Genomic DNA, 57,671 nt, shown 5'->3' with positions numbered 1-57,671 from the left:
GCGTCCGTCAGATGGACATGAGCGAGCAGCGTTTCGAGCAGTTCCAGGCCATCACCGAAGCCAAGGAAGCGTTCATCCTGGCGCGCTATGAAGTGCGCGGCTACACCGCCGCCGCCAACGCCGAAACCGAGCAGAAAGCCGTCGGCCAACTGGACGTGGCGATTGCCAGCCTCAAGCAACTGAACGTGCATTTCGCCGCGACCCAACAAGACGCGCTGCGTCAGTTGGAAACCGCCCTGACCAACTACCGCAGCGCGCTGCAGGCGTACAAGAACGCCAACAGCGAATCGGTGCAGGCACGTAAAGAGATGACCGATCAGGGCGCCGCCATCGTCACCACGAGCGAGCAGCTGTACCAGATCCAGCTCGACCGTCGCGACATCGAAAGCGCCCAGGCCCGTACTTTCCAGTTGATCAGCACCCTGTTGGCGCTGTTGGTCGGTGTGATTGCCGCCGTGATCATCACCCGTCAGATCACCCGTCCTCTGCAAGAAACCCTGGCCGTGGTCGAGCGCATCGCCAGCGGCGACCTGACCCAGAACGTCGCGGTCACCCGCCGCGACGAACTCGGCGTGCTGCAACAAGGCATCGCACGCATGGGCGTGACCCTGCGCGACCTGATCAGCGGCATCCGCGACGGCGTCACCCAGATCGCCAGCGCCGCCGAAGAACTCTCGGCCGTGACCGAGCAAACCAGCGCCGGCGTGAACAGCCAGAAGGTCGAGACCGATCAGGTCGCCACCGCGATGCACGAAATGACTGCCACCGTGCAGGAAGTCGCGCGCAATGCCGAGGAAGCCTCGCAAGCCGCTGCCGCCGCTGATGGCGAAGCCCGTGAAGGCGACAAGGTGGTGAACGAAGCCATCGCGCAGATCGAACGTCTGGCCAGCGAAGTGGTGCGTTCCACCGAAGCCATGAGCGTGCTGCAACAGGAGAGCGACAAGATCGGCAGCGTCATGGACGTGATCAAGGCCGTGGCCGAACAGACCAACCTGCTCGCGCTCAACGCCGCCATCGAAGCGGCGCGTGCCGGTGAAGCCGGGCGTGGTTTTGCCGTGGTGGCCGACGAAGTCCGTGGCCTGGCCCAGCGTACGCAGAAATCCACCGAGGAAATCGAAGGCCTGGTCGCCGGTCTGCAGAACGGTACTCAGCAGGTTTCGGCCGTGATGAACAACAGCCGCGTCTTGACCGACAGCAGCGTGGCCCTGACCCGCAAGGCTGGCCTGTCACTGGAAAGCATCACCCGTACGGTGTCGAACATCCAGTCGATGAACCAGCAGATTGCTGCCGCTGCCGAACAGCAAAGCGCCGTGGCCGAAGAGATCAGCCGCAGCATCATCAACGTGCGCGACGTGTCGGAACAGACCGCCGCCGCCAGCGACGAGACCGCCGCCTCCAGCGTTGAACTGGCGCGCCTGGGCGGTCAGTTGCAACAGATGGTCAGCCACTTCCGCGTCTGACCTTCGCTTTGCGGTGAATAAAAGATCGATTCGCGAGCAGGCTCGCTCCCACAGGTACGGCGTTGATCACAGATTATGTGAACAACGCCAATCCCCTGCAGGCCTTCGCCGGCTCGCGATGGCGTCAGTCCAATCCCCCCCCAGACTCACAGCCCCGACGCTCCCGCCTCACACGGACTAATCACTTCCATCCCTGAAAGCTGAAAGTCCTTCACATGTCGAGTGGCAGTGGCAGCAATAGCATCAGTAACTTCAGGTCATTTCACCCATGCCATCGATTGCATAAGTGACATCGACCTTGAAGTACCTGCCGTCAAACTGATCTGTGGTGAACGTCAGTTTACCGTTGATCCTGACTTCAGCCGGCGCATGGTTCTGCAGCACCACGACACCTTGGCGAGCAGGATAAACATGGCCACCCAAAGTATTGGAATACCAGATTCTTTTGACTTGTCCTCCATCCTTCGGGAATTCAAAGGTGCCACTTGGCTGGTCTTTATCAACCAGGTTGAAGCCCATGCCTATCTGCCTGGGCGAGGTCATATCACCATAGACTTGCATGTCTTCGTAATCGAGTCGCCCCACTCGACTCGACACAAAATCGAATGTGGCAATCAGCTCATTATCAGTAAGTCGATATTCTTCGATCCGGCCCTTCATGGTGCCATTGACGGCCATGATGCGTACCTCCCGTTGACTCTCAACCGAATGGTTGGAATCGGCTAAGCATGCAACAGGCCCCTTCATAAAAGACCTGTCATAAATGACAGGTCTTTAGACTCGATAGCAATTAAAGCGCTCGTAATAGGCTCATTCTGGATTACCGCGTGCCGCGCTGGCGCAACGCCGACGGCATGAAATACGCGTCTTCCGGCACCGGTTGCGAGAAGTCCACGGTGGAGGCTTCTTCGTTGTCGAGGTTCTGCACGTAGTATCGGCGCGCCTGCAAGTCGTGGAACACGTCCAGTGCGCTCCAGGTGGTTGGCAGGTCGTAGAAGTTTTTCAGATAGGCCATCGACACCCGCCACAACTCCCCTCGCCCATCGTATTGATCGACCAGTGCCGCGCCCCAGCTGTCCTCGTCGAGAAACAGCACGCGCTTGGAATAGATATGCCGCGCACCCGGCTTGAGGTTGCCCTCGACCACCCACACCCGGTGCAGCTCATAGCGGGTGAATTGCGGGTTGAGGTGGCCGGGGGTCAGCAATTGCGCGTACTTCACGTCGGGGCTGCCGACCTTGTAGTTGTTGTAGGGGATGTAGATTTCCTGCTTGCCCTTGAGCTTCCAGTCGTAGCGATCCGGCGAGCCGTTGAACAGGTCGGTGTCGTCGGCGGTGCGCAGGCCATCGGACGAGGCGATCGGCGTGTCATACGCAAGGTTCGGCGCGCGGCGCACCCGACGTTGGCCGGCATCGTAGACCCAGGCCTGACGCGGGTCCTTGAGCTGATCGAGCATCTCGTGCACTAGCGCTGCGCCACCGGCCAGTCGCGCCGGGCTTTTCACGAAGGCGAGGTAATAGAACAGGATGTTTTTCAGGTCGGCATACTGGCCGCCCGGACGATAGAAATTGAACAGGGCTTCCTGCTGCGAGGTGACCAGCGCAAAGCTGCCGTTGCGCTGCACCGGGGCTTCGGACGCGCGGCGCACCACGTAGATGCCGCGATAACGGGTGATGTGGTTCCACAGCACTTCGACGCCATCCTTGGGCACCGGGAACGGCACGCCGCCGTAGGCATCTGCGAACCCACTGCCGCCCTCCAGCAGCTTGGCCGACGTCGCGTTCTTCAAGGTGTTGTCGTACAGCCACTGCGGTGCCGAACCCGAACGACGCGACGGATAGATCGGCATCTGGAACGTGTCGGGGTAGCTGTTGAACAGTGCGATCTGCCCGGGGCTGAGGTGCGCCTTGTACTGATCCAGATTGGCCTTGGTGATGGTGAACAGCGGTTTGTCCGCCGCGTATGGATCCGGGTGGTGTTGACCCGGTTTGTAGCCGGCCGGCGCCTGGGTAATGCCACCGGTCCAGGCCGGAATGGTGCCGGCAGCGTTGCCGGCACGCTCGGCGCCCATGGGCGTGAGGGTGGTTTTCAGTTGTTCGGCTTGTTGCGGGGTGATCGCGGCGAGGGCGCTGCCGGCGGTCAGGCCCAGAACAAGCGCCAACATGGTTTTGCTGAGTCGTGATGGGTAAAACATGATCGATCTCCGAGATGGGAGTGAGGTCTGAAAATCACCGCAAGTCCCTTGTAGGAGTGAGCCTGCTCGCGATAGCGGTGTGTCAGACAACATCTACTGCGACTGAAAATCCGCTATCGCGAGCAGGCTCACTCCTACAAGGGGTGCGCCTGTGTTCTGGATATCAAAGGAAGTACTTGAGGTTGAACCCGACGTTGTCGCGGTCGCGAATGCCGTTGTTCTGCCCGCCGCCCCAGAAGTTGGTGTATTGCACCTCGGCTTCGAGCTTGTTCTGGTAGTTGGCCTTGATCCCCAGGGTGTAGGCCTTGCGCCCGTCGATGGTGTTGCCGGCCTGATAGCTGTTGCCCTTGAAGTCGTCCTTGTAGACGACGTAAGGCGAGACGTTGACCCCGGCGTACACGTCGTTCCAGGTGCCGTTGAACATCACCGTGTAGCTGTAGGAGTTGCGGTTGACCTGATCGTCACGATCACCGCCGGACACATAGGAGGTGTTGCCGGTGCCCGCGTAGTAACGCGTGCTGCCGTCGTAGGCGGTGTATTGCAGGCTGCTGCCGCGCAGGTGCTCGGAGGCCAGTTCGAAGATGCCGAACATCGAGTCGAACGACAGCGTCGGGCCGAAGTTGTAGATGCTGCCCAGCGAGGTGTTGAACGCTTCGACGCGTTCGGCGTTGTTGATCTGGCTGTCGAGGGTGACCATCTGCCCGCCGACATTGATCGCTTTGCCGGTCACCGCTGTAGCCGCGCCGTTGGCCAGGTCGCCGATCAGATCGTTGGTCGCGGCAATGCCGATCGGCAGGTTCGGTCGATAGGCGATCTCACCGAACACCGAGGCCTGGCCCAAAGTCGTGTTGAAGCTGAAGCCGTACATGCGGATGTCCTCGGCATAACGCCGATGCGCCTGGATGTTGCCCATCACATCGGCAGTCGCCAGACCGTTGGCCAGCGCCCCGGCCTGGCTGCCGGCAACGCTGGACAACATGTTGGTCAGGGCATTCATGTCAATGCCCTTGTAGCCACCGAGGTCAGCGGCGATGGTCGGTTCCTTGGCGTGGTAGTTGACCAGGTAGAGGCCGAACTCGGTGCTGTTGAGTTGCTCGGCGATGTAGCGAAAGGCGAAGCCGAACTGACCGTCATTGCGCGCGTTGTAGTCCTTGCCGATCGACGCCACCTTGAGCGTGTTGCCGTAGGCCGGGGTCACGCCGTTGGCGTACAGGCCGGTGCTTTTCAACGCCGGGCCGAGCAATGGGTTGTTGCCCAGTGCGCTGTACAGACCGATGACGTTGCCGAAGCCCGGCACCGGGGTATCGAGCGCCGTGCCGCTGAAGTTGTTGTAACCGGTGTTGCCGCCATCGGCGAACAGGTCGGTCTGCGAGTAGAAAGTGCCGACCGGGTCGATACGGGTTTCCTTCCAGTTGGTCTGGTAGAAGCTTTCCAGGGTCAGCGAATCGCTGAGGCCGATGTTGAAGCTCAAGGCCTCCACCGGCATCAGCACTTCCTTGACCTCGGCGCCCGGCAAACGGTACTTGGCGGCGTCCACCGGGTTGGTGGTGTTGATCCCGCCGCGATAGAAAATCCCCTCGCCCCAGTTGAACACCTGACGCCCGACCCGTGCGGTGACCGGCATCTGCGCCACGTCCCAGTTGCCGTAGACATAAGCGTCGAGCATCTCGATCCGGCTGCCGGCGATGTCGCGGGTCTGGCTGGTGAAGCGATCGTCCTGCGGGTAGCTCTGACTCGGCTGCGACGGGTTGTTGTTGCGGTAGTAATCGTTGCGCTTGTCCATCAACTGCGTGTCGTAGAACGCGGTGCCGCGCAGGAACATTCCGTAGTTCTGGTAGTTGGCCTCAAGCTCCGAAGTGATCTTGTACACCTCGGAAACCAGCCCGGTGTCGAAGTTGCGATTGCCGTCGTTGGTGTTGACGTCATCGTTGTTCTTGTCGCGGCCCTGCACCCGCCACAAACGGCCATAGGACAGGGTCGTGTCGATCGAGCCGGTGACCTGATTGTCCAGCACGCTGAACTCCTTGGCCTGCACGCCATCGACTGCGCACAGTTGCAGCAGCCCTGCCAGACCGACGCCGGGGAGCACTACGCCAGACAGGCGAAATCGAGCTTTCATGATCTGTTCCTCTTTCCCTGGTTTTATTGTTGTGGGGTGCATGACCGCTATGGCGGGGGCGCCAATCCGGCGCTGACATAAATCCGGCTGTGCGCGCCGAAGTGCCCGAGCAATTTGAACAACTGCTGATTGAGCGCCGGATGCTCGAACGTCTCGCGCTGCAGCTGGTTGCCGCTGCTGAAATCGCTGGTCACTGGCGTCGCCTCCAGCCATTGACCGATGGCTTCATCGAACGCGGCGGAGTCCTCGACCGACTCGGCGCTGACCACGTCTCGCAGGTAGTCCACCGAGTACGGCGGATACTGTTTGTCCTCGGCCACATCGGCGTAGGCATCGAGCATCGGATGCGGCTGACCGGCACGCAGCAGGCGTCGCAGCCAGGTCGCCTGATACTTCTCGATTTCCATATGACGGGTGGCGACGCGTTCGATGGAGGCTTGTTTGTCATCCGCAAAACCGGCCAGCGCCTTGCCTTCCAGCAGCAACAGACTGGGCAGTTCGACCCCGGGCAGCGGCTTGGCGTGATACGGCTGGGTCAGGTCCTGCACGTGGTGCACGCCCCACCCGAGAAAGCGGCAGCCCCAGTAAGGATGGCCAGTGGCAAACGCCAGTCGCGCCAGGCCCAGGTACTGATAGGCGCGCCAGTCCGGCCAACTGCGCTGGAGGAATCCGGCGGCGGCATACACCACCGGGCTTTCATGGAAGAAGCCCATGTGGAACGGCGCCTGCGAGCTGTATTGAAAACGCGCATCGCCGAACGGCTGCGGACCGAAGCCATACAGCGCACCAACCTCGCCGGGGTTATCGCTGAACAGGTTGATGTCATGACCGTAATCCGGCTCATCGGCAGCGCTCGCCAGCACCGCCAGCGGCGCGACTCTCTCGCCATTGGCCACGCGGATGAAACGCTGGCGATTCCACGGCGATAACGTCTGCTCGACCATCACCTGATCGGCCGCCAGGTGCTCACGCTCGGGCAGGTCCTGACCCGGCAGCGGCTGAATGACCATCGCCAGATGAATGCGCGGATTGAGCCGCAACGCGGTGAGAAAGGCGTGGCGCAGATTGTCACCGGGCACAGCGGGCAGCTTCAGGTTGTCGGGGCGCGGCGGGTACTGGGCGAAGTGCTCACGGGCGAAGCTTTCCTGTTGCTCCAGCAGAGCCACCACGGCCGGATACTGATCGGCAAGAAAGCGCTCCAGCGGCTCAACCTCTACCGGCGGCGCATCACGCAAGGCCGGCAGCGCCTGCAACGCCAGATAGCTGCCCACCGTGTGGTTCGACCAGCCCCACGCTGTCGGGGCCATTGCACAAAGCAGCAACAGGAGAAATGTCAGCTTCATTGCTTTTAGTTCTTATTGGATGTGCTGTGGGGGTTGAGCCTAACAACCGCCCCCGGCACTGACACTGTCCAATCTCACCAGAAAAAGTCTCCGATAGCGCCACATGAGAATCGTCACGCCCCCCCTGTAGGAGTGAGCCTGCTCGCGATAGCGTCGTGTCAGTCAAAAACGTGGTGGCTGATACACCGCCATCGCGAGCAGGCTCACTCCTACAAGGGGATTGGAGGTGTTTCTTCAGGCGGGGTAACCGGTGATTTGGCGGATGCTCTGGTACAACGGCTTGAGCTGGCGATACATGCGCAGATACACGTCTTTGTATAAACGTTCGTAGACTTGCTGCGCCTCGGGTTGCGGGGTGAATACCGTCCCGACTCGGGTCATTGCAGCTATCGCTGCCGGGAAATCCGCATACAGGCCCAACCCCACCGCGCAGCAGATCGCCGCGCCCAGCCCGGACGCTTCATACACATGCGGACGCTCCGCCGGCAGACCGAAAATGTTCGCCGTGAGCTGCATCGCCGCATCGCTCTGCGAGCCGCCACCCGCCACCCGCAGGCGCTTGACCGACACCTTCGAGCGCTTCTCGATTTTCTCCATGCCCTGACGCAAGGCATACGCCAGTCCTTCCAGAATCGCCCGGTAAATATGCGCGCGGGTGTGCACATCGCCGAAGCCGATCATCGCGCCTTTGGCCTCGACACCCGGCTCACGAATCCCCGGCGACCAATAGGGTTGCAGCATCAGACCCATCGATCCCGGCGGCACCGCGTTGACCAGCGCATCAAACAGTTGCTCCGGCTCGATGCCCTGCTCTTTCGCCTGCTGCATCTCGCGCAGGCCGAACTCGTTCTTGAACCAGCTGACCATCCAGTAACCGCGATAAATCATCACCTCGCAGTTGTACTGATCCGGCACCGCCGACGGATACGGCGGAATCAGCGGGACGATTTCCAGATAGCGCGAGCGCGTGCTGGTGATCGTCGCCGTAGTGCCGTAGGACAGGCACACGGTGCTCGCATCGACCACGCCGGAACCGACCACCTCGCACGCCTTGTCGGCGCCCGCCGCAATCAACGGCAAGCCTTCGGGAATCCCGGTGTGGCGGCTGGCCTCAGCGCTGATGTAGCCAAGGGTTTCGCCAGGTTTGTGCAACGTCGGTAATTGCTCCGAACGCACTGCCAGCGCTTGCCATTTCCAGTCACTCGGCGCGGCCCATTTCAGACGTTTGAAATCGAACGGCAGGTAGCCGACGCAACAACCGACCGAGTCGACAAAGCGTCCACACAGACGATGGGTGAGAAACCCCGAGAGCAGCAAAAACTTGTCGGTCGCCGCCCACACCTCAGGCTGATGCCGCGCGATCCAGTTGGCCTCGGCCTGGGCGCGAAAATAATCCACGGTGGCCTGCGCACCGACCAGTTTGAACAACCAGCCCCACGGTCCCTTGATCGCGCCCTCGACTTCGCTCTGGCGCTGATCGAGCCACAAAATCGCCGGACGCAGCGGTTTGCCCGCGGCATCGACATTGATCACCGTGCCGCGTTGAGTGGTCAGCGAGACGCCGGCAATCTGCGAACGATCAATCCCGGTTTGCGCCCACACCTGCTGGCAGGCCTCGCCGAGTTTCGCCCAGTAGTATTCCGGATCCTGCTCGGCCCAACCCGGCTGCGTCGAGTAATAGGCCTGCAACTCGACCTTGCCTTTGCCGAGCAGATTGCCCTGCAAATCGAAGAGCAATGCGCGCACGCTCTGGGTGCCGTTGTCGATTGCCAGCAGGTAACGCTTGTTCGGGTGGTTATCCATGGAGCTCTCTTCAAGGGGCATCAAGGCGTGGCATCCGGCAAACCGTGATGGCGTTGCCACAACGCCCGGTAACGCTGCAGCTCTTGCTGCCAGTGTGCATCGTCCCAGCCCAGGCGTGGCTGGCAGAGCTGGCGGATGGCGGCGAAGTGATCTTCGCCACCGCGCGCCAGCAACAGGCCCAGACGGGTGCGGCGCAGCAGCAGGTCATCGAGGTGCAGGACCATTTCCGCTTCACAGGCAAAGGCCAGTTCCGCCCACAGCGTATCGGTGTTGCCGACAGTGTCGTGCCCCAACTCGGCGACCAACTGAGCCAGCCTCGGCAGGTCACGGCCGTGTCGTCCAGCAAGACGTCGCCACTGTTGGGGGCTGAGTCCGGGGATTGTCAGCGGTCGTACGGCAGCAAAAACTGGCGCAGCATCATCCTCGAAAGGGCGACCGAGCATGACGGCACACGCCTTGAGCACTTCGATGGCTTGCGGGCGAAATGTCGTCAGTTTGCCGCCGGCCAGGGTCACGCAACCCGGCTCCTGCCACAGCACGTGCTCACGGGTTTCATTCGACGGTTTGCCTTGATGTTCACCCCCCGCGCTGCCTACCACCGGGCGCACGCCCGACCAGGTCGACAGCACATCGGTTGCCGTCACTTCGGCCCCGGGAAATTGTTGCCTGCAAGCCGCCAGCAGATAGTCGAGTTCTTCGGCGCTGATGCTCGCGCTCTGGTCCAGATCCTCGCGATGATCGAGGTCGGTGGTGCCCACAACCGTCGCCCCTTCCCAGGGAAAAACGAACACCGGCCGACGGTCGCGCTCATGCAAAAAAGTGAACGCCTGCGCCACTGGCAGACGCCAACCCGGCAGCAGCAAATGACTGCCGCGCAATGGCCGAAGTTGTCGCGGTGACTCAGGCAAACGCAAGCGCTCAGCCCACGCACCAGTCGCTACCGCCAGCACGCCGCAACGCAATTGCAGCGACCCACCGGCTTCGCAGTCCTCTATCTGAACTCCACACACTCGCACGTCTTCGCGCAGCAGATGCTCGACGCGCACTCCGTTGAACACCACCGCGCCATCGGCCCGCGCTTCGCTCAACACGCGCATCACCAGCCGTGCGTCATCGGTCAATGCATCGACAAAACAGGTGCCGCCAAGCAGCTCGTTTTCCTTCACCCCCGGCGCCAGAAAGCGCAGTTGCTGCGCGTCATGAAAACGATGGCTGCGCCGTCCGGCCAAGGCGTCGTAAACCGACAACAATCCACCGAGCACACGCGGCCCGGGAAAGCCTGCGCGATAGTGCGGCATCATGAAACTCATCGGTTCGACCAACCCCGGCGCTTCGTCGAGCAGCCGCTGGCGCTCGCGCACCGAATCGCGGGTCAGGCGCCACTGGCCCTTGGCGATGTAACGCAAACCGCCGTGGACCATTTTCGACGATCGGCTGGACGTGCCCCAGGCGAAATCCCGTTGTTCCAGCAGCAGGCAGCGCCAGCCACGCCGCGCTGCTTCGCGCAGGATGCCGGCACCGCTGATGCCGCCGCCAATCACGATCAGGTCCCAGGTTTCGGCACCCAACGTTGGCAGAATTTGCTCGCGCCACGCGGCGTTCCAGTCCGGGTTCATGGTGGTCACTCCGGCAACAGCGTGCCGGGGTTGAGGCGCCCGGCCGGATCGAAGTGTTTGCTCAGCGCCTGCAAGGTGTCCATCGCCAGCGCGCCTTTTTCGCGCAGCAGGTACGGCGCATGGTCCTTGCCGACGCCGTGCTGGTGGCTGATGGTGCCGTGGTTGTCGACAATGGTCTGGCTGGCCGCATGCTTGAGGGCCTTCCAGCGCGCCAGCGTCGCGGGATAGTCCGCCGCCGGGCGAAACACGTAGGTGGTGTAGATGCTCGAACCTTCACCGTAGACGTGGGACAGATGGGTGAACACGTGCACGCGTTCGCCTTCGGCGGCCAAGGCATCGCGCAGGCTGTTTTCGATGAGGTTGAGCAGATTGTCGACGTTGCTCCAGTCGGTGGCGGTTTCCAGGGTGTCGACCACGTAACCGGCGTTCCACAGGTTCTCGCGCAGGTAAGGGAAACGGAAGCGGTTCTGCGCCCATTTCTTGCCGAGCAAGGTGCCGGTGAACACGCCGCCGAAGGCCTTCAAATGCTGCCGGGCCTGGGTCAATGACAGCGCGTTCTGCCGACGATTGCCGGTCACGCCGAAGGTCAACAGGCACTTGCCGTCACCCGCGCCGCGCAGGCTCAGGTATTTCTCCAGCCAGGCGATTTGCTGCGGATGCCCGGCCAGCGCCAGTTGGGTTTCGGTCTCTACCGCGTTCGACAAGCGCAGCATCGACAGCGGCACCCGCGCCTGCGCCAACTGGCGGATCGCTTGCAAAGCTTTGCTCCAACTGGGCAGAAACACCCCGTAGAAACGCTCATCGGCGGGCAGCGGACTGACCCGCACTTTGACTTCGGAAATGATCCCGAAACGGCCCTCGCAGCCGAGTACCACTTCGCGCAGATCCGGCCCCGCCGCCGAGGCCGGGAAAGTCGGAATGTCCAACGGCCCGGCAAAGGTTTCCAGGGTGCCGCCAGCGAACAATTGCTCGATGCGCCCGTAGCGCAACGACTGCTGGCCACTGGAGCGACTGGCGACCCAACCGCCGAGCGTCGACAGTTCCCACGACTGCGGGAAATGCCCCAGCGTGTAACCCCGGGCGCGCAGCTGACTTTCGACCTGCGGGCCACTGGCACCGGGGCCGAACGTCGCCAATTGGCTGGCCTCGTCGAGGTCGATCAGGCGATTCATCCGCGCCAGCGACACCGTCACCACCGGCCGCGCCGAATCCGGCGGATTGATGTGCCCGGCCACCGAGGTGCCGCCGCCGTAGGGAATCAGGCACAGGTCCTGGTCATGGGAGAGCGCCAGCAATTGGCGGATCTGCTCAGCGGTTTCCGGGAAAGCCACCGCGTCGGGGTAATTGCCCAGCGCGCCTTCGCGCAGCGCCAGCCAGTCCGGCAGGCTCTGGCCGCGGGCATGCAGCAGGCGGTCATGGGCGTCGACGCTGTACAACGCGTGCTGCGTCAGCCGCGAGACCGGCAACCGCGCCAATGCTGCTTCCAGCGTGGCATCGGGCAGCGCGCGCCCGGCCCCCAGCCGTTGATGGAGAAAGCTCGCGCCCTGGGCCGGTAGTTCGACCACCGTGGTTGCATCTCCCCAGCCGTTCCAGCGTCGCATGCGTATGTCCTTCTTATGCAGTCTGATCAGTGATGTGGCAGGCCTTCATACTAGTCAGCGGCCGAAAAGTGTCACGGTCGCATCCGGCCAGTTCGAGTAGCCAATTGAGTCAAACGTCGCGCAAGTGCCAGCCATTTACTTTAGCCGGGGTTTCAAATTACCTTTCAGGCATTCATTCGCTCACGCAGGCCTTGATCAAGGGATTCGGATCATGCAATCGCTCGGCTTCACCTCGGTTCCGCCGCTGCTCAAATACGTGCGCCATGCCGAACAACTGGGCATGGCCATCGAGCCGGCGTTGGCGGCGGCCGGTTTGCAGGCGCCGCAATTGAGCGACAACACCCTACGCCTGCCGGGAGAGGTGCATGAGCGCCTGCTCGATTACTTCTGCGAACACTCGGGCGATCCGCTGTTCGGTCTCAATGCCGCGAACTTTGTGCTGCCCAATTCCTGGAGCGTGCTCGGTTACATCACCATGAACTGCGCGACCCTGGGTGAGGCCATGAGCCGGATCATGCCGTTCGAAAAGCTGGTGGGCGACATGGGCGTCAGCCGCGCCGAGGTGCAGGACGACCATGTGCACCTGATCTGGACCTGCCGCTACGAGCGCCCACGAATCCGCCGGCATCTGGTGGAAAACGTCCTCGGCTCCTGGCTGCAATATGCGCGCTGGATCGCCGACACGCAGATGTCGCCCGCCGCCGTGTGGCTGGAACACCCACGCCCGGTGGAAACCACGCAGGCGCAGTACGAACAGTTTTTCGATTGCCCCGTGCTGTTCGAGCAACCGTATTCAGCACTGATCGTGCCGCTGCCGTATCTGCAATTACCGCTGCGCCAGGCCGATGCGCAATTACTGCGCACTCTGGAAGAACATGCGATGGGTTTGATGGCGACGCTGGAGGATGCGTCGCTGGAACAGCGGGTCAAAAGCATCCTGCGTCAGTTGCTCAAGGAAGGCTTGCCGCGCAAGGAACAGGTGGCCGAGCAGCTCGCCGTGTCGGTGCGCACGTTGCAACGCCAGTTGCATCAGGCGGGGACGTCGTATCAGCAGATACTGGATGATCTGCGCCAGGAGCTGGCCGAGCATTACCTGTTGAACAGCACGCTGCCGATTCAGGACATTGCGCAGTATCTGGGGTTTACCGAGCCGAGGTCGTTTCACCGCACGTTCAAGAGCCGGCGCGGGATGCCACCGGGGGAGTTTCGGCAGATGCATCGGGGGTGATAGTGCCGGCCTCTTCGCGAGCAAGCCCGCTCCCACAGGGGATTTAAGTCGTACACAAAATCCATGTTCGCTGACGATCGAATGTGGGAGCGGGCTTGCTCGCGAAGGCGTCAGTAGCCGCACAACTTCCCACAGATAAATCGCAATGACTGGGCCGCGACTTTTTCAGCTCGATTCAGAGACTGATCGCGTTGGTAAACACCAGCCGATTACCAAACGGATCCGCAATCGTCATGTCCTGACTGCCCCACGGCATCGCCTGAATCCCCGGGTGCGAGAACTTGTAATCCTTGGCCAGCAACTGCTGCTGAAACGCCTCCAGCTCATCGGTCTCGATGCGCAACGCCGAACCCGGCGTCGCATCGCCATGATGCTCGGACAAATGCAGCACGCACTCGCCACGCGACACCTGCAGATACAACGGGCAACTGGCCTCGAAACGGTGCTGCCAATCGACCTTGAAGCCGAGGAAGTCGACGTAGAATTCCAACGCCTTGGCTTCATCGAAGATCCGCAGGATCGGGGTGGTTTTGCCGAAGCTCATGGGGTGCTCCCTGACTGATTGGCCCCACAGTGTAGACGGGGTGGATGTCAGCAATTCGGCCTGCTGGTGGCTTTCTTTAGTTGCAATATGCCATCAGTGTGACGCACTCCGCGAAACGTCAGCGAAAGTTGTCGCGCAAATCCCCCTGCCGCGCCAGAAACCGCCCTTCCCTGCGACCATTCGCCTGCCCATCGCTATAGCTCAACACGCCATTGACCCACACCCCATCAATCCCCTGCGCCGCCCGTTGCGGATCATGGAAATCCGCCACGTCACGCACGGTCGCCGGATCGAACAACACCAGATCCGCCCAGTGCCCTTCACGAATCTCGCCGCGCTCCGTCAAGCCAAAGCGCGCCGCCGACAGCCCGGTCATCTTGTGCACGGCGGTGTGCAGCGGAAACAGCCCGACATCGCGACTGAAATGTCCGAGCACCCGTGGGAAAGCGCCCCACAGGCGTGGATGCGGGAACGGGTCTTCCGGCAGTCCGTCAGAGCCGACCATCGACAATGGATGCGCGAGGATTTTTCGGACATCCGCCTCGTCCATGCCGTAGTACACCGCGCCCGCCGGTTGCAGGCGCCTGGCCGCTTCGAGCAGCGGCACGTTCCATTCGGCGGCGATGTCGATCAGGTCGCGGCCGCTGACTTGCGGGTGCGGCGTCGACCAGGTGATGGTGATGCGGTGGGCATCGGTGACTTGCTTCAGATCCAGCGTCGACGAACTCGCCGCGTAGGGATAACAATCGCAGCCCACGTGCTGGGTTTTCGCCGCTTCCTCCAGCGACGCCAACAACTGCGGACTACGCCCCCAGTTACCGACACCGGCGCATTTGAGGTGGGAAATGATCACCGGGGACTGTGAGTGACGGCCGATGCTGAACGCTTCATCCATCGCCTCCAGCACCGGTTCGAATTCACTGCGCAGATGCGTGGTGTACACCGCGCCGAATGCAGTCAGTTCTTCGGTCAGTTGCTTCACTTCGTCGGTGGAAGCATTGAACGCATTGGCGTACGCCAGGCCTGTGGATAAACCGAGCGCACCCGCTGCAAGGCTTTCACGCAATTGCTCGCGCATCGCGCCGATTTCGCCTGGCGTGGCGGTACGGAACAAGTCGTCGAGGTGATTGCTGCGCAGCGCTGTGTGGCCGACGAGTGCGGCGACGTTCAGCGTGGTGTTCGCCGCTTCGACCGCCGCGCGGTAATCGCTGAATCGCGGGTAAACGAACGCTGCCGCCGTACCCAGCAGGTTCATCGGATCCGGCGGATTGCCTTTCAAACTGACCGGCGACGCACTGATTCCGCAGTTGCCGACAATCACCGTGGTCACACCCTGGCTGAGCTTGGGCAGCATCTCTGGCTGGCGGATGACCACCGTGTCGTCGTGGGTGTGCACGTCGATGAAACCCGGCGCCAGCGCGCGCCCGGCGGCGTCGATTTCTTCCGTGGCACGGGCATCGTGCAGGTCGCCAATGCGCTCGATGCGGCCGTTGAGAATCGCCACATCGGCGCGGTAGCCGGGCGTGTTGCGGCCATCGATGACCAAGGCATCGCGAATCAGCGTGTCGTACAGCATGTCAGTCTCCCAGCGGCAAGTGATCATCGCCGCCACGGTATTCGTCGAGGGCGAGTTTGATCCGCCGCAGACGCTCTTGATTGTCTTCAGGATTGGCCAGCGCCAGCTCGGTGGCAAGCACGTCGATGGCCAGCAGCATGCCGTAGCGCGCCGCTGTCGGTTTGTAGATGAACGAAGTTTCCGCGCCTTGCAGCGGCAGGACGATGTCGGCCAGTTCGGCCAGCGGCGAGTCGGCGCGGGTGATGGCGAGGATGCGTGCGCCGTAGTTGCGCGCCAGTTCGACGGTCTCCAGCAGCTCCGGGGTGATGCCGGTCAGCGAGCAGACGATCAGCACTTGTTCGGCATTCAGGCTCGCGGCGGTGACGCGCATCATCACCGCGTCGTGACACACCGCAATCGGGTAGCCGAGGCGCACCAGCCGCACCTGCAATTCGTCGCTGCACAGGGTCGAGCAACCGCCCATGCCGAACGCATGAATCATCCGCGCCTGGCCGAGCATTTTCACCGCATCGGCGAAACGTGATTCGTCGAACCCGGCCAGATGCTGGCGCAGCGTGGTTTCGATATCGCCGACAATTTGCCCGTAAAACGCCGACTGCTCAGGTGTGCCCGCCGGATCGAGAAAACGGCTGCCGACGCCGCTGGCCTGAGCCAGTTGCAGGCGCAGATCACGCAGATCGCGGCAGCCCACCGTGCGGGCGAAACGCGACAGTGTGGCGGTGCTGACTTCCGCCCGTTGCGCGAGGTCTTCGAGGCTGGCGCTCGCGGCAAAACCGACATCGTCGAGCATCAGCCGGGCAATACGCCCTTCGCCGGCGCTGAAGGAGTCCTGACGGGCGCGGATCTGATAAAGGATGTCCATGGCGGCTGGCTCCGGTTACAACAGGTAGGAAAGGCCGACGGTCAGACCGAAAGCGACCAGCGAGATCAGCGTCTCGAGCACGGTCCAGGTCTTGAACGTCTGCGCGACCGTCATGTTGAAGTATTCCTTGATCAACCAGAAGCCACCGTCGTTGACGTGGGAAAAGATAACCGAGCCAGCGCCGGTCGCCAGCACCAACAGCTCCGGGTGTGGATAACCCAGACCAATGGCGACGGGTGCGACCACGCCGGAGGCGGTGGTCATGGCCACGGTCGCCGAGCCGGTGGCCACCCTCATCAACGCGGCGAACAGCCAGCCCATGATCAGCGGCGACAGGTGAAACTCGTGGGCCAGACCGACGATCTGATCGGTGACACCGGCATCTACAAGAATTCGGTTCAAACCGCCGCCCGCACCGACCAGCAAGGTGATGCTGGCGGTCGGCGCCAGGCATTCGTTGGTGAATTTGAGGATCGATTCACGGTTGAAACCCTGGGCGATGCCCAGCGTCCAGAAACTCAGCAAGGTCGCCAGCAACAGCGCGATCACCGAGTTGCCGATGAACAACAGGAACTGGTTGAAACCGCTGCCCGGCGTGGAAATCAGGTTGGCCCAGCCACCGATCAGCATCAGCACCACCGGCAACAGAATGGTCGCCATGGTGATGCCGAACCCCGGCAGTTTGTCACGCGGTTCGCGGTCGAGGAATTGCTTTTCCAGTGGGTTATCCGCCGGCAGTTGAATGCGCGGCACGATGAACTTGGCGTACAGCGGCCCCGCGATGATCGCCGTCGGAATGCCGATAGCAATCGCATACAGCAAGGTCTGCCCGACCGACGCCTGATAGGCCTGCACCGCGAGCATCGCCGCTGGGTGCGGCGGCACCAGCGCATGCACCACCGACAGGCCGGCGACCATCGGCAAACCGACCATCAGAATCGACACGCCCACGCGCCGCGCCACGGTGAAGGCGATCGGCACCAGCAACACAAAACCGACTTCGAAGAACAACGGCAGGCCGACCAGAAACGCAATGCACACCATCGCCCAATGCGCGTTCTTTTCGCCGAACTTCTCGATCAGCGTGCGCGCCATCTGCTCCGCACCACCGGACTCGGCCATCATCTTGCCGAGCATCGTCCCCAGCGCCACCACCAGCGCAATATGCCCCAGCGTCTTGCCCACCCCGGTCTCATACGCCCCCACCACACCCGATGGCGGCATCCCCGCCACCAGCGCCAACCCGATGGAAATCAGGGTGATGACAATGAACGGATTGAGCCGGTAACGGGCGATCAACACGATCAGCGCGATGATGGCAACGGCGGCATAAACCAGCAGCCAATAGCCGAAGGAAGGCGTCATGCGGTACTCCTCGAAAGGGTCACGTTCGAATGGGTTGTGAAACTCATAAATCATTTCGAGATCGAGTTTTCAAACGCAATGAAAGTAATTTTCGTTGAGAGGCAAGGCGTGTCGCTGATGGGTATGTCTTGTCGCGATTAATGAAAATCGCGGGGCTGGATTTTCATGGCTCTCGGACAAACACAAGTCCTGTGGGAGTGAGCTTGCTCACGAAGGGGCCGACACATTCAACATTTCTGCCAACTGATCCACCGCTTTCGCGAGCAAGCCCGCTCCCACAGGTTGATTGCATTTCTTCAGCCAGAATGCGGTTCACCTGCAGGCGAAGGCCTACAGTCTGACTGCATTGCGTCAGTCAGAATGCGGTCCACCTGTAGGCGAAGGCCTACAGTCTGATTGCATTGCGTCAGTCAGAATGCGGTCAACCTGTAGGCGAAGGCCTACAGTCTGATTGCATTGCGTCAGTCAGAATGCGGTCAACCTCTGGGAGCGGGCTTGCTCGCGAAGGGTCCGACGCATTCAACATTTCTGCCAACTGATCCACCGCTTTCGCGAGCAAGCTCGCTCCCACAGGTATTGTGGTGTTCGACGAGTTACACCATTTCGTTACGAATCCATTCCACCACCGACGTACGCTTCGGCGCCCAGCCCAGCAGTTCGCGGGCGTGTTTGCCGCGGACGCGGCTGTTGGAACCGAGGCCGTAGTTGGCCATTTCATAGCCCCATTCGGCTTCGGCGTCTTTCAGCGGCCAGTCTTGCGGCTCGCCGAGGTTCAGCGCCTGGGCCATGGCGGTGGTCATGTCGATGAACGAGGCTTCACCGCTTTCGACGAAGTAGAAGGTGCCCGGCACGTTCCTCGTCAGCGTCAGCAGGTACAGGGCGACGACGTCTTCGATGTGCACGTTGGACCAGATGTTCTGACCACTGCCGACATGGCGCACCACACCGCTCTTGCGTGCCTGTTTCAACAGTCGCGGCAATTGCACGCTGTCGCGATTGACGCCCAGGCTGTGGCCGTAGATCAGCGTGTTACAGATCACCGCCGAGTTCACCCCGTCCCGCGCTGCCGCGAGGATCAGGTTGTCGATCGCCACGCGGGCAGCTTTGTCGGCGGTCGGTTCCGGCAAGTTGTCTTCGAAGTAGATGACGTCGCTGGATTTGCCGCCCGAAGCATCGCCGACGATGCTCGAACCGCTGGTGTGCAGGAACACTTTGTCAGACCCGCGCAAGGCACCGAGCAAGGCTTGGACGGCACCGCGATGATCGCTGCTGGCGGCGTTGATCACCGCATCGGCAGCGTGGGCCTGTTCGGCCAGCAGCGTGCTGTCTTCGAGGGTGCCGATGACCGGGGTGATGCCCAGCGCTTTCAGCTCATCAGCCTGTTCGGCGCTGCGCACCAGACCGGTGACTTGATGCCCGGACTTAACCAGACCGGTAGCAATCGAGCCGCCGATAAAACCGGCGGCGCCGGTGATGAATACGTTCATGGAGAAACTCCCTGCGTGAATAAGTGATGCAGCGAGTATCAACCGGTAACCCGGGTGGAAAAACCCGCACTCGCCCAATTCACTCTTGCGCAGGGATCACGAATCAGCCTTTGAAATCGGCGCTGGCGTAGGCCGCGAGTTTGCTCTGGATGAAGTCGAGGAAGCACTGAATGCGCAGCGCCAGTTGCGAGTTACGGTAGTACACGGCGTTGATCGGCTGGCGATACCCACTATTGAACTCCGCCAGCAGCACCTTGAGACGTCCGGCGCGGATGTCGTCGATGGTCATGAAGTGCGACAGGCAGGCGATGCCCTGCCCTTCCAGCGCCAGATGGCGCACAGTCTCGCCGCTGGAGGCGCTGATCGCCGGGGTGATCGGCCAGCGGTCACCGTGCACGTAACGCAGCGGCCACTGGTTGAGGCCTTCGTTGTGGGTGAAACCGAGGAGGGTGTGTTCGCTCAGCTCCGTGACTTGCTGCGGCGCCCCGTGCTTCTCCAGATACGCCGGACTGGCGACGATCAGCAGCGGACTGCAACCCAGCGACCGCGCATGCAGCGTGGAATCGGCAAGGGTGCCGATGCGGATGGCGACGTCGGTGCTTTGTTCCAGCAGGTCGATGATCAGATCATTGCTGTTGAGTTCGAGCTGGATGTCCGGGTACAGCCCGCGGAACTCGTCGATGTACGGCACGATGGCGTGCAGCATGAAGGGTGACGCGGCGTTGATCCGCAGGCGTCCGGACGGGGTTTGCTGGCGCGACGACAGACGCTCTTCGAGGGCGTCCATCTGATCGAGAATCAGCTTGGCCTGCTCGAAGAAATACTTGCCCTCCTCGGTCAGGTCCATGCGCCGCGTGGTGCGGTTGATCAGCGTGGTGTCGAGCTTCGCTTCCAGCCGTGACAACGTGCGGCTGACCGCCGAAGGGGTCTGGCCGACCTGTTCGGCGGCGGCGGAAATCGAACCGCACTCGATCACGCAGACGAAAATCTGCAACTCATCGGATCTGGCTTTCACGGGCGTCCCTTAATTGATCGACTGCACAAATCCATTGTGGAGAGAGAACACCCCTGTGGCGAGGGGATTTATCCCCTCACCACAGTTAAAACCCTCACCAGATAAAATCACCTCAAGCCTTGAGACCAAACACCTCTTTCAGATGCTGCTCATACCGCGCCACATCGTTCTCGATGTCCGGACGCTTCATCACGTCCACACAGAGGAACGTCGGCAAACCGCTCATGCCAAGGAACTCGTTGGCCTTGTGAAACGGGAAATACACCGCGTCGACACCCTTGGCTTCGAAGAAGTCGGTCGGGTCATCGAAGGCTTGCTGTGGCGCGTTCCAGGTCAGCGACAACATGTATTGCTTGCCCTGGATCAGGCCGCCGCTGCCGTACTTCTGCGACGCATCGGAACGGGTACGGCCATCGCTGGCATAGAGACTGCCGTGGCCTTCGGTGAAGACTTCGTCGAGGTACTTTTTCACGGTCCACGGCGCGCCCATCCACCAGCCCGGCATCTGATAAATGATCACGTCGGCCCAGAGGAATTTGGCGACTTCTTCCGCGACGTCGTAGCCCTCGTCGATAGAGGTGGTTTTGACATCCACACCGCCGCGATCGAGCACGCTCAGCGCGGTTTCGTGCAGGGTGGCGTTGTAACGACCGTCGGAGTGGGCGAATTTCTTGCCGCCATTGAGCAACAACACTTTTTTCATGAGAACGCCTCGCGCAGCCATTGGGCTGGAGAAAGATGGGAACAGGAATGGCGTCAGGTTAACGATCCATCTCGCGCGGAATAAGCCGCGTCGGCGCAAAATACATTTGATCAAAAAGCACGAATCGAATGCCGATTGTTGCAATAGCATTCTCGGCCATCTGCATTTGAGGAGTTGTTTTGATGAGTGAACGCCACGGTTTCATCCTGCACGCCAAGACCCGCCCGGAGAAAGCCGAGGCTTTCGAAGCGCTGTTTCGCGCCTACGTCGAACCGAGCCGCGCCGAACCCGGCTGCATCGAGTACCACATGCTGCGCGACAAGGAAGACCCGACGCTGTTCATCTTCTACGAGATCTGGGAAAGCCAGGCGCACCTGGACGTGCACTCGAACCTGCCGCACATGCGGGAGTTTTTCGACAACCGCATGGCGTATCTGGAGCGTGATTTCGATATCCGTCGGATCGACATGCTCAGCGCGTCGTCGGCTAACCGCTGATCAGCAGATGGGCACCGAGCGCGCCCAGTCCGAGAAAAAACACCCGCTTGAACAGCACGGCGCTGATCCGCTGGCGCAACCATTGGCCGAGCCACATGCCCAGCATCGCCGGGACCAGCGCCAGCAGCGAGGCACTCAACTCGCCACCGCCCAGCGCACCGCGCCAGAACAGGCCGCCGGCCAGCGCCAGGGTCGAAACAGTGAATGACAGGCCCAGCGCCTGCACCAACTGATCACGGTTCAAGCCCAGCGCTTGCAGATACGGCACCGCCGGAATCACGAACACGCCGGTGGCCGAGGTGATGATGCCGGTGATCACCCCGCACACTGGACCGAGCCACGACTCATGCCGAGGGCGGAAGTGCAGCGTCGGCAGCAGCAACCCGCTCAACGCATAGAGCAGCAATGCCGCGCCCAGCCCGCGCACCACCCAATGCCCGCCTGCCATGCCGATCGCCAACGTGCCGACTGCGGTGCCGAGGAAAATCATCAGCAGCATCGACCACAGGCGTTTGATCAGACCTTTCAAGTGCCCGCCGAACGCCAGTTGCCAGAGGTTGGTCAGCGTTGCCGGAATGATCAGCAATGCTGCTGCCTGCGACGGTGCCATAGCCAGACCGAGCAGGCCCATGGCGACAGTGGGCAGGCCAAGGCCGATCACGCCCTTGATCAGGCCGGCCATGATGAAGGTGACCATGACCAGTAAAGACAAGGCCATACCGAGGTTTTGATAGAAGTCTGCGAGTGTGTTCATGGTGCTACTGTGCACCTGGGGTGGCGGGTTGAAAATCTGCCATATACTGAGACTGCCTCTGCCAGTGCAAGAGGCTGAATGATTCATTGAAGCGGCCGGCCTCATCGCGAGCAGGCTCACTCCTACAGGTTTGTGTTCACCACCGATCCAATGTAGGAGTGAGCCTGCTCGCGATAGGGCCAGTCCTGCCCCTACAAAATTTGAGGCTGCCCATGCACTTCGACCTCACCGACCTGCGCCTCTACCTGCACATTATCGACACCGGCAACATCACCGCCGGCGCCGCCCGCAGTCATCTTTCGCTCGCCGCCGCGAGTGCGCGGATCCGTGCCATGGAAGCCTCGCTGGGCACTGACTTCCTGCAACGCGGGCGCCGTGGCGTGACTCCGACGCCCGCCGGCAAAGCACTGGCGCAACACGCGCGAATCCTCCTGCAACAGGCCGAACGCCTGCAGCAGGATCTGGCTGACTACGCCCAGGGCGCCAAAGGTCAAGTACGCCTGTTGTGCAACACCACGGCCATCACCGAATACCTGCCGGAAGTACTGGCAGACTTTCTGCGCGACCATCCCAACCTCGACATTGATCTGCAAGAGTTGCCCAGCGCCCGCATCACCCACGCCCTGCGGCAAGGCGCGGCCGATCTGGGAATCGTGTCCGACGCGGTCGATACCCACGATTTGCAGACCGTGGTGTTTCGCGCCGATCCGCTGGTGCTGATCGTGCCGCACGGCCATCCGCTGGCCGCAAGCCTTTCGCTTACCTTCGCGCAAACCCTGGCCCATGACTACGTGGCCCTGGGCACCGACAGTGCGCTGGCGATTCATCTGGAGGAACAGGCGCTGCACGTCGGTCAGCGCATGGCGATCCGGATTCGCGCTGACGGTTTCGATGGCCTCATGCGCATGGTCGCGCGCGGGGTGGGACTGGCGATTGTGCCCCGGGTAGCGGTTGAGCGCTGGCCCTCGACAGACACGTTTACCTGCGTGCCGCTGGACGACGCCTGGGCCAACCGCACGCTGCATCTTTGTGCGCGCAATTTCGCGCAACTGCCAGCCTATGCCCAGGCCCTGCTGAATGCGTTGACGCCTTGACTCTACCGCTAGGGGCAGACTCTAAGCTGTGAGCTTCTTTTCAGGAGTACACACGATGAGCAAACGAATGCTCGTGATTCTGGGTCACCCCTCCAACGACAGTTTTTGCGGAGCATTGAGCGATACCTACGTTCAGGCGGCCAAAGACGCCGGGCATGACGTGCGTCTCATGCGCCTGGATGCGCTGGATTTCGACCCGGTCCTGCACGAGGGTTACAACAAGATTCAACCACTGGAGCCGGATCTGCTGCAGGCGCAGGCCGACATCACCTGGGCCGAGCACCTGACCTTCGTTTATCCGATCTGGTGGGGCGGAATTCCGGCCTTGATGAAGGGCTTCCTGGATCGCATCTTCCTGCCCGGATTTGCCTTCAAGTACCGCGAGGGCAAAGCCTTCCCGGACAAACTGCTCAAGGGCCGCACGGCACATTTGCTGGTGACCATGGACACGCCGTACTGGTACTACAAATGGTTCTACGGCATGCCGGGACTGCACCAGGTACGCAAGACCACGTTGGAGTTCTGTGGCATCAAGCCCATCAAGACCCTGACGTTCGGTCCCATGATCGGGTCCAAACCCGACCAGCGCGACAACTGGCTGGAGAAGGCCCGGGCCAGCGCCGCGTTCTGATCCAGCCGCACCTGTTCACCTGACGGCGCAGCCGACGCCGTCAGTCCCTCCACGGGCTCTCACCGAGCCCGTCCGTCAGCTGTGCGCGTCATTTACGCAGAGTTGCAACCTACCGATGCTATTCACCCTATAATCGCCCGCCGATCAGGCCTCAAACCTGGTCCCGCTACGCCCTGTTTGATCATCGAGACGGATCTTTATGTATATCGGCAAAGCCGCCCAGCTGTCGGGCACCACAGTCAAAAGCATTCGCCATTACGAGGAAATCGGCCTGCTGCCGCAGCCCAAGCGTGAAGGCAAATACCGTATCTACAGCCAGGAGAGCGTCGAAGTGCTGACGTTCATCAAATGCGCCCAGCAATTGGGCTTCAAGCTCAAGGAGCTGCAGGTGATCCTGAACAACTACCGCGGCGACGAATTCCCGTGGGACATGGCCGAGCATGCCATCGCCCAGAAAAAAGCCGAACTGGTGGCCCAGATCGGCGATTTGCAGCAGTTGTACGATGGTCTTGAAGCGTTCGAAAACAATCTGCACGAAGCTCGACAGGAATGTCAGTTCGAGCGCATCGCCCGGCAGGGGGAAAAAAACCCGGGCGCTACGCTGAACTGAAAACCCTGTTGCGGCGCATGACAGGGTTCGCCTGTCGTATCAGGGCCAGCGGCCCCGGCGTATCAGCGCTCAGCCCGCCACTGTCTCGCCGACCACAGGTTGCCCTTGAGCAGGTCGGGCAACCGGCGCAATCGCCGCAAAGAACCACGGCGACACCAGCGTCACCAGGACAATGGTCATGACGCCGCTGGAAAACAGTGCCATCGCCACCAGCGCCCCCAGGTCGACAATCGGCTTGAAGTCGGAAAACAGCAGCGCCATGAAGCCCACGGAGAAGATCACCACGTTGATCACCGTCGAGCGGCCAACGCTGTGCATGGCCTGCAGGATGGCCGCATCGATTTCGATGCCCTGCTGCACCAGCAACTTGATGCGCGACAGCAGGTGCACCGCGTAATCGACCACGCCCACCACCAGGAACGTCACCAGCGTCGTGCCGATGTTCAGTTCGATGTTGAACAGGAACATGAAGCCGTAGACCGTTACCGAGGTGGTCAGCAAGGTCAACATGCCGAGGATGCCGAGCCGTACCGACTTCAGCCAGTACATCATCATCAGCGTGACGACCAGCAACGCCAGGGAAAAGCTCAGGACCTGGCCCTGGGTAATCTCCTGCAGTACGCCGGTCCAGATCAACGGCGTGCCGGCGTGCGTCACCTCCAGGTTGGCCGGTTTGTTCACCAGCAGCCAGGCGTCGAGGCGATCGAGCATGCCCTGATAATCACTGGCGACCGACGAGGTCATGGTGTACAGCGTCAAGGCCTTGGAGAAGTCGGCGTTGAGCACATTGTTCAGGTCCGAGCCACCACCGTTTTCGAACAGCATCACGTGCTGCTCGATCAGCGAATTGCCCGGCACTTCAAAACGCTCGACCTGCCCGTCGTCATTGACTGAGGTCACCTTTTCCATGGCGTTGGGCACGCGCAGGTAATCAGGGTTCATGTCGTTGAGCACCAGGTTCATGCGCTTGACGTAGGTGGCCAGCGAGTAGCCGTAACTGACGTTCGGTTGTTGCTTGATGAAGTGGTCGAGCTTGTCGATGAACTGCACCACTTCGGTGGTCAGCACTCCGCGCGGTTCCTTGCTGTCAATCGCGATCCAGCCCGGCGCCGTGCCCGCGACCTTGGCGTGGTTGATGAACTGGTCCGACACGCGGATATGACTTTGCGGCTTGAAGTAGGCGATGCCCGAGTCTTCGATATCGACGCGGAAGGTGAACACCGTGGCCAGCGCCAGCAACGGCAGCATGACCATGAGAATCGGTTTGCGAAAGCGGATCATCCAGGCGCAGAACGCCACCAGATAACGCGAGATGATCGATTCCTTGTGGGCCTCGACCTTGGCTTGCGGCGCCTGATCCTTGCCCCAGATGGAAATCCACGCCGGAATCAGCAGCAGCGAAATGATCAGCGCCGCCGTCAGGCCGATGGACATGAACACGCCGAAGTTGCGGATGCTGACGATGTTGTTGGTAGTGGAAATCATGAACGTGGCGATGGTCGTCACCGTCGTCAACACCACCGGGACCACCATCAGGCGCTGGGTTTCGCGGTTGGCCTCGCGGTTGCTCTTGCCGGCGCTTTTCTGCTCGTAGTATTCGGCCATCACATGGATGGCGTCCGAGCAGCAGATGGTGAACAGAAACACCGGCAATACGCTGGTCAACAGATCGAACGGCACCCGCAACAGCGCCATCAGGCCCAGAGTCCAGATGGTGCAGAACAGGATATTGAACAGCGGCAACAGCACGCCCAGCGGCTTGCGGAAGAAGAACATCAGCAGCAGGGTGATCAGCAGAAACACGATCGGAAACAGCACCGCCAGGTCATGGTCGATGATTTCCTGCTGGGCCGCGATGAAGATCGGCATGCCGGCAATGAAGATCTCGTCCTTGTACTCGGGATGCTCGGCCTGATACTGCGCAACGATGCCGCGCACGATCTGATAGGCACGCAGTTGCGCCTGGGCGTCGTCCTGTTTGGTGCCGAGTTCGGCCACCAGCATCGCGACTTTCTTGTCCTTCGACACTACCCCGTCGACCATCAGCTCGTTGCCCATGATCTGCGACTCGACCACCGCCGGGTCCATGTCGTAGGCGTTGAGGGTCTTGTGGATCAACAACTCGCCGTCGTCGGTCAGAACGATGTTTTCCAGATCCCCCATCGAGGCCATTTCGCGGATCGGGTTGATCCGCTCGGCGAGGAAGGTCAGGAACAGCTGATCGTGCGAGTCCCAGTTCTGGCTCTGTGCATGGTCACGCAAGGCCTTGGCCTGGGCGTAGTCGTTCTGGGAAAAACCATCCTCGAGAATGTCCCGGGTCAAGAGCTGCGCGCGGCTGTCATTCGGGTACTTGCCGACGATTTGCGCCAGTTGCTCCTTGTCGGCATCGTTGGCCAGAATCATCTTGCGCACCGACTGCGACATCGAAAACAGCGCATTGAGCGTCTGCTTGTTGAAGACCGTCTGCGGGTTGTTCAGCGCCACCATCACCGAGTCGAACGTACCGGTGAATTCACCCTGCAAATCTATGATGGTCTTGCGCGCCGGATGGCTTTCCTTGAGCAGATAAGGGTTGGTGTCCGAAACCAGCGCGCCCAGCGTATAGGTGAAATACGCGGTAATCGCCACCAGCAGGAAAACAATCGCCCGCGCATAACGCTCGACGAAATTCAGATATCTTTCCATGATCATGTGTTCCAGGGTCGTCGGGAGCGGCGCTTAGCGGGCAGACACGGAAAATTCCGGCAGGTCACCGGTTTTCAGGCCGCGCTTGATCGCGGTCTGGGTAAACAGGCGGTCTTCCAGCGGGACGTTGTACTGCAATTGGTTGAAGCGCATTTCCGAGCGGGTGCCATCGATGAAGTGCTCGGTTTCGCTGAGCACGACGCTGTCGATCGCGTCGATGGTTTCGACCTTCTGCGTACGCATCTGCTTGATCAGCACGCCTTTGACGTCGAAGAAGTCCTGGCGCATGACCAGGAAGTTCTGCTTGTCGATCCACACCTTGAGTTTGTTGTAACCGGTCTTGGCCAGTACTTCAGGGGACGCCGGTTCACGCTCGATCACGTAGCAATCGCGGCCCTTGATCTGCTCCTCGCCGACGAGTTTCTGCGAGTAATCCTTGACCCGGATCTTGTCCAGGTCGGCATAGGAATACTCGCTGCCCATGAACGAACCGCGCTTGTCGGTGGTGGAGATCCGACGGGTCTGGCGGCTGACCGGCAGGTACATCCACTGGCTGTCTTCCAGGCCCAGGGCTTCGTGGGGGTTTTCGATGTGGAACGCAACATCGCGCACGTCGGTTGGCGCGGAGAAATACATGCTGAATTTGTCGCTGTCCGGGTAGTCCTTCTGCAGGTAGGTGAACTCACGAACTCGGGTATTGCCCTTCTTGTCGTGGAGAATCAGCGACACCTGGGACATGAAGCTTTTACCGTCATTGCGGTCGCGCACCTGGCGAACGATTTCATCGGCATTGCTGCCATCGGCAGCGCTGGCGCAGACGCCAGTGAGGATCAACGCGGTGGCGGTCAGGCTTTTCAAAAGTGGCAACATCGCAATTCCCTTTTCGTCGGATAAGTACATTGATTGGCGCCTGCGCCACCGGCGGCAGGCAGGCGTCACGGGTTAAAACAGATAGCCGGCCGACAGCCGCACTTGATCGCGCTTGCTGTACTCGCCGAAGGCCCTGTCGGGCTTGCCGAAGAACACGTCCACTTCCAGCCCCAGCTTGATGTAGTCCACCGGTTTGTAGGTGAAGATGCCCTGCAACAACGCGTTGTCCTTGAGCGGCGGCGAGGCGGCCGCCACCAGTCGGCTCTTGAGACGATCCTGTAGATGGGTGCCCTCGGCCGACAGGGTGAACAGCGGCTCGCGCTTGTCCTGCAACATGCCGTCCTGCCAGTCGAGCAACACCTGCTCCTGCCATTGCGCGGAGATCAGCCAGTCACGCCACAGGTAGTCGACCCCCAGCAGCGATTTGACCATCGAGGTGCTGTCGGCCCCGTAGGCGCGGGTCGGATTGGTCACGCGCCAGTTGTCGAACCAGGCGACTTCGCTACGCACCACGATGCTGTGCCCGGCATCGATCGCCAGCCCGGCACCGCCCATGGTGTAACGCGCAAACTGCCGCTCAAGGCGCGTACGACCGTCATCGGCCACGCCTTCGACGGCGTACACCGGGTCCTGCTGGCGCGCGCTCAGCGCGACGAAACTGGTATCCACCGCACCGATCCGGCCGTTGGCACTCAAGCCGTAGCCATAGCCCTTGTCGCCGTCATAACCGGGTTTGGAGTCGAGCAGGAAATACTCGGGATCCGGTGCCGCAAACAGCGGCGCGGCGAACTCGCTGCCCGCCACCGGCGGCTGGTTCTTGACGAAATCGGTGATCCACAGCGCCTCCAGCTCCCACTCGCCCAAGGGCTGCGCCACGCGCACCATCGGCACGGCGATGCGGCTGTCTTCGAGCAGCGGGGTCAAGCCATCGCGGTAGTCCAGCGGGTTGATCTGATCCAGCACGCGCAACTCGTCCGCACGCCCCCAGACCACCTGTTGCCAGCCGACCGTCACTTCACCGTCGCCCAGCGAATGGCCGACATACAGATGCCGCCAATCGGCGTCGAAGCGGTACTTTTCCCGGGCCCGCTCGCTGTACGGATTGTTGCCGTCGTAGCGCGCGTCATAGCGCACCCGGCCCTTGGCCTTGTAATAGCCGCCGTCCCAGTTGTCCTCCAGATTGGCTTTGAAATACATGGCCTTCTGCGTGACCTGATCGTCACCGTGCAGGCGCAGAGCCGTGGCCACGCCGATTTCGGCGTCGGCGTAATCGGGCTTGAGGTCGTCGACTTCCAGGGCCGCGAGGGCCGCCGGAGCAGCCATGCACGCCCACACCGTCCACGCGATGCGGTTGATAGATCCTGGCATCGCTTACATTCCCAACCCGACGCCGCCATCGATCACCAGGCTCTGGGCCGTGACCCCTCCCGCTTCAGGACTGGCCAGGTAACGCACCATCGCGGCCACTTCTTCGCTCTGGATGAAGCGGCGCATCGGCAGTTTTTTCTTCGCGTTGCGCACGATCTGTTCCTGGGTCAAACCGGCAATCGCCGCTTGCGTCGCCAGTTCGCCCTGCAGCATCGGGGTATCGATCCACGCCGGCAGAATCGCATTGACCGTGATCTGCCGCGAGGCCAGGTCCAGCGCCAGGGCCTTGGTCATGCCGACGATGCCGTGTTTGGAAGCGCAGTACGCGGTATTGCGCACCTTGCCGGCACGCCCGAGGATCGAGGACATGTTGATGATCCGTCCGCGATCCGGAATCAGCGCCAGGCACAACGAGGTGACGTAGAACGTACCGTTGAGGTTGACCGAAATCACCTTGTGCCAGTTATGCAGATCCTCAGGCTCGTTTTCGTTGCAGATGCCGGCGCTGTTGACCAACACGTCGACCTGCCGGACCTGGGTGCCGAGCTGCTTGAAGAACGCTTCCATGGCCGGCAGGTCGGCGATGTTCGCCGCGTGGGTCTCGACCCGCGCCTTGATCCGCTCCTGCTGCTCATCGACCCAGCCCTGCAGCTGTGGCAAGTCGAGGTCCAGCAGGATCAGGTGATTGTCGCCATTGGCCGCGAAGTCCTCGGCCACCGCGCGGCCGATGCCCTTGGCCGCACCGGTAATCAGAATGGTGCGGCTCATGGCATTTTCAACCCGCCGTTCACCGGCAGGACCTCCCCGGTCAGGTACAGGCCCCGGTCGGCGAGGTACAACACCGCTTCGGCAATCTCCTCCGGTTCGGCGTAACGCTTGATCAGCAGCCGCGACTGGATTTGCTCCTCCTGGCTACCGATCAGCGCCGTGCTCATCTCGGTCTTGACGATGCCCGGGGCCACCGCGTTGACCCGAATGTTGCGCGGCGCCAGCTCGACCGCCAGCGCGCGGGTCATGGCCTCGACCCCGCCCTTGGCCGCGGCGTAGTTGCTCTGGCCCTTGCCGGGCTTTTGCGCGGCGACCGAACTGATATTGACGATGCAACCACTGCGCTGGCGCAACATGCCCGGCAGCACTTGCTGACAGCAGAGCAAGGTGCCGACCAGATTGGTCTGGATCACGTCGACGATGTCACGCACGGGCATCGTCGCCAGCAAGCCGTCACGGGTAATGCCGGCGTTGTTGACCAGCAGATCGACACGCTGGAAATGCGCCTCGACCCGCCCGAAGAATGACTGGATGCTGTCGCCGCTGCTGATATCGCATTGCAGCGCCAGGCAATCCACACCCGACGCCTGCACCTCATCGCGCAAGGCCATCGCGGCCACTTCATCACGCACATAACTGAACGCGACGTGATAACCGGCACCCGCCAGCGCCAGGACAATCGCCCGGCCGATGCCACGGCTGCCGCCGGTCACTACTGCTACTTTGTTCGGCATGACCGTTCCTTACAGCGAGTTGTCGGTTTTGAACTGGGCGAGGCTGAAGCCATGGGTCGCGGCCAGCGCACGGATCTGCTGCACTTGCTCGCGGCTGATGTCGCCGTAGGAGTAGTGCTGTTTCATTCCGGACAAGCCCATCAACACCGACTCCGCCATGCAGGCATACAGTTGCCCTTGCTTGAGGTAGGCGCGCACGTTGTGGGCCAGGCCGTCGCCCATCGGCGTCTGGACAATCCCGCCGTGCATGTACAGCACGTCGGAACGCTGGCTCGCGAGGTTCTGGTCGACGTTCAGCGGTACCGCGATGTCGCAGATCACGCTGTTCTCGGCAAAGTGCTCGGCGCCGAGAAACGCCTGTGGTGCATTCGCCGCGCAGAGCACGATGCGCGCCTGTTTCAGGACACTCAGGTCATTGCTGACGGTGATGAAGGCGTTGGCCCCCAGTTGCTCGTCGACCAGTTGCGCCACGCGCTGACCGAGGTCGGCACTGTTGCCATGGGCTTGCAACAAGGCATCGATACCCCGCAGTTGCTGCAGGCGAGTGGCGAGGCGATCGTGCTCGACGACACCCTTGAGAATCGCGCGGGCGGCTTCGGCGTAAATCTGCTGCGCGGTTTTCTCCAGGCGCCGCAGCGAGCCGTCGCGACCACTGCCGATCAGGATCAGGTGTTCAACGCTGGTGGACAGCAGCGAGGCGTAGGTCGAGGCAATGTTGCCAGCGGCACCGACCACGGCGGCGGTCTGCTGGCCCAGCTCCAGGCCTTGCTGTTTACAGCCCTGCTCGATCGCTTCCAGGCCCATGCCGATGGTCAGCGCATTGCCCGAAGTCAGTGCCATGTCAGGAATTTTCAGGGCCTGGCAGTTGTTGGTGACGATCGAGGTGTACATGCCCAGCCCGGCCACGCTGTAGCCATCGGCGCGCGCGTCCTTGATGCGATTGCCGACTTCCTCGCGGATGGTGTCCAGATCGCCGTTGGCGATGTAGGCCGCCATCGCATCGGAATCCATGCACAGCGGGTACAGGGTGAACTCCACGGCAGTACCGAGTTTCGAGCGGATCTGCACCGGGCCGATCGGCGCAGCGCGGCGCTCCGGCGCCATGCGCTTGATGAACTCGCGCTTCTGCTCGGCGCTGAGGCTCGACAGCGAAGGGTCGACGTCGCTGAGCATGTCCGCATCAATCAGGTGGTTGATGAACGCCACGCGGGCTACCACGCGCACGTTCTCGTCAGGCTTTGGGAGGCTTTCGGTCTCCTTGAAGCTGACGTCGCGCGCCGGCACCTGGGCGATGCTGTCGGCACATACGCCGGCCGCCAGCGGGAACGCATCGCGACGACGCAGCATGTCGCAGACTTTTTGCAGCGAAGCGATCAGGCCATCGATTTCCTCGAAGGTGATGCACACCGGAGGCTCCAGACGAATCACATTGGCGTTGCTGCCCGACGGCGCAACGCGCAGCGACTCGAACTGCAACAGGTAGCCGGCAATGATGTAGCCCAGCGCATCGTTGTATTGCGCCGACGCCTGAACCAGCGAGTTGGTGCCGGTCAGATCGTGCAGTTCGAAACCCAGCAGCAGACCGCGCCCACGCACATCGGCGATCACGTCCGGATAAGCCGACTTGAGTTCCAGCAGCGACGCCTTGAGGTATTCGCCCTTCTTGTTCACGTCCTTGAGCATGGCGCTGTCGTTCTCGAACAGCCGACGCAGGGCGGCCAGCGCGATATGGCAGGAGGCATCGTCTTCAGCGAAGGTCGAGCTGTGGATGTAGCTGAAATCATTTTCGTAATGGCTGGCGCGAATCACCGTGGCAGCGATTTTCATCAAGCCGCCACCCAGCGCTTTGGACAGGCAGTAGTAGTCGCCCTGCAGGTTGAAATGGCTGGCGCCGAGCAAGGTGCCGGTGCGCCCGAAACCCGACTGCACTTCGTCGATGACCAGCGGGCATTGCTGCTCGTTGCACAGGCGACGCAGGCCCAGGTAGAACTCTTTGGCAAACTCGTTGATCCCGCCCTCGCCCTGGATCGGCTCCAGCAGCACCGCGGTAATTGCACTGAACGCTTCACGGCGCACGCGCAGGGTTTCACCGCTCCATTCCAGGCTCAGCCAGTGGTGCTGGTGGCGGGCCGGCAGGTCTTGAAGCTGTTGTGGTTGATGCGGGTCGATGAACTCGACATTCAGTCCGAACCGGGCAAATGGCTTGCGGTATTGCTTGCCGTAAGTCAGCTGCACGGTGTTCACCAGCTTGCCGTGGAAGCTGCCGCGTACGGCGAGGAATACCGGCTCGACGTGCAGCAGCGCCAGGTTGTGCTGACGCACCGCCTCGGCCACCTGGCGCACGGTCACGCAAGACAGGTTCGGCGGCAGCAGGCCGGCCGGCAGGTCGAGATCATCGATCTCCAGTTCGACATAAGCCTTGTCGCTGGCCACCAGATTGGCCAGTTCGAAATCGCGCTCGTCGAACTGCTTCTGCAGGTTTTTCTGGCGACGGTACTCGGCATGCTTGACGGCGATTTCCACCGACTCGGCGCCGCTGTTGGAGAACGTGGAAATGTAGCGTTCGGTGTTATTCAACTCACGGTTGAACGCTTCACTGAGCTCGCGCCCCAACTGCCCCGCTGCCCCCCGCACCGACATTTGCGCGTTGAACGGCACGTCTGCGCGCAACAGCCCACAGAGTTGATCGACGAACTGCGGATCGTTGTGACCGTACAGCGCGGCACCGTAGCCACCGAGAAAGTCGGTGACGGTCACTTCGTCACCCTGCTTGTCGCGGTAAAACAGTTTGCTGCCCAGCGCTCGATGGAACTGGCATTCCAGGCCCAGAGCCTGCATCAGTTCAACGAATTTCGGCCGAACGTAATCGCGATAATCCATGACAGTCATATCCCTTGAGTTAAAAAATCAGAAGCGATGTAGTGCCTTCAAACGGTCAGTCGGCCGCCTGGAAGTCAAGTTGGTAACAGGCGCTGAAGCCGTTGTCGTCGCGGTTGATCACCAGGCAGTCGTGCAGGACGGCATCTCGCGGTTCGCCCAGCACAAACGGCAGGTGCGCATCCACCGGCTGCGTTAGCCCGGCGATCGGCGCGATGCTTTGGGCCAGCAGCGTGTGTCGGGCCAGAATCAGGTCGACCAAGCTCGGCGCACCGCTGAGGATGCCGGTCAGCGCAGTGCTGCTGGTGATGTGCGCGGCACCGGTGCGGGCCAGCGTGCGGGCCAGATCGGCATCTTTGTGCGGATCGCCGGTGGCACTGCTGATCAGCAGATCCGCCTGTTGGTCCGGCAGACTCAGCGAGTCCAGGCGCGGATGCGCGAACAGCGCCGTCAGGCAGGTCTGCGGCCCTGGCGGCAGGTCAGCGGCACGGCGCAGCACCAGCGCTGCGGCGCCTTCGCCGGCAATTCCGCCCGTGCCCTGGCGATCGAATGCGCGCATCTGTTGTGAGCCATCGGAACTGATCACGCCCGCTTCAGCCAGGGCGGCCAACGCCAGCGGATCGAGTTCACTGCCGGCCCCGACCACGATCGCCACATCGATTCGCCCGCTCTGCAAGGCGCTGTGCGCCTGACGCAATGCCGCCAGATTACCGGCCACGCCTTGCATATAAGCGTTGCATTCACATTCCAGTTTCAACGCCAGGCTGACCACCCCGAGCAAACCGTTGCTCAGACTTTTAAGCACCAGAAACGGGTCGAGCGCACGTTCCTGCAGCACTCGCTGGGCGAGGCGACGCATGTCGGCGCCGCTATCGGTCTGGCACTCATGAAGCAGTTCGCCGTAAGACGCCACGGACGGATGGGTATACCCGCCCTGACAGCAATAGAGGCCATAACGCAAGCCGTCCCGACCCGGTTCAACACCGGCTTCGGCCAGCGCCTGACGCGCCGCACTCACGCCCCAGATCACCGCTGGCGGGCAGTAACGCTGCAGGTTTTGCGCAACGTCCTGACGGCTGCGTTGGTGCGTGGCGTCATCGATCTGTCCGAACGCAGCGATGCGCTCGCTGCGAAACAACGGCGATTGCACTGGCGCAATCGCGCTGCGACCTTCAAGGGCCGCCGACCAGAAACGCTCGACACCCCAACCGCTGGGCAACACACAACCGCTGCCAGCGATGGCAATACGCGCAGTGGCGTTAGTCATTGTCCGTGCTCCCGATATTTGCCAAGGGCCAGCGAGGTGTTCAGGCCACCAAAGCCAAAGGAATTGCTGAGGGCGTAATCCACACGACGGCTGACGGACTGGCCAGCGCAATAATCCAGATCGCAGCGCTCATCCGCCTCATGCAGGTTCACGGTCGGCGTGACCAGATCATTCAGGCAGGCCAGCGCAGTGACGATGCACTCCGGTGCCCCGGCAGCCGCGATCAGATGGCCGAATTGCGATTTGTTGGCACTGACCGCCAACGCCTGGTAATGCTTGTGCTGAGCGAATACCTGCTTGATGGCCAGGGTCTCCGCCACATCATTGAGCGGCGTCGACGTGCCGTGGGCATTGATCAGGTCGATCTGCTGCGGCTGCAGGCCGGCATCGTCCAGCGCCGCTTGCATCGCCAGCGCGGCGCCACGACCTTCGGGCTGCGGCGCGGTGACCTTGTAGGCATCCAGGCTGCTGCCGAAGCCGAGCACTTCGGCATACGGCGTGGCGCCGCGCGCCAGGGCATGTTCAAGGCTTTCCAGTACCACGAAACCACCGCCCTCGCCGGCGATCAGGCCGCTGCGGTCACGATCAAACGGGCGGCACAGATCGGCCCCCCAGCGTTGTTCGCCCGAGGCAGCGCCCAGCAGGTACAACGCAGCCATGGTGTCGAGGTTGAGCACCGAGTCGGCGCCACCGGCCACGGCAACGTTCACTTCGCCGCGACGAATCATCTGAAACGCGTTGCCGATCGCCTGGGAAGCGCCGGCGCAGGCACTGCTGATATTGATCACCGGCCCCTCACAACCGAGGTCGTCGGCAATCACTCGCGCCAGCCGGTCGTTGCCCTGGCACAGGGAACCTTCGGCATTGACGTGCGCAGCGCGCGCCATCAGATGCTGCCAGCCCGGTACAGCGCCGTCCGGTGCCTGCGTCAGGAGCATGTCGGCGAGCATGTGTTGCGGTGCCCCGGAGGCACACAGCACGGCGGCATCGCGCAATTGCTCGGGCGCCAGACCGCTGTCGGCGACGGCCTGGGTGGCGGCCACCCAGCCAAAGCGACTGCGTTTTTCCAGGGGCAGCGTCCAGGCTGGATGGTCTTGCAGGTGCCCGGGCAACAGCGCCATGTCCACGGGTGCCGCGTAGCGTACCGGGAACGCATTGTCCTGCAGGTCTTGCGGCTGCCACGGGCGCACGCAATGTTCAGCGCCGAGCATTTTTTCCCAGAGGGTCTGCCATTCGAAACCGAATCCGGTTACCGCGCCCATTCCGGTGATCACAATCCGTGTCGCACTCATGCGTACTTCTCCAGGGTTTCACTGGCCAACAGCAACGCGCCCCAGTGACCGGCGCGACCATGACTGACGAGCAGGGTGTAGCCGGGCACCGCGCCCGCGTCGCGACTGTGGTGCAAGCTCAGCGCGACCTCAGTCAGCAAGCCACTGGCCCCCAACTCGCCAGTCATCGCGCGGACACTGCGCAGGCTGTGCGGCGCTGCTTCAAGCAGGCGGGTCAGTTGCCGGTCGGCGGGATTGCCAACCACCTGCGCAAGGTCACCCAAGCGCAGTTTTTCCTGACTCAGCGCCTGGTCGATCACGCGTTGGCCGACGGCCAGCGAGCGTTGCGGATCCGCGCTGTAGCCCCGGGCAAACCCGGCGATGCGCAAGACCTGCGCAGCGCCCTGTGCCGCTGTCGAACTGAGTAACAGTGCTGCGGCGCCTTCGCCGTAGACCGGCTCGTCCGCCAGGGCGGGTTCGCGCAGGTACAGGGCCGGCGTCAGGTTCGGACTGCTGCTGACCACCAGCGCCGCGTCGGCGTGTTGTTCAGCGATCTGCTGACAGGCCTCGATCAGCGCATCAAGTCCGGCGTTGTCCTGAGAGCAGAAGCCGCCCATCGGCCCGTGGCAGTTCAACGCTTCGGCCACGTAAGCCATCACGCTGCTGTTGAGCAGCGTCAGCGCATGCAGTGGCGGCGTATTGGCTAACAGTTGCGCGAGCTGTTTGTGCGGCTGTTCAAGAATCGCTTGCACCGCATCCCAGCAAGGGCTCGGTGCGTCCACTTCCGGAATGGCTGCGGTCAGGGCGATGCGTGCGGCAGGCAGTTGCAGCGCCGCCAGCGCAGGCGCCAGGCGTGCGGCGCAGTGCAGCAGGCGCAAGCCCTGCGGCTCGACGCTGCGCTGAATCTTGCGATCAAACAGGTCGCTGGCCAGGCGCGGCGTGGGCAGCGCAAAGGCGTTGCGTTGCGGGTCGAATGCCAGCGGTGGCGGCGACGATGGCGAACCGAGCAGGTCGGCACATTCACTGCCCGCCGCATTCAGCACGGCAGCGGCATTGACGTAGATGGCTCTGTTCATGTCATGCCCTCCCCAGAACCAGCGAGCTGTTGACGCCGCCGAAACCGAAGGAGTTGGACATCACCACATTGACCGACTGCCGCAATGGCTCGCTGAGGAACTTCAGCGAAGGGTATTCAGCGCGCTCGGCGTCATAGTTCAAGGTCGGCAACAGCACGCCATCGCGTAAGGTCATCAGCGACAACACCGCTTCAATCGCGCCGCTGCCCGCCAGCGAATGGCCGATGGCCGACTTGTTGGCGGTGAAGGTCATGATGTCCTGGCATTCGCCAAACAGCCGTTGCAGGGCCAACGCCTCGCAACTGTCATTGGCCTGGGTGGAGGTGCCGTGGGTATTGACGTGTTGCACGGCACTGCGCAGCAGCCCGGCATCTTCGATTGCAGCGTCCATGCATTCCTCGTACTTGCTGCCATCCCGGCTGCTGGAGGTCATCTTCTGGGCTTCGCAGACATTGGCGTAGCCCAGGACGCGTCCCAATGGCCTGGCTTTGCGCCGCTGGGCATGCTCGGCAGACTCAAGAATCACCAAGGCCGCGCCCTCGCTCAATACAAAGCCACTGCGATCGGGCATGAACGGGCGACTCTGCTCGCCTGCCGGCAGATCGGCCTGGCACAACGCGCCAAGGCTGTTGAACATGTAATAAGGCAACTCGTTGGCCATCAGCTCCACCGCACCGCAAATCGCCAGATCCACCTCACCGCGCTCGATCGCCCGGTAAGCGCTACCGATGGCCATGGTGCCGGCGGCGCAGGCATCAGAGTGAGTCGAGATGCAGTCGCGGATACCGAGCCAGTCCGCCAGGTGCTGCGTCTGTTGGTCGACCCTGCGCGAGAAGGCCGTGCCCGACGGGGCCGGAAGGTCCAGCAGGCGATCCAGATCGACGCGCCCCTCTTCATCCATGCAACGACCGACGCGCTGTAGATCGTGACTGTCGGCACAGTATTTATTGGCCCCCAGAAACAGGCCGCTACGACTGTGGGCAAAGTCGGCCGGGGTCAGGCCGGCGTGTTGCAACGCCTGTCGCGCGACGTACTCGGCCAGCACGCTTTGCCGGGCATGCAGCGCCGCATTGCCGCCGAAACCGGCGGCGATCTGCTGCCACTGCGCCTCATCGATAAACCCGGCCGCACTGTTGCGAAACCCCAATGCCTGGAACCGGGGATGCTCGCGGACACAGGACTGCTTCCGGCAGATGCGTTCGAACAACGTGGCAGCGTCCAGCGCCATGGGCGCAACCAGGCCGAACCCGCTCACATAGACTTCTCGTGCCCGCATGAGAGCTCCTACACCGTCTCTTTGACGTGAGTGGCGACAAACTGCTCGACCAGTTGACGAGAAACTTCGTCGCCATCGGCCGGCGTCAGTCGTGCGCTGCACGCACCGCAGACCACTTGCTGGCGCTCGTTGAGCACGGCTTGATGAGCGTTGCAGTCAGGGCAGCTCGCGGGCAGATAATTGAACAGATTGCGGCACTGCTGCGCCCAGTTGAGAACCGTGGTGGCCGCGAACACCTGCGCCGGTTGCATGCCGGCCTTGAGCTGGTCGGGCGCATAGGCGCTCAGGCTTTGCTCGAGCAGGGTCTTGCCGTTTTCGGTAATCCGGCCGTTGGCGAGAAACTCGCTGGCGTCGCCACAAACGGCGATCGCATGGTCCAGAACGCTGGTCTTGGGCAGCGTGCAACCATATTGGCGCCCCAGTTGAAAGCTGAGGTCGACGATATCCAGCGAATCCGCCCCCAGGTCTTCGACGATGCTGCTGTGCTCATCGATTTCCTCAGCACCCATTACCAACAGCTGCGCCAGGATGGTACGGGTGCTGGTAATGACTTGTTCCAAGTCCAGTGGATTGTTCATTTCTATCTCCCTATATGTCGCGACTGATTCATTTCTTCCGTATACGAGAAGTAACTTTTCCCACAGCAACTTCTCACGCGGCGGCAATCTAAACTCTGCCCTTAAGGGGAGAGTCAACGAACTATTTAAAGTTTTCGATCATTTGAGACGAGCGTGCAAAAGCCCGGAAATACTGCACTCGACTGGTGCAGGCTAGCCGTCGGAAAGACATATTTACTTAACAAAGGCTGCGTATGGTGAAGCGCGACCGTCGTACCACCACAACTATCCAAAGCAACTTAGCTCGGGCCATCTCGGCGTATAAACCATCAAGTTAAAGCAAGTAATTTTGTTATAACGCCATAACCTTTTTTTCAGATCAGTACTGATCTTTAAATATGTTCCTTGGCGATACGTTAACCATTTGGTGCAATCGGTCGCTGCGTTTATGAGCAACTGAATGTCGAGTACAGACAACCGGCAAAGTACACGGCGCTATACGGTGCAGCTTCCGTTTCAAGACCCGCCTGGAGCTCAGCCATGACTGCACCTATCACCGTTCTGCGCGACACCCACCCGCTGCCGGTACTCGATGCCTGCAAATGGGAAAAACTCGAAGGCGACCCGCACACCGTCAACCTCAACGCCTACACCAGCGAAGACGGCAGCAAGATCATGGGCACCTGGATCTGCACGCCGGGCAAGTGGCGGGTCGATTACGTGAAGTGGGAGTACTGCCACTTCCAGGAAGGCTACTGCATCATCACCCCGGACGGCATGGCGCCGATTCACCTGCGCGCCGGCGACATCTTCGTGGTTGAACCGGGGATGAAAGGCACCTGGGAAGTGGTCGAGACCGTGCGCAAATATTTCGTCTTCGCCTGATGCAAAAAAAGCCGGGAAACCACCCGACGTGATTTCCCGGCAACACCTACTGCATTCTGACTGACGCCATGGTTGTGACGCCTGTGAAATTTTGTGGCGAGGGGATTTATCCCCGATCAGCTGCGCAGCAGTCGCAAGACCTGAGCACTCGGTTCAACTGACCCTCCGTAGAGGGCCGCTTCGCGCCCCAACGGGGCGGTGCGACGTTTCGCTAAATCCCCTCGCCACAAAGAATCGCACCCTGCGGCAGTTACTGCGGCTTGCGATAGCTGTTGATGATCGCCGAGAAGTCTTTCCCGCCGTCACCGCGCTGGCTCATCGCCTGATACAACTGTTGCGCCACCGCGCCGAGCACCACCGGTTGGTGCGCCTGACGTGCCGCTTCGGTTGCCAGGCCCAGATCCTTGAGCATCAGTTCGGCCCCGAAACCGCCGGTATAGCCACGCGAGGCTGGCGCCGTTTCGACGATGCCCGGCCACGGGTTGTACATTTCCGAACTCCAGCAACGCCCGGTCGAGCTGTTGATGATGCCGGCCAGCACCGAAGTGTCGATCCCTAATGCATCGCCCAGCGCCATGGCTTCGCTGACGCCGACCATCGAGATCGCCAGCAGCAGGTTGTTGCAGATCTTGGCGATCTGCCCGGTGCCGACTTCACCGCAATGCACGATGTTGCGACCCATCTGCGCCAGCACTGGCTGCAGAGTGGCGAACAGCGCTGGCGTCGCGCCGACCATGAAGGTCAGCGTGCCAGCCGTCGCACCACCGGTGCCGCCGGAGACCGGCGCATCAGCCATCGCCACGCCTTGCTTGGCCGCTGCGGCCGCAACATCACGGGCGGTCTGCGGATCGATAGTGCTGCAATCCACCGCCGGCACGCCTTTGCCGATGCCGGCCAACACACCGTCCTCACCGAGCCAGACGCTGCGCACATGCACCGCCGCCGGGAGCATGGTGATCACCAGTTCGGCGTCTTCAGCCGCTTCACGGGCCGAAGCGCGAATGGTCCCGCCCAGTTGCTCCAGCTCAGCCAGCACCGTCTTGTTCAGGTCGACCAGGTTCAACGAATGGCCGGCCTTGATCAGGTTGCGCGCCATCGGCGCGCCCATGTTGCCCAGACCGATAAATGCGATTTTCATGGCCATTCCTCAGCGCAGGTTGATGGTGGTGTTCACGCCGTCGTTGACGCTGTCGTCATCGAACCAGCGCGCCGTGACCGTTTTGGTCTGGGTGTAGAACTGCACCACTTGTTTGCCATACGGACCGAGGTCGCCGAGTTTCGAACCGCGCGAACCGGTGAAGCTGAAGAACGGCACCGGCACCGGAATCGGGATGTTGATACCGACCTGACCAACGTCGATTTCACTCTGGAATTTACGCGCCGCCGCACCGCTCTGGGTGAACAGGCCCGTGCCGTTGCCGAACGGGTTGGCGTTGACCAGTGCAATCGCCTGATCAAGGGTGTCGACTTCCAGCACCACCAGCACCGGGCCGAAGATTTCCTGGGTGTAGATCTGCATGGAGGGGGTCACGCCCGAGAACAGGGTCGGGCCGACGAAGTTGCCTTGCTCGTAGCCCGGCACCTTGATATCGCGACCATCGAGTTCAAGCCTGGCGCCTTCCTTGATGCCGCTTTCGATCAGATCGAGAATCCGCGCCTTGGCTTTTTTCGAGATCACCGGGCCAACATCAGTGCCCGCCTCGCTGCCGGCGTTGACCTTGAGTTTCTGCGCCAGCGCTTTCAGGTCCGGCAGCCATTGTTTCGCCGCACCGACCAGCACCACCACCGAAGTGGCCATGCAGCGCTGACCGGCCGCACCGAAACCGGCGCCGACCAAGGCATTCAGCGTTTGCTCACGATTGGCGTCCGGCAGCACCACGGCGTGGTTCTTCGCGCCCATCATCGATTGCACGCGTTTGCCGTGTTTGCCGGCCAGGTCGTAAACGTGGGTACCGACGGCGGTCGAACCAACGAACGACACCGCTTTGATGTCTTTGTGGGTGCACAGGCCATCAACCACGTCTTTACCGCCGTGCACCACGTTGAGCACGCCAGCCGGAACGCCGGCCTCGATCGCCAGCTCCACCAGCAGCATGGTAGACAGCGGATCCTGTTCCGAAGGCTTCAAGACGAAGGTGTTGCCGCAGGCAATGGCCATCGGGAACATCCACAGCGGAATCATCGCCGGGAAGTTGAACGGGGTGATGCCGGCGCACACGCCGATTGGCTGGCGCAGGGTGTAGGTATCGACGCCGCCCGCCACGTTTTCGGCGAACTCGCCCATTTGCAGGGTACCGATCGAACAGGCGTGCTCGACCACTTCCAGGCCACGAAAAATATCGCCCTCGGCGTCGGCAATGGTCTTGCCCTGCTCGGCGCTCAGCACCACGGCGATGCGTTTGGAGTGCTCGCGGATCAGCGCCTGCAGCTTGAGCATGATGCGCATGCGCGCGCCGATCGGGGTCAGTTTCCAGGTCTGAAAGGCGCGGTGTGCGGCACTGATGGCGGCATCGACTTCAGCGGCCGTGGCGAACGGCACCTTGGCCAGCACTTGCTGGGTCGCCGGGTTGACGATGTCGTGCCACTCGGTGGTCTGCGATTCGACCCACTCGCCGTCGATCAGCAGCTTGACCTTCTGGACCGTGGTTTCGTTGGGCGTAAGCGATGCGTTCATGCTGGTCTCCGAAACTTGTTTTTATCGTAGGAGCCAAGGCGAAAGGTTCGCCCTGAGATGAGGCGTGTGTCACGAATTGGTTGTCGGACTGTTTTTGGAGTATAGATGTGCAAACTTCTAATAAGAACGCACATATAAGCCCGTCCATCATGCAAAAAAACATCACCTCCCTGGGGTCGCTGAACTGGGACGACCTCAAGTTTTTCCTCGAAGTCGCCCGCACCCGCAAGGCCAGCACCGCGGCCAAACGGCTCGCCGTCGACTACACCACGGTGTCGCGGCGTATCAGTTCGCTGGAAGCGGCATTGGGTACGCTGCTGTTCGAAAAATCGCGCACCAGCGGTTTTGTGCTGACCACCGAAGGTCAGCGTTTGCTGGGTTATGCCGAGTCGATTGAAAGCACGCTGCATATGGCCTGCGAGCAGGTCTCGGGATCGGGCGTGGCCCTCTCCGGGCATGTGCGCATGGGTTGCACCGAGGGCTTCGGCAGCTTTTTCATCACCCCGCAGCTGAGCCATTTCGTCGACGCCTACCCGGCGATCTCGGTGGACATCCTGCCGCTGCCGCATTTCATCAGCCTGTCCAAGCGTGAAGCCGATATCGTCATTGCCCTGGAGCGTCCGGAGCATGGGCCGTATGTGTGCTGCAAACTCTGCGACTACCGTTTGCAGCTCTACGCCACCCAGGACTACCTCGACAAACACCCACCGATCCGCCGTCCGGCAGACTTGGGCAAGCATCAATTCATCAGTTATGTGGATGACCTGGCGTTCAGCTCGGAGCTGCTGTACCTGGCGAACGTGCTGCCCGGCGCCAACGCCCATCTGCGCAGCACCAGCGTGATCGCGCAGTTCGTTGCGGCGCAGCAGGGGCGTTCATTGGCAATACTGCCGTGCTTCCTCGCCGCGCAGGATCCGCGCCTGCTGCCGGTGCTGCCGGAGGAAATCGACATCACCCGGCAGTTCTGGATGTACTGCCGGGAGGATCTGCGCAAGTTGAAGCGGATTACCCTGTTGTGGGATTACATCCGTGGGGTGACCGAGCGCAATCAGGGTCTGCTGATGGGGCAGACGCGGGAGATGCGGTTTGCCGATTAATCGGCGCTGACCACAATCGACACCCGGCGGTTTTCGGTGCGTCCTCCTGGCGTGTTGTTGGGCGCTACTGGTTCGCTGCTGCCCAGGCCCTGCAACTGGATGTTTTCTTCTTTCATGCCAACGGTGGTCAGCACCTTGGCCACACTCCTGGCACGGCGCAGTGATAGTTGCTGGTTGTAGGTTTCCTTGCCCGACGCATCGGTGTGACCGTCGACGCGTACTCGTTCGATGCCAACACCGACCAGCGCCTTGCCGATTCGCTCGACGATGTCGGTGCTCTCGCGGTTCAGGCTTTCGATATCGCTGCCAAACAGCACTTTGCCGGACAGGCCAAACTCCCAGCCCTCGTCGGTCGGCTCGAAGCCCTGTTGTTTGAGTACGGCGATCTGCGCCGGAGTCAGGCCTTCTGGCGGCGCAGTCTGGCAACCGGTCAGCGCCAGTACGGCGATCATCAGCAACGCGGAAAACAATCGAGCGGGAAATGTGAACACGGGAATCAGCTCCTGGTTTGAAGATTGACAACCGGGTTCTCCGACCCGGCAGTGAATTGAGCGCCACGCGACAGGCGCTTGGCCTGATACATCGCGGCGTCGGCGGCATTGAGCAAGGCACCTGGCGTGGCGCCATGATCGGGGAAAACCGCAATGCCGATACTGAGCGAAGTCACCACACTGGTGTCGCCCGGCAGCGCGATGGGCATGTCCATGCTGGCGAGAATCTTGTCGGCAATACGCTCGGCGTCCTCGATCTTGTGCAGCGGCGCGAGCAGCACGGCGAACTCATCGCCGCCGAGGCGCGCCACCAGATCCTCTTCACGCAGTTGCGCGCGGACCCGATTGGCGACCGCCACCAGCACGGCATCGCCAGCGGCGTGACCGAAGTTGTCATTGATGCCTTTGAAACGGTCGCTGTCGAGAAACAACACCGCCACCCGCTCATTGAGCTTGCCGGCATTGCGCAGGGCCCGAATCAACCGCCCCTCGAAAAACGCACGGTTCGGCAAGCCGGTGAGGCTGTCGTGGCTGGCCTGATGGGCGAGGGTTTCGTTTTCGCTTTGCAGGTGGGTTTGCCAGGATTCTAGTTCGTCGAGCAGGGCATTGAAGTCGTTGCCCAGGTTATCGAGCTCGGCGATCTGCGCCGGCGGTACGCGTCGATCCAGCGCGCGCTCGCTGCGGGCAGCGTGGGCCACCGCCGCGAGGCTGCGAAGCGGGCCGGTAATGCCGCGCAACTGTCGCCGCGCCAGATACAGCGCGACCCAGGCACTGATGGCGGTGCAGAGCACGATCCCTGCCAGACCGCTGAGCAAGAAGCGCATCAGGCTGCCGCCGTGACCGACCAGCAGAATGTGACCGATTTCGCGATCCTGATGCACGATCGGCAGGCTGACCGGTTTTTCCAGGACGGTACGAGTGATCTGCATTTCCAGCTCGGAGAACAGACCGTTCTCGGGCCGCTGCCAACGCGCCAGCAACTGACCCTGAGCGTCGAGAACCTGAGCGTCCGCCACTTCTTCGGTGGACGCGATCAAGGCCAGTGCTTCAGTCGCCGCGCCCTTGTCGTTGAACACTACCGCCGCTTCCACGGTGTAGCTGATCGAGCGCGCAATGAGCTGCAGGTTGTGGTCGGCGTACACCCGCAACGCGAGAACGCCCAGCAGGGTCAGCGACGCGCTGGCCATCGCCACGGCCACCAGCGCGACAATCAAATGTCCACGGCCAATGACCGATCCCAGCGTCGGGCGGCTTCTGGAACCGAACAGTTTCATGGCACCGCCGGTTTGCGGCGCGACAACTGCAGTACGCTCGGGTGGATGCGTACACCGCTGCGGGCGACGGAGTCGAGATTGACCTCGAAGGAAACCTGCTCATCGCCGACCCGCAGGCAGAAAAGGCTACCGACCGTGCACTGATCCCCCCCTTCGCTGATGCTCAGCACCGGATGGCCGATCAATGAAGCGAAGAGCCGACTGCGTTCATCGACAGTGAGTTTGCCGATGTACACCGCATCGCATTCACTGACGATCGCCGGGTTATCAGCCAGCAGCCGACGTACGGCGACCGGCCGACCAGTAGCTTGTGTGGTGCCTTTGACCAGATCGTCGGTGTATTCAGTGGGACCGACGATGCACAGGCGCAACTGCGCAGGTTCAACCGGCCAGCGCGCGTAGCTGAGGATGCCAAGCACGACCTGCGTCACTGCCTGGGCACGTTGCTCGGCCATGCCCGCTGGCGTTTGTGGCTGCGCGATGGCAGCGCCCGCCAGCAAACAGAGCAGACCGACAAGCAATGCGTGCGTGCAGCGAACCACGCGCTCTGTCGCCCAGACAGCCACCTTCATGCAGGGATTCTCTTGGATCGTACCGAAATGATGCCGCAACGATAGCACAGCGGAGTAACACCAGCGAGACAGCGCCATCTGACCGATCGGTCAGTAATCGGCGCAAAACGCCTGTGCTTTCACCCCTGAGCCTGGCTGTCCTCCTCCAGTTCCAACATCAGTCCGCTCAGGCGCTTGACCTTGCGCTGCACCGCCTCTTCAAACACCCCGGCCCGGGGCTCAATCAAGGTGAACCAGTGCTTGGCCCGGGTAATACCGGTGTAGATCAATTCCTTGGTCAATACCGGATTCAAAGCATCTGGCAGGATCAGTGCGGTGTGGGCAAACTCCGAGCCCTGGGATTTGTGCACCGTCATTGCATACACCGTTTCAACGTCGTTGAGCCGGCTTGGCAGCACGAAACGCACACCGCCCTGACCATCGTTACGCGGAAAGGCAACGCGCAACACCGGTTTACCGACGTCCGGGCCTTCGCGCTCGGGCAACTTGAGGGCGATGCCAATATCGCCATTCATCAGGCCCAGACCGTAGTCGTTGCGGGTCATCAACACCGGCCGCCCTTCGTACCATTGCTGGTCATGCTCGATCAGGCGCGCCTTGAGCAGAGCTTCGGTGATCCGCAGATTCAGACCTTCAACGCCCCAAGGTCCCTTGCGCACGGCGCACAACAACTGGAAAGTGTCGAACGCCTGCAACACATCCCGCGCCCAGTTGACCCAGTCCGGATGCTCCAGCGGTCTGCCCGTGGGCGGGCGTTGGTTGCGCATCACGTTCAAATAGTGGCGATAACCTTGGGGACCTTCGCCATGGCCGTCGAGCAGCAGCCGCTCGAGCTGATGATCGTGTTCACCCTTGAGCGGCAGCGAAAATACATCGTCGTAGTGACCGGCCGCCAGCAACTGGCGCGCCTCATCCGGCAACTGCTGATTGACCCGACTCGCAAGCTGACCAATGCCGCTGACTTCACCGAAGCGCCGGGAATGACGCAGCATCACCAGCTGCTGGGCCAGCGGATGGGAGCCGCCACTGTCTTCGCGCAAACCACTGTCCTGCAAGGACTCACCGCTGACCGACTCCAGCCACTGCCGGGTCTGCGGGTTGTACCAGCCGGCCTCGGCATCACGGCACAGATCACCCAGCACCGCCCCGGCCTCCACCGAGGCGAGCTGATCCTTGTCGCCGAGCAGCACCAGACGCGCATGCGGCGGCAACGCGTCGAGCAGGTTGGCCATCATCTCCAGGTCGATCATCGAGGCTTCATCGACCACCAGCACATCCAGCGGCAAGCGGTTGCCGGCATGGTGACGGAAGTGTCGGGTCCCGGGACGACTGCCCAGCAGGCGATGCACAGTGGTCACATCGCAGGGGATTTTCTCGCGCACGGCTTCGGCAACCTTTAGCGACTGTACTTGCTGGCTGATGGACTCGGTCAATCGCGCCGCAGCCTTGCCGGTCGGTGCCGCCAGGCGAATGCGCAACGGCTGGCCGGCCTCCACCGCCGGTGCCTGGAGCAGCGCGAGCAGGCGCACCACCGTGGTGGTTTTGCCGGTCCCCGGGCCCCCCGTGATGATGCTGAAGGCCCCACGAGTGGCAAGAGCACAGGCGAGTTTCTGCCAGTCGATCACTGCACCTGGCTTGGCGGGGCCGAACAACTCATCGAGGCGTTGGCGCAGGTCATCTGGCGGCGCTTCACCCTGAGCCAGACGTGTGCGTAACGCCGCATCGATACGCCGCTCATACGCCCAGTAGCGCCGCAGGTACAGACGCTTGCCGGACAGCACCAACGGTCGCTGTTGCGCCGCGTCGCTGCTGTCCGCTGCCAGCGCAACCAGAGAACTGCTCGCCAACGCCTTGCACCAATGGGCACCATCCAGCGCTTCAAGCAACTGCGACGGCAGCAGCAAGACGCCGCCCTGCACATCCCCTTCGGGTGGCAGAGACAGCGCGAAATCCGGTGCCTTGAGGGTTTCGAACAGATCCAGGCAGACATGCCCGTGGCCCAGTTGATGACTGGTCAGTGCGGCTGCGAGCAACACCAGTGGATCGGATTCTGGCGCAAGCTCGTGCAGAAAGCTGACGAAAGCCTTGTCCAGCGAACGAAGCCAGCCTCGCTCAACCCAACGGTCGAGTAACAGCAGTAGATCGGCGGCATTCGTCAGCGGCGACAGGCTCGAGGGGGTGTCGATACCCGATGACAGATCGGCGAAGGTACGGTTCATAGCAGGACTCCCTGTTCCCATGCGGGTTCGGCCTTGGGCGCGGGTTTGCCCTGGAACAGGCGATCCAGTCGCTCGATCAGCTCACGTGGTGGACGCGCGAAATACACGCCGCGACTGTCTGCCCGGGTCCCCCGCAGGAATACATACAAGGCACCGCCGACATGCCGATCGTAATCGTAGTCAGGCAGCCGCGCCTTCAGTTGCCGATGCAACGCCAACAGGTACAGCACGTATTGCAGGTCGTAACGATTGTCGAGGATCGAGCGCTCCATGGCTTGCTCGGTATAGGCCGCATCATCGACGCCTAGCCAGTTGGACTTGTAGTCGGCCACGTAGTAGCGCCCCTCGTGTTCGAAGGTCAGGTCGATGAAGCCTTTGAACATGCCGTTGAGTTGCACGGGCTCGGCGGCCACCCGTGCCACACCGTTGTGGGTGTACTGGCGCACCCATTCATCGAGTTTAAGAACATCGACTTTGTGACTGGCGAACCAGAACTCCATTTCGACGCGGTATTGTTTCAGTTGCTCGAGAACCACCGGAGGCTGTCCACCACCTGTTGGCAACGGGGACTTGAGCAAGTGGTGCAGCCAGTCACTCAGGGTAGTGATCCAACCCTCCCAGCCGCGCAGGTTGCAGCGCCGGCCAATTGCATCCTTGAGCGTCTCAAAGGGAACGGCGAAACCTTCGTCTCCGGCCCACTCCAGCAGACCATGGAGAAAGGTGCCCGGGTTAGGACCACGGGGGAATCGATGGATATCAGCACCGCCGGCGACGATCTCTCGCGGCGCATCCGGGTCGAGACGCTCATCATCAAACAGCTTTTGCGCTTGCGGGCTGTCCGGCGCTTCATCGCTGCCGACACTCAACACGTCACTGATGCGCAAGGCACTGTAGGAGGCAATCCACCAGTTCTCGCTGGCCTTGCGCTTGGGCACCAACGTGGCACTGAGGATCGCTTCGTTGCGCTCTGGGCGATAAGTCGCGTCGGTAGCTTGCGGCATTTCCCCCATGTGTATGGCAGAGCAATTCTGTTGCAGATCTTGCAGCCAACGGCTCAGGCCGGTTGATTCACCCAGTGTTTCACCGCCCCCCAGCAGATAACCAAGCGCCGAAAGGTGGAGCACCGAACTGTTGTTATTGCCGCGCTTGAGGTCCGTGACACCCAGCCAGCAGGCATGTTGCGCGCGAGTCAGGGCGACGTACAGCAGGCGCAAATCCTCGGCCAGACGCTCATCGTCCGCCAGGGCGATCAATTCGGCGGTCGGTTTCAATGTCACCTGTGCCTTACCTGCGGCATCGTGGTAATGCAAAGGCAAGCGGCTGCCATCCACCGGTTTTGCCGAGCAAATGAAGGGCAGGAACACCAACGGATACTCAAGGCCTTTTGACTTGTGGATGGTCACCACCTTGACCAGTTGTTCGTCACTCTCAAGACGCAATATCTGCTCTTCACCGGCCTGACCGGACAACGCCAGCAACTCCGCCAGATGGCGAATCAGCGCCTGCTCGCCATCAAGTTCCGCTGCGGCCTGCTGCATCAATTCCGACAAATGCAAAAGATTAGTCAGGACCCGCTCGCCATCACTGCGGGCGATCAAGGTCTGCGGCAAATGAAAGTCGTGCAGCAGGCGCCGTAACATCGGCAGCACACCTTGCTTGCGCCACAGTTCGCGATAACCTCGGAACTGCATGACCCGGGCTTCCCAGACCAATTCGTCCTGATTCAATCGCTCCAGCTCAGCCAGCGGCAGATTCAGGGTGATGCAGGCCAGTGCGGCCTTCAGCGAACGCTCGACATCCGGCTCGGCACAGGCCTTGAGCCAGGACAGCAGATCATGCGCTTCCTGGGCAGCGAAGACTGAGTCCTTGTCCGACAGATAAACGCTGCGCACCCCACGGGCGGCGAGCTCTGCGCGTACCGCTTGAGCCTCTTTGCCGTCGCGTACCAAAATCGCGATATCCGAAGGCCGCAAGCCTTTGCAGGCTTCTGCTTCCTGGACGAATCCCGCCGCGCCGGTTTGCCCGCCATTGAGCAATGCAGTGATTTCGCTGGCACAGGCCGCCGCCATTTGCTGGCGATAGACCGCGCCTGACAACGGCTGGTCCGTCGACAGGTGCCAGACGTTGAGTGCCGCGACATCCTGGCCGGCGATCTGCAGCCGCTCTTTGCGCCCCTGCGACTCGACAGGCTGGAAGGGCACCGGGTTTTCACCGTTCTTTTCCCGAAACAAAAACGCACCGCGTCCCTGCTCGCGGGACTCGGCGCGTTCGAATACATGGTTGACCGCGTTCACCATGCCATGGCTGGAGCGGAAGTTGGTGCCCAGCGTATGCAGGCGGCCGATGGTGGCCTGGCGCGCACGCAGGTAGGTGTAGATATCGGCGCCACGGAACGCGTAAATCGCCTGTTTGGGGTCGCCGATCAGGAAAAGGCCAGTGTCCGGGCTGTTGTCTTCGATGCGATAGATGCTCTCGAAGATCCGGTATTGCACCGGGTCGGTGTCCTGAAACTCATCGATCAACGCCACTGGAAATTGCTCACGGATCACCGCCGCCAGACGCTCGCCGCTATCGGATTGCAACGCCGCATCGAGGCGCAACAGCATATCGTCGAACCCCATTTCCGCACGACGACGCTTCTCTTCTTCAAAACGCCCGCCCACCCATCTCGCCGCGTGCTGCAGCACAGTGGCATCGGGAGTCGGCAGTGCGTCGAGGCTCGATTTGAGCCCCGACATCGCGTCCAGCCCCGGATGGCTCGGTGCCTGGCCCTTCCAGGCTTCTGCCATCCCGTCAGGGGTCAGTCGGGTGAAACCGGTGCCGATGTCCAGTTGCTCCATGGCCTCGTCTTCGGCCCAGGCCTTGAGCTTCTCGAACCAGGGCTCGAAGTAGCGCGCCTGCATCTTGCGCCCGTCGACGGCTTTGCTCGCAACGCCTTCATGACAGATCACCAGCAGCTCGTCTGCCCACTGACGCCAAGGCGTTTTCAGTTCGAGCAACGCGGCACGCCGTTCCTGCAGGCACTCGTCGATCAACTCTGCGGGCGCTTTGCCTTCATCGTTGTCGCGCTCACTGCCAAACAAACTGCGCACCCGTGGCAACAACGCGGCCGGCCCGCCCCAGTTGCCACGCACCCAGTTCAGCGCATCGCCCTGCATCGGGTAACAGAACAGTCGCCAGTAATCGCGCAACACTTCGCCGAGCAGATCGCTGTGATCGGTTTCCAGGGACTGGGTAAACAGGCTGCCACTGTCGAACGCGTGTTCGCGCAGCATGCGCTGGCACCAACTGTGAATGGTCGAGACGGCCGCTTCATCCATCCACTGCGCGGCGATGTCCAGACGATTGGCGCAGCCTGGCCATTGTGAAGGGTCAAACTGCTCACGCAGTTCGGCGATCAAGCCATCCGGCGCAGGGGTTTCTTCACGGAAAAACCGCGCGGCCTCGGCCAGCCGCGTACGGATTCGCTCGCGCAATTCTTTGGTGGCTGCATCAGTGAAGGTCACCACGAGAATCTGTGGGGGCAGCAGCTCGCGGCCAAAGCCGTTCGACTCACCGCCGTGCCCAAGGATCAGACGCAGATACAAAGCAGAGATGGTAAAGGTCTTGCCGGTACCGGCACTGGCTTCGATGAGCTGACTGCCGTGCAGCGGGAATGCCAGGGCCAGAGGTGTCTTGCTGCTCATGCGCGTGCCCCCTCGCTAGTCAATGAGCGCCATGGCGCTTCATACAGAGGGCGATACAACGCGTCGCACCAACCGGAGAAGGTTTCGTCGGCAATCAATGCATCAAAGTCGGCAAATTGGCGGGACAGCGCAGGGCTCTCACGGCGCTCACCTTCGCTGGTCTGGCCGTCGCCTTCATAGGCTTTGCGGGCCGCAGCCTCGGCCTTGAGTGGGTCAGTCTGCGCAAGCCAGGCGAAAGCGGTCTTTACCGCAATCGGCAGTGGCTGACGCATACCGGCCTGCCAGGCGAGCAGCAGATCACCAAGGAAACGCACGGCTCTGTCTCGCTCCATCGGCTCCAGCAGCAGCGTATCGTCGCTCGCCACCAACGCGGTGGTCAGCGTGAGCCCGCTGGCGCAAGCCACCAGGTGATTGACCCACGGCTTGGTCAACCGATGCCATTTTCGACTTTTGATCGAGCCGATGCTGTTGGGGATGGTCGTGACCGACAACACACCACCGTCCTCACGCTGATGCAAACCGGAGAGCCAACCTTCAACACGTACACCCTGCAATTCAAGATTGACCGGGATCGCACTGGTCAATGGCGTTGGCCACAACGCCAGTAATTGTTGGTAGCGTTGCAGCAAGTCGGGCAACGGCTCGATCAACTCTCGTTGCAGGCATTCACCGAAACCGGCCATAGGCAGCAAGCCACTGTTTTGCAAACGCCGGGCCTGATCTTCAAGCGCCCGATCGATATTGTCCGGTTGCCTGAGAGCAGCTTCGAGCAGACTGTCGCTCAGCGTGTAGCGCTGCAATGCGTCCAGCACGAAAGGTTCTTCGTCAGCCAAGGGGGCCTCAGCGGCCTCGAAATACACTTTGAGTCGTTGCGTGAAAAAGTGCCGGACCGGATTACGCAGGAAGTCCTGCAGCAAGGCCAGGCTCAATGGCTCCTCCTGAACATGCGGCGCCAGTAGCTCCGCCTCGAGTTGCGGCTCATGAGCCTGATGCAAAACCTGCCATTCACGGGCATAGCTGAATAGCTGATCACCCTCATGAAAATAGCGCGAGCTGAACGGTTGCAGTGGATGCTCCTCAGTCATGGCGCTCAACAGATCCTGCTGCTCTTCGAGCAGCCGCCAGCCGCTGGCGAGGTGGTCGCGCAACTGGCCGATCAGTACCGACGCAGGCCGCTCACTGTTATCGCGAATGCTGCGTCCGACCCAGCTGATGTAGAGCTGATCGCGTGCAGACAGCAGCGCCTCAAGCAACAGATAGCGATCATCCTCACGCCGCGAGCGGTCTCCAGGCCGGTAATCGCTGCCCATGAGGTCGAAGTCGAGTGGTGGTTGCGCCCGGGGGTAATCGCCATCGTTCATCCCCAACAAACAGACCAGCTTGAACGGGATCGCCCGCATGGGCATCAGCGTGCAAAAGTTTACCGCGCCGGCGAGAAAACGCTGGGACAGGCGCCCCTGATCCAGTCCCGCGAGCCAGGCTTCACGAACCACCGTCAACGGCAATTCATCTACCAACCCTACGGAATCGCAGGTCTGCAGCCAGGTTTCACGCAGTTCTTCAAGTTGCGTCAGCAGATAATCGTCATGCTCGTTACTGGCCTTGAAAAACAGCTGCATCAGGACTTGCAGACGCCCCCCCCACACCTTGGGTTGAGCGGTCTGAGTGAGCTCGTGATGGGCCAACTCCAATGCGTCGAGCAAGGCAACCAAAGGCCCGATCAACGCAGCATCCAGACCACCGATTTCATCGTAAGGCTCGATACCCGCGCAGGCGTTGGAGCTGCCGACGGCGTATCCCAGCAACATTCGCCGCAGACCGAAATGCCAGCTGTTTTGCTCCAGCTCATCCGGCAGCCCCAGACCGGCACGTTGTTCGGCGTTCATTCCCCAGCGCACTCCCGCCCCTTCGATCCAGCGATGCAGCGTTGGCAGATCACGCTCTTGCACGCCAAAACGGGCGCGCAATGCGGGAACGTCGAGCAGGTCGAGGATCTCACTGACCGGGAAACGACTGTCCGGCAGTTTGAGCAGGTGCTCCACTGCAATCAGCAAAGGGTCCCGGCCGCGCTGACCTTGGTCGGCCAGGGTGAATGGGATGAAACGTGGGTCATTCCGATCGAGTTGACCAAATACCGCCCGGATGTGCGGCGCATAGCTGTCGATGTCCGGCACCATCACGATCACATCGCGTGGACGCAGATCCGGGTTGGCACTGAAGCGTGCTAGTAACTGATCGTGAAGAATCTCCACTTCGCGCTGAGCACTGTGGGCAATGTGAAAGCGGATGGAATCGTCGTGTTCGAGATCAACGGCAGGCCAGAATTCACGCGTTTCGTTGAGTGGCCTCAACTCGAGGATATCGTCCTGGAGCTGATTGAGCAGATTCTGTGGCTGACTTTCGCTGAACAGGTCGATGCGCCCATCGCGAAAAGCAGCGCGATAGCTGTTGGGGTCGTCATAACTGTCGAGCAGATTGATGTAGTCGCGGCCTTGCTTGCCCCACGCGGCGAGCAGCGGGTGGGCGTGTTGATGCAACGCATCGGGATCGAGTACAACCGGCATTCCGGTCTTGCGACTCTGGCGCTTGTATTGATGCCGCAGCAGATCCTTGTCGGCAACGATATCAGCCCAATGATGCCGACAAGGGTTGTGCACACATAGCAGCACCTGACTGAAACGTGCGAGTCCGGCCAGCGCCTCAAGCACTTGGGCCGGCAACGAAGATATGCCGAACACGATCACCCGCGAGGGGAGCCCCGCCGGTGCATGCTCAAGGGAATTTATACGCTCGATAAATCGCTGGTGAACACCGGCCCGGCTCTGCGCCATGCCTTGCTCACCGACATCTTCCAACAGCGCACGCCATAGTTCAGCCTGCCAGCAACTGACAGGGGACAGTGGCTTCACCTCGCCTCTGACATTGCGTAGCTGGTGCCGACCTTCGGCCCAATCCTCAAGCCAGTCGGCTCGATACACTTGATACTGATCGAAGAGGTCTGCCAGGCGCTCGGACAACTGGTAGCGCTTGCGCAAATCAGTGTCATGGGTGAGGAAGCGTTGTAGCGGCTCGAAATGCGGACGATCAATAACCTGCGGTAACAGGCGCATCAGTCGCCAGGTCAACGGGGCTTTGTCGAGCAGGGATGTGGCTGGAATTTCTTCTCGGCCCAACACCATACGGTAGAGCTGCCACATGAAACTGCCGGGCAGTTGCACATCGATGGCAGCGGCTATTCCGCAACCACCAAGGTCGTCCTCTTCAGGGTCTGAAGCCAAGGCCAGCTTGAGCCACTGGGCGATACCGTTGCTCTGCACCAGAGCGATTTCATTCTCCAAGGGCGCCAATGGATAGCGCCGCATGATGCTGACCACCAGGCTGCGCAGTTCGTCCAGGCTATTGCTCTGGACCACCATGAATGCAGCGTTGAGGGACGAGGCGTCCGGCATAAAAGCTTCCTTGGAAAAGTACAAAAGCCAGGGCAGAACCTTAGCACTGTCGGCTGACTGTGACAGCCGGAAGGGGCACCTGCATGTCGTAGGAACTTTCCTGCGGGCAAAACAAAACCCCAATTGCTTTCGCAATTGGGGTTTCGGAATTTAATCTTGACGATGACCTACTCTCACATGGGGAAACCCCACACTACCATCGGCGATGCATCGTTTCACTGCTGAGTTCGGGATGGGATCAGGTGGTTCCAACGCTCTATGGTCGTCAAGAAATTCGGTGTGCCGACTCGTCTTTCGACGCTTCAGCAAATTGGGTATGCGATAGTTTGTGTGTTTCTCTCGAACTTTCGGTTCATTTCGTCTTCACACACCGCAATCTGGCCTCTCTCGAGTTCGCAAATTGCTTGGGTGTTATATGGTCAAGCCTCACGGGCAATTAGTATTGGTTAGCTCAACGCCTCACAGCGCTTACACACCCAACCTATCAACGTCGTAGTCTTCGACGGCCCTTCAGGGAACTCAAGGTTCCAGTGAGATCTCATCTTGAGGCAAGTTTCCCGCTTAGATGCTTTCAGCGGTTATCTTTCCCGAACATAGCTACCCGGCAATGCCACTGGCGTGACAACCGGAACACCAGAGGTTCGTCCACTCCGGTCCTCTCGTACTAGGAGCAGCCCCTCTCAAATCTCAAACGTCCACGGCAGATAGGGACCGAACTGTCTCACGACGTTCTAAACCCAGCTCGCGTACCACTTTAAATGGCGAACAGCCATACCCTTGGGACCGGCTTCAGCCCCAGGATGTGATGAGCCGACATCGAGGTGCCAAACACCGCCGTCGATATGAACTCTTGGGCGGTATCAGCCTGTTATCCCCGGAGTACCTTTTATCCGTTGAGCGATGGCCCTTCCATACAGAACCACCGGATCACTAAGACCTACTTTCGTACCTGCTCGACGTGTCTGTCTCGCAGTCAAGCGCGCTTTTGCCTTTATACTCTACGACCGATTTCCGACCGGTCTGAGCGCACCTTCGTACTCCTCCGTTACTCTTTAGGAGGAGACCGCCCCAGTCAAACTACCCACCATACACTGTCCTCGATCCGGATAACGGACCTGAGTTAGAACCTCAAAGTTGCCAGGGTGGTATTTCAAGGATGGCTCCACGCGAACTGGCGTCCACGCTTCAAAGCCTCCCACCTATCCTACACAAGCAAATTCAAAGTCCAGTGCAAAGCTATAGTAAAGGTTCACGGGGTCTTTCCGTCTAGCCGCGGATACACTGCATCTTCACAGCGATTTCAATTTCACTGAGTCTCGGGTGGAGACAGCGCCGCCATCGTTACGCCATTCGTGCAGGTCGGAACTTACCCGACAAGGAATTTCGCTACCTTAGGACCGTTATAGTTACGGCCGCCGTTTACCGGGGCTTCGATCAAGAGCTTCGCGTTAGCTAACCCCATCAATTAACCTTCCGGCACCGGGCAGGCGTCACACCCTATACGTCCACTTTCGTGTTTGCAGAGTGCTGTGTTTTTAATAAACAGTCGCAGCGGCCTGGTATCTTCGACCGGCATGAGCTTACGGAGCAAGTCCTTCACCCTCACCGGCGCACCTTCTCCCGAAGTTACGGTGCCATTTTGCCTAGTTCCTTCACCCGAGTTCTCTCAAGCGCCTTGGTATTCTCTACCCAACCACCTGTGTCGGTTTGGGGTACGGTTCTAGTTACCTGAAGCTTAGAAGCTTTTCTTGGAAGCATGGCATCAACCACTTCGTCACCCAAAGGGTAACTCGTCATCAGCTCTCGGCCTTAAGATCCCGGATTTACCTAAGATCTCAGCCTACCACCTTAAACTTGGACAACCAACGCCAAGCTGGCCTAGCCTTCTCCGTCCCTCCATCGCAATAACCAGAAGTACAGGAATATTAACCTGTTTTCCATCGACTACGCTTTTCAGCCTCGCCTTAGGGACCGACTAACCCTGCGTCGATTAACGTTGCGCAGGAAACCTTGGTCTTTCGGCGTGGGTGTTTTTCACACCCATTGTCGTTACTCATGTCAGCATTCGCACTT

Annotated in this window: 42 protein-coding genes, 2 rRNA genes and 1 pseudogene (2 of these 45 running past the window's edge); 9 read left to right on the top strand and 36 right to left on the bottom strand. The window is 61.2% G+C overall.

Annotation, left to right across the window (positions count from 1 at the left end; all coding sequences use genetic code 11):
• Together QMK55_RS28640 and QMK55_RS28635 are read left to right on the top strand one after the other, a co-directional pair.
• Positions 1–602, top strand: a pseudogene (locus tag QMK55_RS28640) (methyl-accepting chemotaxis protein) (its annotated part extends 460 nt beyond the left edge of the window); the annotation flags it as partial.
• Positions 597–1,460 (top strand): methyl-accepting chemotaxis protein, encoded by an 864-nt coding sequence (locus QMK55_RS28635; RefSeq protein WP_413787283.1) that lies wholly within the window; start codon positions 597–599, stop codon positions 1,458–1,460. The pseudogene QMK55_RS28640 and the gene QMK55_RS28635, both read left to right, overlap by 6 nt.
• 252 nt (positions 1,461–1,712) lie before the next feature.
• Here QMK55_RS28635 and QMK55_RS17250 read toward each other — a convergent pair whose 3' ends face one another.
• The 7 genes from QMK55_RS17250 to QMK55_RS17220 all read right to left on the bottom strand — a co-directional run bounded on the left by QMK55_RS17250 (position 1,713) and on the right by QMK55_RS17220 (position 12,136).
• Positions 1,713–2,138 carry a hypothetical protein gene (locus QMK55_RS17250; protein ID WP_320329630.1) on the bottom strand — a complete coding sequence of 142 codons (426 nt, stop codon included), beginning with the start codon at positions 2,136–2,138 and terminating at the stop codon, positions 1,713–1,715.
• Between the two features lie 142 nt (positions 2,139–2,280).
• Complete coding sequence (locus tag QMK55_RS17245; RefSeq protein ID WP_102358775.1) at positions 2,281–3,654, bottom strand: DUF1329 domain-containing protein; 1,374 nt, start codon at positions 3,652–3,654, stop codon at positions 2,281–2,283.
• Between the two features lie 163 nt (positions 3,655–3,817).
• A complete protein-coding gene (locus tag QMK55_RS17240; RefSeq protein WP_320329629.1) occupies positions 3,818–5,773 on the bottom strand; it encodes a DUF1302 domain-containing protein in 1,956 nt (651 codons plus the stop codon).
• A gap of 47 nt (positions 5,774–5,820) precedes the next feature.
• The gene (locus QMK55_RS17235) at positions 5,821–7,116 is read right to left on the bottom strand and encodes a phospholipase (protein WP_320329628.1); all 1,296 of its coding nucleotides are present in this window, start codon (positions 7,114–7,116) and stop codon (positions 5,821–5,823) included.
• A 234-nt stretch (positions 7,117–7,350) separates the two neighbouring features.
• Positions 7,351–8,919 (bottom strand): FGGY-family carbohydrate kinase, encoded by a 1,569-nt coding sequence (locus QMK55_RS17230; protein WP_320329627.1) that lies wholly within the window; start codon positions 8,917–8,919, stop codon positions 7,351–7,353.
• Positions 8,920–8,939: 20 nt separating this feature from the next.
• The gene (locus tag QMK55_RS17225) at positions 8,940–10,535 is read right to left on the bottom strand and encodes a glycerol-3-phosphate dehydrogenase/oxidase (RefSeq protein WP_320329626.1); all 1,596 of its coding nucleotides are present in this window, start codon (positions 10,533–10,535) and stop codon (positions 8,940–8,942) included.
• Between the two features lie 5 nt (positions 10,536–10,540).
• Positions 10,541–12,136 carry an FAD-binding oxidoreductase gene (locus tag QMK55_RS17220; RefSeq protein WP_320329625.1) on the bottom strand — a complete coding sequence of 532 codons (1,596 nt, stop codon included), beginning with the start codon at positions 12,134–12,136 and terminating at the stop codon, positions 10,541–10,543.
• Between the two features lie 211 nt (positions 12,137–12,347).
• On the opposite strand from QMK55_RS17220, the gene QMK55_RS17215 reads away from it, so the two are divergent.
• Positions 12,348–13,364 carry an AraC family transcriptional regulator gene (locus QMK55_RS17215; RefSeq protein WP_320329624.1) on the top strand — a complete coding sequence of 339 codons (1,017 nt, stop codon included), beginning with the start codon at positions 12,348–12,350 and terminating at the stop codon, positions 13,362–13,364.
• Between the two features lie 175 nt (positions 13,365–13,539).
• Here the strand turns inward: QMK55_RS17215 and QMK55_RS17210 are convergent, their stop codons facing one another.
• The 7 genes from QMK55_RS17210 to QMK55_RS17180 form a co-directional block, all read right to left on the bottom strand.
• On the bottom strand, positions 13,540–13,908 hold the full coding sequence (locus tag QMK55_RS17210) for a glyoxalase superfamily protein (RefSeq protein ID WP_102358781.1): 369 nt from the start codon (positions 13,906–13,908) through the stop codon (positions 13,540–13,542).
• 118 nt (positions 13,909–14,026) lie between these two features.
• Entirely contained in the window at positions 14,027–15,484 is a 1,458-nt protein-coding gene (locus QMK55_RS17205) for a D-aminoacylase (RefSeq protein WP_320329623.1), read from the bottom strand.
• 1 nt (position 15,485) lies between these two features.
• Positions 15,486–16,346, bottom strand: a complete 861-nt coding sequence (locus QMK55_RS17200; RefSeq protein WP_093442302.1) for a MurR/RpiR family transcriptional regulator — start codon at positions 16,344–16,346, stop codon at positions 15,486–15,488.
• A gap of 15 nt (positions 16,347–16,361) precedes the next feature.
• Positions 16,362–17,711 carry a GntP family permease gene (locus tag QMK55_RS17195; protein WP_102358784.1) on the bottom strand — a complete coding sequence of 450 codons (1,350 nt, stop codon included), beginning with the start codon at positions 17,709–17,711 and terminating at the stop codon, positions 16,362–16,364.
• A 593-nt stretch (positions 17,712–18,304) separates the two neighbouring features.
• Positions 18,305–19,198, bottom strand: coding sequence for an NAD-dependent epimerase/dehydratase family protein (locus QMK55_RS17190; RefSeq protein WP_320329622.1), 894 nt, complete (start codon positions 19,196–19,198; stop codon positions 18,305–18,307).
• Between the two features lie 103 nt (positions 19,199–19,301).
• A complete protein-coding gene (locus QMK55_RS17185) occupies positions 19,302–20,213 on the bottom strand; it encodes a LysR family transcriptional regulator (RefSeq protein WP_320329621.1) in 912 nt (303 codons plus the stop codon).
• A 112-nt stretch (positions 20,214–20,325) separates the two neighbouring features.
• Positions 20,326–20,916 carry an NAD(P)H-dependent oxidoreductase gene (locus tag QMK55_RS17180; RefSeq protein WP_102358069.1) on the bottom strand — a complete coding sequence of 197 codons (591 nt, stop codon included), beginning with the start codon at positions 20,914–20,916 and terminating at the stop codon, positions 20,326–20,328.
• Between the two features lie 182 nt (positions 20,917–21,098).
• On the opposite strand from QMK55_RS17180, the gene QMK55_RS17175 reads away from it, so the two are divergent.
• Positions 21,099–21,413: a putative quinol monooxygenase gene (locus QMK55_RS17175; RefSeq protein WP_102358067.1), complete on the top strand. Its 315-nt coding sequence runs from the start codon at positions 21,099–21,101 to the stop codon at positions 21,411–21,413.
• Here the strand turns inward: QMK55_RS17175 and QMK55_RS17170 are convergent.
• The gene (locus QMK55_RS17170; RefSeq protein WP_102358066.1) at positions 21,403–22,167 is read right to left on the bottom strand and encodes a sulfite exporter TauE/SafE family protein; all 765 of its coding nucleotides are present in this window, start codon (positions 22,165–22,167) and stop codon (positions 21,403–21,405) included. The genes QMK55_RS17175 and QMK55_RS17170 overlap by 11 nt on opposite strands.
• A gap of 212 nt (positions 22,168–22,379) precedes the next feature.
• Between QMK55_RS17170 and QMK55_RS17165 the strand changes: the two genes are divergently transcribed.
• The 3 genes from QMK55_RS17165 (at position 22,380) to QMK55_RS17155 (ending at position 24,502) form a co-directional block, all read left to right on the top strand.
• Entirely contained in the window at positions 22,380–23,261 is an 882-nt protein-coding gene (locus tag QMK55_RS17165; RefSeq protein ID WP_320329620.1) for a LysR substrate-binding domain-containing protein, read from the top strand.
• 55 nt (positions 23,262–23,316) lie between these two features.
• A complete protein-coding gene (locus QMK55_RS17160; protein WP_102358063.1) occupies positions 23,317–23,892 on the top strand; it encodes an NAD(P)H-dependent oxidoreductase in 576 nt (191 codons plus the stop codon).
• A 199-nt stretch (positions 23,893–24,091) separates the two neighbouring features.
• Complete coding sequence (locus QMK55_RS17155) at positions 24,092–24,502, top strand: MerR family transcriptional regulator (protein ID WP_102358061.1); 411 nt, start codon at positions 24,092–24,094, stop codon at positions 24,500–24,502.
• A 69-nt stretch (positions 24,503–24,571) separates the two neighbouring features.
• On the opposite strand, the gene QMK55_RS17150 is transcribed toward QMK55_RS17155, so the two are convergent.
• From QMK55_RS17150 to QMK55_RS17100, 11 genes are all read right to left on the bottom strand, one after another.
• Positions 24,572–27,187, bottom strand: a complete 2,616-nt coding sequence (locus QMK55_RS17150) for an efflux RND transporter permease subunit (RefSeq protein WP_102358073.1) — start codon at positions 27,185–27,187, stop codon at positions 24,572–24,574.
• A 33-nt stretch (positions 27,188–27,220) separates the two neighbouring features.
• On the bottom strand, positions 27,221–28,057 hold the full coding sequence (locus QMK55_RS17145; protein WP_102358060.1) for an outer membrane lipoprotein-sorting protein: 837 nt from the start codon (positions 28,055–28,057) through the stop codon (positions 27,221–27,223).
• Positions 28,058–28,129: 72 nt separating this feature from the next.
• A complete protein-coding gene (locus tag QMK55_RS17140) occupies positions 28,130–29,380 on the bottom strand; it encodes a DUF1302 family protein (protein WP_256588244.1) in 1,251 nt (416 codons plus the stop codon).
• Positions 29,381–29,428: 48 nt separating this feature from the next.
• Complete coding sequence (locus tag QMK55_RS17135) at positions 29,429–30,193, bottom strand: SDR family NAD(P)-dependent oxidoreductase (protein ID WP_102358057.1); 765 nt, start codon at positions 30,191–30,193, stop codon at positions 29,429–29,431.
• Entirely contained in the window at positions 30,190–30,927 is a 738-nt protein-coding gene (locus QMK55_RS17130) for a 3-oxoacyl-ACP reductase family protein (protein WP_102358055.1), read from the bottom strand. The genes QMK55_RS17135 and QMK55_RS17130 overlap by 4 nt, the downstream gene beginning before the upstream one ends.
• A 9-nt stretch (positions 30,928–30,936) precedes the next feature.
• A complete protein-coding gene (locus QMK55_RS17125) occupies positions 30,937–33,807 on the bottom strand; it encodes an aminotransferase class III-fold pyridoxal phosphate-dependent enzyme (RefSeq protein WP_102358054.1) in 2,871 nt (956 codons plus the stop codon).
• Positions 33,808–33,862: 55 nt separating this feature from the next.
• Complete coding sequence (locus QMK55_RS17120) at positions 33,863–35,071, bottom strand: beta-ketoacyl synthase N-terminal-like domain-containing protein (RefSeq protein ID WP_102358052.1); 1,209 nt, start codon at positions 35,069–35,071, stop codon at positions 33,863–33,865.
• A complete protein-coding gene (locus QMK55_RS17115) occupies positions 35,068–36,363 on the bottom strand; it encodes a beta-ketoacyl-[acyl-carrier-protein] synthase family protein (RefSeq protein WP_102358051.1) in 1,296 nt (431 codons plus the stop codon). The genes QMK55_RS17120 and QMK55_RS17115 overlap by 4 nt, the downstream gene beginning before the upstream one ends.
• A complete protein-coding gene (locus QMK55_RS17110) occupies positions 36,360–37,418 on the bottom strand; it encodes a beta-ketoacyl synthase (protein WP_320329619.1) in 1,059 nt (352 codons plus the stop codon). The genes QMK55_RS17115 and QMK55_RS17110 overlap by 4 nt, the downstream gene beginning before the upstream one ends.
• Position 37,419: 1 nt before the next feature.
• The gene (locus tag QMK55_RS17105; protein ID WP_102358048.1) at positions 37,420–38,694 is read right to left on the bottom strand and encodes a beta-ketoacyl-[acyl-carrier-protein] synthase family protein; all 1,275 of its coding nucleotides are present in this window, start codon (positions 38,692–38,694) and stop codon (positions 37,420–37,422) included.
• Positions 38,695–38,702: 8 nt separating this feature from the next.
• The gene (locus QMK55_RS17100; protein ID WP_102358046.1) at positions 38,703–39,272 is read right to left on the bottom strand and encodes an acyl carrier protein; all 570 of its coding nucleotides are present in this window, start codon (positions 39,270–39,272) and stop codon (positions 38,703–38,705) included.
• A gap of 519 nt (positions 39,273–39,791) precedes the next feature.
• Between QMK55_RS17100 and QMK55_RS17095 the strand changes: the two genes are divergently transcribed.
• On the top strand, positions 39,792–40,136 hold the full coding sequence (locus QMK55_RS17095; protein WP_003197542.1) for a cupin domain-containing protein: 345 nt from the start codon (positions 39,792–39,794) through the stop codon (positions 40,134–40,136).
• A gap of 250 nt (positions 40,137–40,386) precedes the next feature.
• Here QMK55_RS17095 and mmsB read toward each other — a convergent pair whose 3' ends face one another.
• Together mmsB and QMK55_RS17085 are read right to left on the bottom strand one after the other, a co-directional pair.
• Positions 40,387–41,274: a 3-hydroxyisobutyrate dehydrogenase gene (gene mmsB / locus QMK55_RS17090; protein WP_102358043.1), complete on the bottom strand. Its 888-nt coding sequence runs from the start codon at positions 41,272–41,274 to the stop codon at positions 40,387–40,389.
• Positions 41,275–41,283: 9 nt separating this feature from the next.
• Positions 41,284–42,810, bottom strand: a complete 1,527-nt coding sequence (locus QMK55_RS17085) for a CoA-acylating methylmalonate-semialdehyde dehydrogenase (RefSeq protein WP_320329618.1) — start codon at positions 42,808–42,810, stop codon at positions 41,284–41,286.
• 149 nt (positions 42,811–42,959) lie between these two features.
• On the opposite strand from QMK55_RS17085, the gene QMK55_RS17080 reads away from it, so the two are divergent.
• Positions 42,960–43,907, top strand: coding sequence for a LysR family transcriptional regulator (locus QMK55_RS17080; RefSeq protein WP_102358040.1), 948 nt, complete (start codon positions 42,960–42,962; stop codon positions 43,905–43,907).
• Here QMK55_RS17080 and QMK55_RS17075 read toward each other — a convergent pair.
• The 8 genes from QMK55_RS17075 to QMK55_RS17040 all read right to left on the bottom strand — a co-directional run.
• A complete protein-coding gene (locus tag QMK55_RS17075) occupies positions 43,904–44,359 on the bottom strand; it encodes an OmpA family protein (protein WP_178082154.1) in 456 nt (151 codons plus the stop codon). The two genes, QMK55_RS17080 and QMK55_RS17075, sit on opposite strands and share 4 nt — an antisense overlap.
• Before the next feature lie 44 nt (positions 44,360–44,403).
• A complete protein-coding gene (locus tag QMK55_RS17070; RefSeq protein WP_102358038.1) occupies positions 44,404–45,672 on the bottom strand; it encodes a diguanylate cyclase domain-containing protein in 1,269 nt (422 codons plus the stop codon).
• Positions 45,669–46,244: a YfiR family protein gene (locus QMK55_RS17065; protein ID WP_102358037.1), complete on the bottom strand. Its 576-nt coding sequence runs from the start codon at positions 46,242–46,244 to the stop codon at positions 45,669–45,671. Before QMK55_RS17065 ends, QMK55_RS17070 begins: the two co-directional genes overlap by 4 nt.
• Positions 46,245–46,363: 119 nt before the next feature.
• Positions 46,364–48,463 carry an exodeoxyribonuclease V subunit alpha gene (gene recD / locus QMK55_RS17060; protein WP_102358036.1) on the bottom strand — a complete coding sequence of 700 codons (2,100 nt, stop codon included), beginning with the start codon at positions 48,461–48,463 and terminating at the stop codon, positions 46,364–46,366.
• Positions 48,460–52,149, bottom strand: coding sequence for an exodeoxyribonuclease V subunit beta (gene recB, locus QMK55_RS17055; protein ID WP_102358035.1), 3,690 nt, complete (start codon positions 52,147–52,149; stop codon positions 48,460–48,462). The genes recD and recB overlap by 4 nt, the downstream gene beginning before the upstream one ends.
• Positions 52,146–55,598, bottom strand: coding sequence for an exodeoxyribonuclease V subunit gamma (gene recC / locus QMK55_RS17050; protein WP_320329617.1), 3,453 nt, complete (start codon positions 55,596–55,598; stop codon positions 52,146–52,148). The genes recB and recC overlap by 4 nt, the downstream gene beginning before the upstream one ends.
• A 154-nt stretch (positions 55,599–55,752) precedes the next feature.
• Positions 55,753–55,868 (bottom strand): 5S ribosomal RNA (gene rrf / locus QMK55_RS17045).
• Positions 55,869–56,013: 145 nt separating this feature from the next.
• A 23S ribosomal RNA gene (locus QMK55_RS17040) occupies positions 56,014–57,671 on the bottom strand; it runs 1,233 nt beyond the window's last position.

Origin of the sequence: Pseudomonas sp. P8_229 (assembly GCF_034008635.1) — a bacterium.
Taxonomy (GTDB): Bacteria; Pseudomonadota; Gammaproteobacteria; order Pseudomonadales; family Pseudomonadaceae; genus Aquipseudomonas.
The sequence above is the reverse complement of the archived record's forward strand: the minus strand, read 5'-3'. Positions and strand labels throughout refer to the sequence as shown.

What these genes read in the sequence shown, in the direction of transcription:
- QMK55_RS17145 (WP_102358060.1), bottom strand. Translation starts at nt 28,057, where the DNA reads ATGTTGCCACTTTTGAAAAGCCTGACCGCCACCGCGTTGATCCTCACT.
- QMK55_RS17250 (WP_320329630.1), bottom strand. Translation starts at nt 2,138, where the DNA reads ATGGCCGTCAATGGCACCATGAAGGGCCGGATCGAAGAATATCGACTT.
- QMK55_RS17070 (WP_102358038.1), bottom strand. Translation starts at nt 45,672, where the DNA reads ATGAAACTGTTCGGTTCCAGAAGCCGCCCGACGCTGGGATCGGTCATT.
- recC (WP_320329617.1), bottom strand. Translation starts at nt 55,598, where the DNA reads ATGCCGGACGCCTCGTCCCTCAACGCTGCATTCATGGTGGTCCAGAGC.
- QMK55_RS17065 (WP_102358037.1), bottom strand. Translation starts at nt 46,244, where the DNA reads ATGAAGGTGGCTGTCTGGGCGACAGAGCGCGTGGTTCGCTGCACGCAC.
- QMK55_RS17200 (WP_093442302.1), bottom strand. Translation starts at nt 16,346, where the DNA reads ATGGACATCCTTTATCAGATCCGCGCCCGTCAGGACTCCTTCAGCGCC.
- QMK55_RS17240 (WP_320329629.1), bottom strand. Translation starts at nt 5,773, where the DNA reads ATGAAAGCTCGATTTCGCCTGTCTGGCGTAGTGCTCCCCGGCGTCGGT.
- QMK55_RS17140 (WP_256588244.1), bottom strand. Translation starts at nt 29,380, where the DNA reads ATGGCTGCTCCGGCGGCCCTCGCGGCCCTGGAAGTCGACGACCTCAAG.
- QMK55_RS17160 (WP_102358063.1), top strand. Translation starts at nt 23,317, where the DNA reads ATGAGCAAACGAATGCTCGTGATTCTGGGTCACCCCTCCAACGACAGT.
- QMK55_RS17170 (WP_102358066.1), bottom strand. Translation starts at nt 22,167, where the DNA reads ATGAACACACTCGCAGACTTCTATCAAAACCTCGGTATGGCCTTGTCT.
- QMK55_RS17190 (WP_320329622.1), bottom strand. Translation starts at nt 19,198, where the DNA reads ATGAACGTATTCATCACCGGCGCCGCCGGTTTTATCGGCGGCTCGATT.
- QMK55_RS17135 (WP_102358057.1), bottom strand. Translation starts at nt 30,193, where the DNA reads ATGAGCCGCACCATTCTGATTACCGGTGCGGCCAAGGGCATCGGCCGC.
- QMK55_RS17100 (WP_102358046.1), bottom strand. Translation starts at nt 39,272, where the DNA reads ATGAACAATCCACTGGACTTGGAACAAGTCATTACCAGCACCCGTACC.
- QMK55_RS17235 (WP_320329628.1), bottom strand. Translation starts at nt 7,116, where the DNA reads ATGAAGCTGACATTTCTCCTGTTGCTGCTTTGTGCAATGGCCCCGACA.
- QMK55_RS17080 (WP_102358040.1), top strand. Translation starts at nt 42,960, where the DNA reads ATGCAAAAAAACATCACCTCCCTGGGGTCGCTGAACTGGGACGACCTC.
- QMK55_RS17225 (WP_320329626.1), bottom strand. Translation starts at nt 10,535, where the DNA reads ATGAACCCGGACTGGAACGCCGCGTGGCGCGAGCAAATTCTGCCAACG.
- QMK55_RS17195 (WP_102358784.1), bottom strand. Translation starts at nt 17,711, where the DNA reads ATGACGCCTTCCTTCGGCTATTGGCTGCTGGTTTATGCCGCCGTTGCC.
- QMK55_RS17115 (WP_102358051.1), bottom strand. Translation starts at nt 36,363, where the DNA reads ATGAGTGCGACACGGATTGTGATCACCGGAATGGGCGCGGTAACCGGA.
- mmsB (WP_102358043.1), bottom strand. Translation starts at nt 41,274, where the DNA reads ATGAAAATCGCATTTATCGGTCTGGGCAACATGGGCGCGCCGATGGCG.
- QMK55_RS17205 (WP_320329623.1), bottom strand. Translation starts at nt 15,484, where the DNA reads ATGCTGTACGACACGCTGATTCGCGATGCCTTGGTCATCGATGGCCGC.
- QMK55_RS17245 (WP_102358775.1), bottom strand. Translation starts at nt 3,654, where the DNA reads ATGTTTTACCCATCACGACTCAGCAAAACCATGTTGGCGCTTGTTCTG.
- QMK55_RS17215 (WP_320329624.1), top strand. Translation starts at nt 12,348, where the DNA reads ATGCAATCGCTCGGCTTCACCTCGGTTCCGCCGCTGCTCAAATACGTG.
- QMK55_RS17175 (WP_102358067.1), top strand. Translation starts at nt 21,099, where the DNA reads ATGAGTGAACGCCACGGTTTCATCCTGCACGCCAAGACCCGCCCGGAG.
- QMK55_RS17075 (WP_178082154.1), bottom strand. Translation starts at nt 44,359, where the DNA reads ATGATCGCCGTACTGGCGCTGACCGGTTGCCAGACTGCGCCGCCAGAA.
- QMK55_RS28635 (WP_413787283.1), top strand. Translation starts at nt 597, where the DNA reads ATGGGCGTGACCCTGCGCGACCTGATCAGCGGCATCCGCGACGGCGTC.
- QMK55_RS17095 (WP_003197542.1), top strand. Translation starts at nt 39,792, where the DNA reads ATGACTGCACCTATCACCGTTCTGCGCGACACCCACCCGCTGCCGGTA.
- QMK55_RS17165 (WP_320329620.1), top strand. Translation starts at nt 22,380, where the DNA reads ATGCACTTCGACCTCACCGACCTGCGCCTCTACCTGCACATTATCGAC.
- QMK55_RS17210 (WP_102358781.1), bottom strand. Translation starts at nt 13,908, where the DNA reads ATGAGCTTCGGCAAAACCACCCCGATCCTGCGGATCTTCGATGAAGCC.
- QMK55_RS17125 (WP_102358054.1), bottom strand. Translation starts at nt 33,807, where the DNA reads ATGGATTATCGCGATTACGTTCGGCCGAAATTCGTTGAACTGATGCAG.
- QMK55_RS17155 (WP_102358061.1), top strand. Translation starts at nt 24,092, where the DNA reads ATGTATATCGGCAAAGCCGCCCAGCTGTCGGGCACCACAGTCAAAAGC.
- QMK55_RS17130 (WP_102358055.1), bottom strand. Translation starts at nt 30,927, where the DNA reads ATGCCGAACAAAGTAGCAGTAGTGACCGGCGGCAGCCGTGGCATCGGC.
- QMK55_RS17220 (WP_320329625.1), bottom strand. Translation starts at nt 12,136, where the DNA reads ATGCGACGCTGGAACGGCTGGGGAGATGCAACCACGGTGGTCGAACTA.
- QMK55_RS17150 (WP_102358073.1), bottom strand. Translation starts at nt 27,187, where the DNA reads ATGGAAAGATATCTGAATTTCGTCGAGCGTTATGCGCGGGCGATTGTT.
- recD (WP_102358036.1), bottom strand. Translation starts at nt 48,463, where the DNA reads ATGAACCGTACCTTCGCCGATCTGTCATCGGGTATCGACACCCCCTCG.
- QMK55_RS17180 (WP_102358069.1), bottom strand. Translation starts at nt 20,916, where the DNA reads ATGAAAAAAGTGTTGTTGCTCAATGGCGGCAAGAAATTCGCCCACTCC.
- QMK55_RS17230 (WP_320329627.1), bottom strand. Translation starts at nt 8,919, where the DNA reads ATGGATAACCACCCGAACAAGCGTTACCTGCTGGCAATCGACAACGGC.
- QMK55_RS17085 (WP_320329618.1), bottom strand. Translation starts at nt 42,810, where the DNA reads ATGAACGCATCGCTTACGCCCAACGAAACCACGGTCCAGAAGGTCAAG.
- QMK55_RS17105 (WP_102358048.1), bottom strand. Translation starts at nt 38,694, where the DNA reads ATGCGGGCACGAGAAGTCTATGTGAGCGGGTTCGGCCTGGTTGCGCCC.
- QMK55_RS17120 (WP_102358052.1), bottom strand. Translation starts at nt 35,071, where the DNA reads ATGACTAACGCCACTGCGCGTATTGCCATCGCTGGCAGCGGTTGTGTG.
- QMK55_RS17110 (WP_320329619.1), bottom strand. Translation starts at nt 37,418, where the DNA reads ATGAACAGAGCCATCTACGTCAATGCCGCTGCCGTGCTGAATGCGGCG.
- recB (WP_102358035.1), bottom strand. Translation starts at nt 52,149, where the DNA reads ATGAGCAGCAAGACACCTCTGGCCCTGGCATTCCCGCTGCACGGCAGT.